We start from the raw sequence: 52,065 nt of genomic DNA on the forward strand, positions 1-52,065 counted from the left end.
ATACCTCTAAAGGGCCGTCCGAGACCAGGACGTTGATAGGCAGGGTGTGGAAGCGCTGTGAGGCGTGCAGCTAACCTGTACTAATGACCCGTGCGGCTTAACCATACAACACCCAAGAAGTGTGAGAGACTTGCGGTCTCAAGAACGAATTCTTCATCACAAACGCTTTTTCCGAATGACGATTTTATGCCTGGCGGCCATAGCGTTGTGGAACCACCTGACTCCATGCCGAACTCAGTAGTGAAACGCACCCGCGCCGATGATAGTGTGGCAGCTGCCATGTGAAAGTAGGTCACTGCCAGGCACCCAATTTAGTACTCTGACTATACAGCTTTATGCGGAGCGGTAGTTCAGTTGGTTAGAATACCGGCCTGTCACGCCGGGGGTCGCGGGTTCGAGTCCCGTCCGCTCCGCCATCTTAAAGAAGCCCTTAGCTAGTTGATAGCTAAGGGCTTTTTGCTTTTCTGTCCTCGGTAAAATCATCCTCACTTAACCCGTCAAATCATCCTTCGTGACCATTCTGTGACCCGAGCCCTGTTTTTACCGGAGGTCAAAGGTCACGTCGTAAATATGACTGTTCACTTGCCATGGCGGCAATGGCAGCTCACCATCCCCTCAGTAATTCCGTATAGGATCACCACTTGAATGAGATGAATACAGCAATACTGGAAGGCACATATAAACTGGATAGTAGCGAGAGGAGGGGGAGGATATTTCCTGTGCAGCGAGTTTTTCTCCCCGAGTGATTGTCATTGGCAGATGTTGGAATGGGCTGGACAATGTTTGCCATGACCTGAGCGGCGTCAGGTGCTCAGTACTGGGTGTTCAGGTCTACTCCAAGCAGAGCGCTGAAACTGTCGAGGCCGACCTGCACCAGTTCGCCTTCATGAAATACTTCGGCCAGGGCTCCGCCCTCGAGCCAGAGTCCGTCCAGCACGGCGTTGCCCGCAATACTGAGGCGACGCAGCTGGTCGTCGCTGGCGATACGGCCGGTCTCGTCGAACAGGTCACGGATCAATGTCTTGAGGTGTAGCCGTAGTTTGTCGTAGCTGCGATTATGGCTGGCCTTCATGGCGGGGTCGTGCAGCAGCACTTCAAAGAAGCCGGCCCAGATCGCCACCGAGGCGTGACTGGTGACGGGTGGCTCGAGCGAGACCTGTACAAACTTGGCCAAGCGCCGGCGCGCCGAGCCACTCCCTTGGGAAGCTGCATCGGCGGCATTGACGAGGTCGCCCATGTAGGTTTCATAGGCTGCCGCGATCAGCTCGTCCTTGGACTTGAAGTAGTAGCGGATAAGCCCCTGGGTTACGTCAGCCTCTTTGGAAATGGAGCGCACGGTGGCGCCCCGGACGCCCTCGCGCGCGATCACGCGCAGGGTGGCCGCGATAAGATCCGCGCGTCGCTCTTCGGTATTCTCTTGCCGGATCCTGCCGGTTTTGACTTGCATATTGAGTTATTCCGTCTGACTACTGTTTCCAGTCATCTTTTTTCGAATGCGACTGTACCCGAAGTGAAGTCGGGAAACATGCAACTTTATGCTTTCGCCGGAAGCCGTCTTTCCAGCAGCCAAACCCCCAGCGCGATGCTGGCCGCTAGCAGGGTGTAGATAAACGCCAGCAACAGCAAGGGCTCGTAGGTGATAAAGGTTTCCTGACGAATGCGGGCGATAATGGCGTAGATGTCGATCACTGCAATGGTGGCGACCAGGGGCGTGGCCTTGAGGTGCAGGATCAGTTCACCACCGAGGGTCGGTAACACCCGCTGTATCGCCCGCGGCAGCCAGATGCGCCGCAGAATGGTGAAAGGCGTCATACCCATGGAGTGGGCCGCTTCCAGCTCGCCACGGGGCACCCCTCTGAAGGCGCCGCGCATCACTTCACCCTCGTAACCCGCGAATGACAAGGTCAGCGCCACAAAGGCATAGGGCCAGGCCTCGATCAGGTAAGGCCAGATTGGGCTTTGTCGCAGTTCCGGCATGTAGGGGAACAGCGATCCCAGGCCGTAGTAGAGCAGCCACATCTGCAGCAGGATAGGTGTACCGCGAATAACGGTGCAGAATCCGCGGGCGAGCCAGGCCAATGGCCATGGCCCTGCGGCCTGTGCCAGACCCAGTGGCACGGCGAGCAGGGCGCCGGCCAGCACCGAGGTGACGAACAGCGCCACGGTGACACCGAGGGCATCGATCATCTGACCCTGGTATTTCGGCAGCCAGCTCCAGTCCATGTTCAGCGCCGCCGCGGCGAAAGCGGCCAACGCGATAGCGGCCATCAGCAGCCGGTGCGGTTTGAGTGTGCGTAACTCAGGCACGGCGCATCCCCCGGCTGAAATGTTTCTCGAGCCACTGGAACAGCCAGCCGGAGATCAGCGTCACGGCCAGATAGAGGGCGCCGGCGGCGAGCAGGAACAGAAAGTAGTGTTTGGTTGCGCCGGCGGCCTGGCGCGCCGCCAGTGTCAGCTCGGTGAAGCCGACCACGGCCAGCAAGGCGGTATCCTTGGTGGCGGTAAGCCAGAGGTTCGACAGACCGGGCAGGGCGAGCGGCACCATCTCCGGCAGAGTGATGCGGTAGAAAATGCGCAATGGGTGCATACCAAAGCTGCGGGCTGCCTCGATATGCCCCGGATTGACCGCCCCCAGAGCGCCACGCAACACCTCGGTGGCATAGGCGCCCTGGACGAAGCCGATCACCAGCACACCGACGAGAAAACCGCTGATCTCGATTTGCTCGTAGCCAAATGACGTTAGCACCTGATTGAGCAGTTGCGGTACGGCGAAATAGCCGATCAAGATCAGCACGAGTTCCGGCACCGCACGTACCAGGGTGGTATAGACTGCCATCATATCGCGGGCCACCGGGCCGCCGGAGCGTTTCAGCGTTGCACCGGCCAGTCCGATGAGCAGTCCTAGGCCATATCCCAGCAGCGTGATCTTGAGCGACACGATCAGCCCGTCGAGCAGCGCGCCGCCCCAGCCGGGAGGCGAGAGCGAGAGCAGTTCCGTCATCTCCATGTCACGGTAGTTAATCGCCATCCTGGTCTCCTTCGGGCTGGGTTGTGTTCGTCACGCTGCGCAACGGCGCCTTATTCGCCGTAGATGTTGAAGTCGAAATATTTGGCGGTGATGGCATCGTAGGTGCCGTTGGCACGGATCGCGGCGATCGCCGTGTTCAGCTGTTGCAGCAGTGCCGCATTGCCCTTGCGCAGGCCAAAGCCGATGCCCAGGCCGAGTACGCTCTCGTCGTTGGTGACCAGGCCGACGTTTTCACAGCAGAGCGTACCTTCGTCCGAAGTCAGGAAACCGTCGAGTACCATGACGTCGGCGAGGGTGCCGTCGAGGCGGCCGGAAAAGACGTCCTGGTTGGCTTCATCCTGGGTCTGGTACTCGCGGATATTGGCATTTGGGAAGTGCTTGAGCGCATAGGCCTGGTGCACGGAGCCCGACTGCACGCCGATGGTCTTGCCGGTCACGCCTTGTGGAGTGGGCGCCATGCCGCTGCCCTTGGCCGCAACGAGTGCGGCACCGGTCTGATAGTACTTGTCGGAGAAGTCGATCACCTTCTGGCGTTCTTCGTTGATGCTCAGTGAAGCGGCGATCACGTCGAGCTTCTCGGCCTGCAGGGCGGGGATAATGCTATCCCAGGAGGTGGTAACAATCTCGCACTCAAGCCTGGCCTCGGCGCACACGGCATTGGCGATGTCCACTTCCCAGCCGGTGACCTGGCCGGTGGCGTCCGGTGTGGCGAAGGGAGGATAGGGTTCGGTGGCAAAGCCGAGGCGGATGACCTCCGCGGATGCCGTTGAGGCGACGGCAGACAGAGCAAGGGCGGCAAACAGGCTGGATGTGATTTTCATATGATCTCCGGAAGTCAGACGATTGAGCTGATGAACTGTTTGAGACGCTCCGATTTTGGCGCCTGGAAGATCTCCTCCGGCGTCCCTTGCTCCTCAACGCGTCCCTGGTTGAGAAACATTACCCTGTCGGCGACATCCGCCGCGAATTTCATTTCATGGGTGACGATGATCATGGTGCGGTTTTCCTCGGCCAGGTCACGCATGACCGTCAGCACTTCGCCCACCAGTTCGGGATCAAGCGCCGAGGTCGGCTCGTCGAACAGCATGACTTCCGGATCCACCGCCAGGGCGCGGGCGATGGCACCGCGCTGCTGCTGACCGCCGGAAAGTTGCTGCGGATACATGTCGCGGCGATCGGCGAGACCCACGCGATCGAGCAGACGCCGAGCGACTTCCCGTGCTTCCTCCTTTGAGCGGCCCAGCACCTGGACCTGCGCTTCCATGACGTTTTTCTCCAGCGACATGTGCGGCCAGAGGTTGAAGCCTTGAAACACCATGGCGATACGACTGCGCAGCCGGCGCAGCTGTTTTTGATCCTGAACGGTAGAGGTACCGTCCCGGTTGGGCTTCAGCAGAATGTCTTCGCCCAGCAGGCGGAGGCGGTCGGTGCGGGTGGGCGTCTCAAGCAGGTTAAGACACCGCAGTGTCGTTGACTTGCCGGATCCGCTGCCGCCTATGAGGGCCACCACTTCACCCTGAGCCGCGGACAGGTCGATCCCCTTCAGCACCTCGATTTGACCGAAGGTCTTGTGCAGGTTAGCCACCTCGATGACGGGCGCCGACCTCATGTTACGAGCATGCATGGATGCCTCCGCTTCTTACTACTTTCCAAAAGAATTTATACGTTTGCATAAATTTATGCAAACGTATAAATTTCTGCGACGAATCTCGTTGCCATTAGGGAGACCCCCGTGACTGCACGTTCCTACACTTTTACCCACGCGATCACCCGCCGGCCGGGTGCCAGTATCGTAAAGGGCCTGCGCGCCGTTGATACCGGCGAGCCCAGCCTCGACCTTTTCCGTCAGCACCACCAGGACTATGTGGCCGCCCTTGAGTCGACCGGCGCCAAGGTTACCGTACTGGATCCACTCGAAGCGTACCCGGATTCGGTGTTCGTTGAGGATGCGGCGTTGTGCCTGCCGGAGGTTGCCATTGCCATGCGTCCCGGCGCCGCGTCGCGCCTGGGGGAGGCCGCCGAGATGGTGCCGACGCTGGAGCAGTTTTATCCCGAGGTACTGCGCATTAAGGGGCCGGGCTTTGCCGACGGCGGTGACATTCTCACCACCGAGCGGGAAATCCTGGTCGGCACCTCCAGCCGGACCGATGCCGCCGGCATTGAGGAACTGCGCCAGCTGGTGGCGCCCTACGGTTACCGGGTGCGCGAGGTGATCACGCCCGAAGGCGTATTGCACTTCAAGACCGACTGCTCGCTGCTCGACGAGGACACCATACTGTCGACCCGTCGGCTGGACACGACCGACTGCTTTGACGGCTATCGGGTGATTCACACCGCGGAAGGGGAAGAAGCCTGCGCCAACACCATTCGGTTCAACGAGCTGGTGCTGATGCCGGCGGGCTTCCCGCGCACGGCCGAGCTGCTCGACAAGGCTGGCTACAAGGTGCGTTTGATTGGCAACAGCGAGGCTGCCAAGCTCGACGGCGGCATGTCCTGCCTGTCGCTGCGTTTCGCACCGCCCCGCGCGTGATGACACTCTGGTGCGCAGTTTGAAGCAGGTTTTGATCATGCCCTGAGTGAAAGTGCCCAAGGCTGTTTTCGAGCGGTATGTGACTGTCGAGAATGCACAGTATCAGAAAAATTCCGTACAATGCCCGCCTTGTTTCAAGGGGGACTCATGTCTATTCATTACAAAAAACTGGTGTTCTGGAACCTGGCGGCGTTTGCGGTGCTGGGCAGCTGGTTCTGGCTGCCGAACCATGGTTTCTGGTTCGAGCTCGACAAGGCGGTGTTTTACTTTTTTAATCACAAGCTGGGGGAAAGCCAGGCCTGGGTTAACCTGATCGCGGCGCTCAACAACCGGGCCTTTGATGGTGTGGCTCTGTTGGCCATGGGAGCCGTGTATTACAGCTTCTATCGTAAGGCTGACTCCGAGCAGCGCCGCCGGCTGGTGATTATTGGTGTGTGCATGCTGCTGACCGCCGTGGGGCTGAACCAGCTGGGCCGTGCCATTCCGGTGGAGCGGCCCAGCCCGACTCTGACTTTTGACAATGTATTACGGCTGACCGAGCTGGCATCATTCAAGACCAAGGACTCGTCCGGAGACAGCTTTCCCGGCGATCATGGCCTGATGCTGATGATCTTCACCGCCTTTGCCTGGCGTTATCTGTCCTGGAAGGCAGGGCTCTGGGGTTGCCTGTTTGTGGTGGTATTTTCCGCCCCCAGAGTAATGGGCGGGGCCCATTGGTTTACCGACATATACGTGGGGGCCTTTGCGGTGGCCGCTTTTGGCCTAGCCTGGCTGCTGCAGACCGGCCTGATGGATGCGCTGGTCGCCCGTGCACAGGCGCTCCTTCCGTCACGCTCCCGCTGATCCTTTCTTTTCCTCAAACAGGGCCGGGATCTGGCGAATCAGCCAGCTCTTGGCCTTGCCCATGGCGTCCCGCCGCCAGGCCAGCACCACATCGGTACTGTAGGGTGCCACTCCCTCGATGGGCTTCAGTTCTCCCCGCTCCAGCAACTCGTTCAACCAGGCTCCCGGCAGGGTGGAGATGCCCAGTCCGGCACGCAGGGCGCTGATCTTGTCCTGCATGGTACTAACGGTCAGTCGGGACTGCTTGTTGAACAAATGGTAGGTCAATGGCGGCTTGTTTCGGGCGGTATCGGCCACGGCAATGGCCCGGTAGCCCTGCAGCACCTCGGCACTGACGGGGATGGTTTCCCGATGGATGGGGTGCTCGGGGTGGGCCACATAGACGAAGCTTTCCCGATAGAGAAAACTGTGTTTGATGCCGGGAGTCAGTGGCATTTCTTCCTGTAGGGGGGCAATGATCAGATCGGCCCGGCCGCTTTCCAGCGCTTCCCAGCTGCCGGCGAGAATTTCCTGAGACAGCCGAATATCGGTATCACTCTGCCGTGACAGGGCTTCAATCAGCGGAAACAGTCGCTGGCTCGGTAGGACGCCGTCCACCGCCAGGGTCAGGCTGGTTTCCCAGCCCCGCTCCAGGGCGCGGGCGCTTTCAACCAGCTGGCCCGAAGCCTGCAACAGCTGACGGCCCTGGTCCAGCAACAGACGGCCGACAGGAGTAAAACGGGTGCGGTGGCCGGAGCGATCAAACAAGGTCAGATCCAGCTCGTCTTCCAGTTTCTGAATGGTATAGCTGAGCGCCGAGGGGACCTTGCCCAGCTCATCGGCGGCGGCGGCGAAACTGCCGCGGCGGTCAATGGCATCCAGTACCCGCAAGGCATCCAGGGTCAGGGCTTTTTCTCGGGACATACTCATACCAGGAAGAAAGACATATGGTCTACCATACGTGACTACGGGCAGGCTTGCATCAAAAGCCGCTCAGTGCCCCGAGCAGGGTCACTCCCAGGCTGGTGGTGAGCAGGGAGCCCAGTGTGGTCACGGCGATAATGTTGGCGGCCAGCACGGCATTGCCACCCATGGCCCGGACCATCACATAACTGGCGGCGGCGGTGGGTGAGGCATTAACAAGAAACAGCATGGTCAGCTCGGCCCCGTTAAACCCCACCCCCCAGGCTCCCAGGGTGATGACGCCGGGTACCATGATTAGCCGCAGTAGCGCGATGGCTGGCAGCAGGCCGCTGCTTTCACGGCCCGACTTCAGGTTGAGGGACGCCCCGGTGCACAGCAGGGCCAGAGGCAGTGTCATTTGCGCCAGTGACTGGCCAGCCTTCATCACTACCTCCGGCATCGACCAGTCGCTAAGGGCCACGGGCAGGGCGGCGACAATACCGATGATCAGCGGGTTTTTGATGATGCCAAGCATAATGGTGCCGGGCCGTACCGGCTTGCCACTGTTCAGGCTGCGTCCCAGGGTGATCACCGCCAGTATATTGAACAGAATGGTCAGGCAGGCCACGTAAAAAGCCATGGCCGCGACCCCCTGGCTGCCATAGGCATTGTGTACGTAGGCCAGGCCCACAATGGCCATATTGGCCCGAAAGGCGCCCTGCACCAGAATGCCGCGTAGTGCCTTTTCACCGGTCAGGCGCGTGGCCAGCCCTTCCAACAGCACATACACCACCAGGGTGGCGGCAATACCGTAAAGAATTAGCGCCGGGCTGGCCATTTGGCTGAAATCGGCGCTCACTATGCTGGTAAACAACAGCACCGGCAGGGTGATGTTAAATACCAGCTTGCTGGCTCCATCAATAAAGCCTTCGTTCATCATTTGTGTGCGACGCAGAAAAAAGCCCAGCATCAGCAGCAGGCAGATCGGGCCGGTCACGGACAGGGAAAACAGCAGGCTGGAGAACAGCTCGTTCATAACAGGGGGATGCTCGAAAAACAAAAAGCATGCAATGCCCGCGGTATGTGAGCAAGGGCTCCGGTTTATTTTTGTCGGTCGTAAAATGAAAAAAGGCGCCACTCCGCGCCTTTTTTCATTTTACGACTGAAAATCGCCGGCCCGTTCGGGCTGGTATTCCACTTCGGCAATGGTCACCGTCAGGGTCTTGCCGTTGGGGCCGGGCCATTCGATGCTTTGTCCGGCTTCAAGGCCAAGCAGGGCGCTGCCAATGGGCGCCAAGACCGAGATTTTGTCCTTGCTGCCGTCAATATCCCGGGGAAAGCACAGGGTTTTGGTAAAGGTATCGCCGCCGGCCATGCTGAAGCGAATGACCGAGTTCATGGTGACGATATTACCGGGCATGTTTTCGGGCGTGACAACCTGGGCGCGCTCCAGCTCATCTTCCAGCCGGCGTACGGTTTCTGAGTCGGGCTGTTTGTCGAGCAGGGCCTCAAGCCGGGCCAGATCCAGTGTAGAAATAGTAATGGGCGGCAACTGGGCCATATCAACCTCCAACAAAAAAAAGCAGGCAACGCCAAAAGCGTTGCCTGAACTCGATAAATAAAGATATACCCCAAGGCCAATGTTTTGGCCAGTAGGGGCAATGAGTATTTTATTAACGGTGATAAAAATGGCGGCTTGGGAGTAAAAACCGGGGCGGTTTTGCGTTAAATCAAAAAAACGGCGCGGCCGCTCAGGCAGACTGGCGGCAGTTGAATATTTCGCAGCAAAACCGTCATCGATAAAAAGGATTAACAATGAAAAAAGTCGCTTTTCTGGTTGCCGCCGCCCTGCTGGCCCCGTCCGCCTTTGCTCACCAGGCCGGTGATATTCTGGTGCGCGGTGGTGCCATGACCGTGGCCCCGACCACCGATTCCGATGAAACCTTTGACGTGGACTCCAACACTCAGCTGGGCCTGACCTTTTCCTATATGGTCACCGACAACTGGGGGGTAGAGCTGCTGGCTGCCACTCCTTTTTCTCATGGTGTCAGCATGGGGGGAAGTGAAGTTGCGAACGTAAAACACCTGCCACCGACCCTGATGGCCCAGTACTATTTCGGCAATGCCCAGAGCAAGGTGCGGCCCTATGTGGGCGCCGGCGTGAACTACACCTTTTTCTTTGATGAAGAAGGCCGTGGCGCCCTGAATGGTGCCGAGGTCAAAGCCGACGACTCCTGGGGCCTGGCGGCCCAGGCCGGCCTGGATATGACGGTGACCGATAACCTCTTTGTCAACGCCTCGATTTGGTATATGGACATAGACACCGATGTATCCGTCGGGGGTTCCAAGGTGGATACCGCCCACATTGATCCCGTCGGCCTGATGGTGGGGATGGGCTATCGCTTCTGATTAACAAACCATACGGGAAGAGAGGTACTGAACACTCGCCAGTGTTTTTTGGGCAGACATTTGAGTCTGCCCTTTTTTATGGGTGAATATCCTCAGGCCACGGCGGCAGGCTGCGCCACCTGCTCCTTTATCTTGTCGACGATATAGCCACCAATGGGAATGGCAGAGGTAGCCGCCGGCGACGGCGCGTTGCATACGTTCAGGGTACGCTTAGTGTTGACGAACAAAAAGTCGTCCACCAGCCGGCCGTCTTTCGATACCGCCTGGGCGCGAATGCCGGCAGGGTAGGGGGTGAGATCGTCCAGGGCCAGGCTGGGGCAGTATTTGCGCACCAGCTCCAGGTAGCCGGCCTTGTTGATGGAGTTTTTCATCTCGGTCAGGCCGGGTTTGAGGTTTTTCATCAGTACCTTGAGAATGCCCGGGTAGGTGAGCATCTCCAGGGTATCCCGCAGGGAAATATCGCGCTTGTTGTAGCCTTCACGCTTGAACGCCAGCACGGCATTGGGGCCTACGGTCACGGTGCCGTCGATCATGCGGGTCAGGTGCACGCCGAGGAAGGGCATGTTGGGATCCGGAATCGGGTAGATCAGGTGGTTCACAATGCGGTTATGCTCGGGCTTGAGCAGGTAATACTCGCCGCGGAACGGACAGATCTTGAATTCGGGCTCCTGGCCCAGCATGCGTACCACCCGGTCGGCCATCAGTCCGGAGCAGGACACCAGGAACTTGCTCTCAAACTCCCCCTGGGTGGTTTGCACCACCACGCGGCTCGCCTCTTCGGTCAGGCCGGTGACCTCGGCGTTGTAGCGAATTTCGCCGCCGAGGCGCTCAAACTCCTTGCCCATGGCGGCGGTTACTTTTTTGTAGTCCACAATGCCGCTGGAAGGCACAAAGATGCCGCCCATGCCGGTGATATTGGGTTCGCGCTCCCTGAGCTCGTCGCCGCCCAGCCAGTAGCGTTCCAGGCCGTTGGCCTCGCTTCTGTCCCACAGCGCCTTCATGCGCTGCATTTCCAGTTCATTGGTGGCCACCAGCAGCTTGCCGCACTCATCAAAGGGAATGTCGTGCTCGCGGCAGAATTCTTTGGTAGCGCGATTGCCTTCCAGGCAGAACTTCGCCTTCAGGCTGCCCGGGGTGTAGTAGACGCCGGCATGGATCACGCCGCTGTTGTGGCCGGTCTGGTGTCGGGCCGGGCCGCTTTCCTTTTCCAACAGCAGCATTTTGCTGTCGGGATAGGTTTTTTTCAGCTGCCAGGCGGTGGACATGCCGACGATGCCGCCGCCGATAATGATGAAGTCAAACACTGTGCTGCTCACTCTTGATGAAAGAAGGCAACGCCGGAGCAAGCCCCGGCGGTCCCGTTTTTGTTTTGAATATCAGGGTGCTGGCGGCCCCCTGTCAATGGCTTCAGACCTGGCGCGGGTTTTTCAGGGTTTTGGCATGGGTAAAGTAGCCACGTTGGCGCATCAGCTCCCGGCGCAGGCCGTCATGGGCGATAAACTTGTCGCGACCGTGCAGCCAGAAATGGTTGTTGATCAGCAGAAAGGAGCCGGTAGGCACCGGCACCGACAGCCGGTGGGCGCTGGTTTCCAGGGCCTCGGACAAGTCTGCCAGCCACACCCCTTCCTCGTAGTTTTTGGGCTGCACGAACTGATCGATGTAGGACATGATGGGCTTGCCGCTGCGATCGGTGTCGAACACGGCGTGAAATACGTCCTTGCTGGTATTTTTGCTGGGTGGTGCGGCCCAGCGCATCACTCGATGGGCCATGGGGTCGGCATAGAAGCGTTCCAGGTGTTCCCAGTCGTCCAGGTGCAGCAGCAGGGAATTGCCCCCTTCCATGTTCTGCTCGTCAATTTTCAGCATCAGCACATAGTCGGTGTCCTGCTCCACAAAGGTGCCGTCGTTGTGCAGCTCCATCACCCGGTGGGCCTGACGCAGGTAGCTGTCTGAGGTGTCCTTGTTCTGCACCACGAAGCGGGCGTAATACTGACCGCTCATGGCATCGAAGTTGGAGCGGCCAAACAGGTGGGCCACGGCGGTGGTGAACTTGACCATATCCTCGGCCTGCTCCACCCGGTTCAGTCCTTCCGGGGTGATCAGCAGGCCGCCGGTATTGCGGTCGACCAGGGTGCTGATCAGCAGCGGCTGCAGAGCCTGACCGCACAGATCGTTCAACAGCTGGGCCACGCGAAAGCGCAGAAAGGACTTGTACTCCAGCGCCTGCACCGGCCACTCGGCAGTGGCCTGCAGAAAGGCGGTCACAACTTGTTCGTCAAAGCGCAGCTCCAGCAGGCGCTGAGACTCGGCGGAAGGAGACAGGCTGAACCCCTGGTACTGGTGGTTCACGAAATCGGCGGTGGCGATGTTGGACATATGAGGCTTCCTTGTAATGACACTGTGTTGATGAACGCTATTAATGTCGCTGTATTTATAAAATGTCGACACTTTTGATTTGTGTCAATTATTCGTGGTGATTTTATGATCGCCGTTACAATTTCGTTATAATGCGGCCCATTCCTTTGATGCGAGAATTCACCATGAGCAGCCTCGAAGCCCCACGGGAAAACTTGGCCCGCACCGCTTACCAGCAACTGAAACAGGACATCATTGAGAGCCACTTTGGTCCCGGTGAAAAGCTGCGTATGAGCAGCCTGAAAACCCGCTATGGCCTGGGGGTGAGCCCGCTCAGGGAAGCTCTGTCACAGTTGGTCTCGGAGCGGCTGGTCACTGCCGAGAGCCAGCGGGGCTTTCGCGTCAGCCCCATGTCGGTGGCGGAGCTGCAGGACATTTACGACGCCCGGGCCCAGCTGGAAGGGTTGATTGTGGAGCTGGCCCTGGCCCGGGGGGACGATCTGTGGGAAGCGGGCGTGGTGGCGGCCCACCATGCCCTGGCCAAGGTAACCCATCTCGATTCGGTGGAGGATCAGCTCAACCAGTGGGACGCCCGCCATCAGGCGTTTCATCAGGCGGTGGCCGCCGGCTGCAACTCGCCTCAGCTGCTGGTGGTACGCCAGACCCTGATGGATCAGGCCGCCCGTTACCGGCATTTATGGCTGAAGCGCACCGTGTTCAGCGAGCAGGCCCTGGCCGACAAGCAGCGGGAGCACCTGGCCCTGCTGGAGATGATCCTCGCCCGCCGGTCCGAGGCGGTGGCCATGATGCGCGAGCATCTGCTAAGCCCGGTGGCCATTATCACGCGCGTGCTGGCCGAGCAGGGCATGGGGTAAGACCACACTCATGCAGCTCATGGCCGGGGATATTCTTCGGCCTATTCGTTACTATTAATGCACGTCTCACGTCTCACGTCTCATACCTTCACGACGCACATTTTCAGCCTCACCTGTATCCTTTGGTCATCAATAGCTCAGTGACTGTCCGCGCTCGATCTCGTATTTCACATCGCGATCGAGAGCCATCACCAGTACTTTTTTAAAGAAGGTCTTGCTTCCAGAAGTTCAGGTGTGCAAACATGCAGGCATTCAGACGTCTAAACGTCTTTTTCTTGGTTCGAAGAGTATGGAAAAAATATAATGGCTTTGTCATACAACCCGGGATTTTTCCGCGTCGTCCGGGCCAACATGGCTGCCGCCAAAGACAAGCCGCGCCATGCAATACGCCGAACGCCAAGGCATAATGGATTAACTTGAATAAGAAGTAGGCAATCAGGAGACAATCATGGGTTTTCACAGTGCGCGTCATGTTGAAGCGCTGAATCAGTCGCTGTCCGAGCTGAATGGCGATATCAATGTGTCATTCGAGTTCTTTCCGCCCAACAGCGAGAAAATGGAGCAGACCCTGTGGCACTCCATTGAGCGGCTGAAGGTGCTGGAACCCAAGTTTGTCTCCGTGACCTATGGCGCCAACTCCGGTACTCGGGACAGAACCCACAAGGTGATCAAGGACATTCAGGACAAAACCGGCCTGATTGCCGCCCCGCACCTGACCTGCATCGACGCCAGCCGCGACGAGCTGCGCAACATTGCCCGGGACTACTGGAACAACGGCATTCGCCAGATTGTGGCCCTGCGCGGTGATCTGCCCCAGGGCATGGAAAAACCCGACATGTACGCCGCCGACCTGGTAGGCCTGCTAAAGGAAGAAGCCGACTTCGATATTTCGGTGGCGGCCTACCCGGAAGTGCACCCCGAAGCGAAAAGCGCCCAGGCCGACCTGCTCAGCCTGAAGCGCAAGATTGACGCCGGTGCCAGCCGGGCCATCACCCAGTTCTTCTTTGACGTGGAGTCCTACCTGCGTTTTCGGGATCGCTGCGTGACCATCGGCATCGACGTGGAAATCGTGCCCGGCATTCTGCCGGTGTCCAACTACCAGACCCTGCTGAAATTCGCCGGTTTCTCCAACGTGCGTATTCCGGCCTGGATGCACCAGCGTTTTGCCGGCCTGGAGAATGATCAGAACACCCGCAACCTGGTGGGGGCCAGCATTGCCATGGATCAGGTACGGGTACTGAGCCGAGAAGGGGTAAAGGATTTCCACTTTTACACCCTGAACCGCTCCGAGCTGACTTACGCCATCTGTCACAGCCTGGGCGTGCGACCGCCGGTGGCGACCGTCGCCGAATAAGCCGACTGCTCGCCGACAAGCCCCCGCCAACGTCGTTGCCGGGGGTTTTTTGATGGCCCGCCATCGGTAACAGAGTTGGTGCTATATGACACCTTTTGACGGTTGACTTGGCCGTTGCCTTCATTTCACACTGATGCCCCGTCTTGCTGCGAATGGCACCGCCCCGCTTCGGGCCGGTACAGACAGGAATTCTTATAAAAATCAAAAAGGACTGACTATGCGTGTATCAAAGTTGGCGGCCGCCTTTACCGCCGCCCTGGGCCTGACCCTGGCAACTCCCTCTTTGGCCCAGGAGACCCGCGAATTTTCCGTATCCACCGTGCTTTCCGATGCCTTTCCCTGGGGGCAGGCCGCCACCAAGTGGGCCGAGCTGGTGAATGAACGCTCCGAAGGTCGACTGACCCTCAAGGTATATCCCAATGCCCAGCTGGTGTCCGGGGATCAGACCCGGGAGTTTTCCGCCATGCGCAGCGGCCTGATCGACATGGCGGTGGCCTCCACCATCAACTGGTCGCCCCAGGTGCCCGAGTTGAACCTGTTTTCGCTGCCCTTCCTGATGCCCGATGAGGCCGCCATTGACGCCATTACTCAAGGGGACACCGGCGAGCGAATTTTTGCCGCCATCGATCGCAAGGGCATCATGCCTCTGGCCTGGGGCGAAAACGGTTTTCGCGAGCTGTCCAACTCCAAACAGCAAATCGACGGCCCGGAAGATCTGAAGGGGCTCAAGGTGCGGGTGGTGGGTTCGCCCCTGTTCCTCGATACCTTTAATACCCTGGGAGCCAACCCGACCCAGATGAGCTGGGCCGATGCCCAGCCGGCGCTGACCACGGGCGCCATCGACGGTCAGGAAAACCCGCTGTCGGTGTTTGATGTGGCCCGGGTGGATCAGGTGGGGCAAAAGCACCTGACCCTGTGGCACTACATGGCCGATCCGCTGATCTTCGGGGTTAACAAGCGGGTATGGAAGTCCCTGCCCGCCGAGGACCAGCAACTGCTGCGTCAGGCCGCCATTGATGCCGGCGCCTGGGAGATCGAAAAGTCCCGGCGTGAACTGGCCGATACCCTGAGCGCCATCAAGGCGCGGGGCGTGGAGGTGACCGAGCTGACCCCCGAGCAGCATCAGGCCTTTGTCGACGCCACCGCCGAAGTGTATGAGAAGTGGGCTCCGCGCATCGGCACCGAGCTGGTGGAGCAGGCCAAGGCGGCCATTGCTGCCCGTTGATATGCGTCCCGAGTGCCCGGCCGGGCACTCGGGTTCCTCATTGTTGTTGTGTGAGTAGTATTCATGTCTCGATCTGCCCCCGATGCCGGCCCCGAGCGCTGGCTGGCGGCGCTTGCCCTGCTGGCCATCTGCTTGATCAGCCTGGGCAACGTGGTGGTGCGTTACACCACCGATGCCTCTTTTGCCTTTACCGAAGAATTTTCCGTGTTTTTGCTGGTGGTGCTGACCTTTGCCGGCGCCGCCCTGGCGTCCCGTCGCCATGCCCATATTCGTATCGAACTGCTGGAAGACAAGTTGCCGCCCCGGCTGCGTCTGGTGCTGTACGGACTGCAGTGGGCCGCCAGTGTCGTGCTGCTGGCCCTGATCGTCTGGTACGGCGGCCTGCTGACCTATGAGGAATACAGCTGGGAGTCGCTGTCGCCGGGGCTGGGGTATCCCACCTGGATTTACCTGATCTGGTTGCCGGTGCTGTGCCTGGCCATTATCTGGCGGCTGACCCAGAGCCTGGTGGCGCGCAGCCGGGCCTGTTTGCAGGAGTCACGCCATGAGTCCTGACATGCTGATGTTGCTGGTCTTTGGCGGTGCCATGCTGCTGGGCGTGCCGGTGGCCTTTGCCCTGGGGCTGGGTGGCGCCGCCGGCATCGTGGCCGGGTTGTCGCCGGACATGCTGGCCACCCTGGGTACCAATACCTATAACAGCATCGCCAAGTACCCGCTGATCGCCATTCCCCTGTTTATTCTGACCGGGCTGATTTTTGAGCGGGCCGGAGTGGCGGCCAGCCTGGTGCGCTTTGCCCAGGCGTTGATCGGTCCGCGCCATGGCGGCCTCGGCCTGGTGGTGGTGCTGGTGTGCTTGATCATGGGGGGCATGAGTGGTTCCGGCCCGGCCGATGCGGCCGCCGTGGCCATGGTGATGCTGCCGAGCATGACCCGTGCCGGCTACCCCAAGCCGTTTTCCGCGGCGCTGATCGCCTCGGCGTCATCCACCGCCATTCTGATTCCGCCTTCGATCGCCCTGATCCTCTATTCGATCGTGGTGCCGGGGGTGGATTTGCGCGCCCTGTTTGCCGCCGGTCTGGTACCCGGCGTGCTGGCCGGCATGTCGCTGCTGCTGCCGGTGTGGTGGCTGGCCCGACGCAATGGCTGGGAAGATCCGGCCCAGGGTGAGCGGCCGCCGCTGAAAGAGAGCTTTATTCGTGCCTTGCCGGCGCTGTTTGCTCCCGTGCTGATCCTGGGTGGGCTGCGCTCTGGCCTGTTTACCCCGACCGAGGCGGCGGTGGTGGCGGTGACCTATGGCCTGATCGTGGGCATTTTCGTCTATCGTCAGCTCAGCCTGAAGGACGTCTGGGGCCTGCTTGGCGAGGCCGGCATGGTGTCGGGCGTGGTGATGATCATCATTTCCCTGGCGGGTATCTTTGCCTGGGCCGGCACCACCCTGGGCACCTTTCAGCATCTGGCCGAGGCCATGCTGTCGCTGTCGAATCAAGGCTGGGTACTGATGCTGCTGATCATGGCGCTGGTGTTGCTGGCGGGCATGCTGCTGGATGCCATTTCCATCTACCTGATCATCACGCCAATACTGATTCCGCTGATGCAGCACTTTGGCTGGAACCCCATCTGGTTCGGTATTTTGCTGGCGATGAACATTGCCATCGGCCAGTTCACTCCGCCGGTGGCGATCAACCTGATGGTAACCACCCAGATAGCGGGTATTCGGCTGGAAAAAACCTTTGGCTGGGCGCTGTTCTTTATGCTGACCATGCTCAGTGCCCTGGTGCTGGTGATGCTGTTTCCGGGGCTGGCACTCTGGTTGCCGGAGCGCATGGGTTTCGTGGTGGGCGAGTGGTAGGCTTACGCGGCTGAAAAAAGCCCCCGGCAACTTGGTTGCCGGGGGCTTTTTTATGATGGCCGGCCCCTGAAACGCAGCAGCCGTAAGGCGTTGAGGGTAACCAGGGCGGTGGCGCCGGTGTCCGCCAGCACCGCCAGCCACAGGCCGGTTACGCCGGTGACGCTGGTGATCAGAAACACCGCCTTCAGCCCCAGCGCCAGGGTGATGTTCTGGCGAATATTGGCGCTGGTGGCCCGGGACAGCCGCACCGCGTCGGCCAGGGCGGTGAGCCGGTTGTGGGTGAGGGCGGCGTCGGCGCTGTCCAGGGCCACGTCGGTGCCCTGGCCCATGGCGATGCCGATGCTGGCCTGCTTGAGCGCCGGGGCGTCGTTGATGCCATCTCCCACCATGCCCAGTCGGCCCTGCTCACCGAGCCGGACCACCTCCTGCAGCTTGTGCTCGGGCTTGAGCCCGGCGCGGTAATCCAGGTTTAGCTCGGCGGCAATGGCCCGGGCGGTCATGTCGTGATCGCCGGTCAGCATCAGGCTGTTGATGCCCAGCTCGCGCAAGGCGGCGATGCCGGTGCCGGCGTCGGCGCGCAGCGGATCCCGCAGGGCAAACAGGGCGATGACCTGCCGGTCTACCGCCAGCACCACCAGGGTGCAGGCGGCGGCTCGCAGCCGTTCAATATCGGCGGCCTGTTGCGGCGAATAGCGGGCCGCCTCCAGCTGTGCCGGCGAGCCAATCAGCAGCGCCTTGCCTTGCCACTCGCTTTGAATGCCGGCACCGGACAGGGTGTGTTTTTCGCCGGTGGCCACGGGCTCGACTCCCTCGGCCTCGGCGGCGGCCACCAGGGCCTGGGCCAACGGGTGATGGGCGCCGCTTTCCAGCCCGGCGGCCAGTGCCATCGCCTGCTTCCGTGACACGTCATGGTACAGGCACAGCTCGTGCAGCACCGGCTGACCGCGGGTCAGGGTGCCGGTCTTGTCAAAGGCCAGGGTGTCGATTCGGCCCAGTTGTTCCAGCGCCGCGCCCCCCTTGATCAGTACCCCCAGACGGGTGGCGGCGGCCAGCGCCGAGGTGACCGCCGCCGGAGTGGATATCACCAGGGCGCAGGGGCAGCCGATCAGCAGCAGCACCAGGCCCCGGTAAATCCAGGTTTGCCAGTCGGCGGCGAGCAGCAACGGCGGCAGCACCGCCACCAGAGTGGCGGCGGCGATCATCGCCGGCGTGTACCAGCGGCTGAAGCGATCGATAAAGCGGGCGATGGGCGCGCGGTGGGCGTCGGCTTCCTCCATCAGGTGCAGAATGCGGTCCAGGGTACTGTGGCCGGGTTGCGAGGTAACCCTGATGCGTACCGCCCTGTCCACCACCAGGCTGCCGGCGGCCAGCTTTTCCCCTTGGGCCCTGTCCACCGGCAGGGATTCGCCGGTAATGGCGCTTTCATCAAAGGCGGCCGAGGCGTTGAGCAGGGTGCCGTCGACGGGCAGGCGCCCGCCCGGGTGCACTTCTATCTCGTCACCGGGAGCGAGTTGTTCGATGGCCACCTCTTCCACGCCATTGCGGGTCAGCCTGCGGGCTTGCTCGGGCACCAGCGCCATCAGGGTTTTGACCCCCTGGCGTGCCTTGCCGGCGGCCAGGCTTTCCAGCCGTTCGCCCACGCTGAACAGCAGCAGCACCATGGCTGCCTCGGCCGTTTCCCCCAGAAACAGGGCGCCGGTGGCGGCCACCGTCATCAGCATTTCAATGGAAAAGGGTGAGCCGCTGCGCGCCAGCCGCCAGGCCTGACGGCCCACCGGCACCAGCCCCCACAGGGTGGCCAGGGTAAACAGCCAGGGGGTGGCGGCGGGCAGCCACAGATGGGCGCCGGCGGCCAGCAGCATCAGCAGCAACAGGCTGAACAGGGTGCCATGCTGGCGCCAGGCGGGGGCGGCCGGAGCCTCATCCTGCTCGTTGAAGGGGGTAAAACCGGCGGCGTGAATGGCCCGCACCACCTGTTCTCGGCTTCCTTCATTCGTCAGCTGCACTCGCAGCCGTTCGGTGGCAAAGCGCACCTCGGCACTGTGCACCCCGGGCAGGCGTCGCAATGCGGTTTCTATCTTGCCGGCGCAGCTGGGGCAGTCCATGCCGCCGATGCGCCAGCGATGCAGCGTCGTTCGTGGGTCTTCATCCTCGTCGGGAGGCGCCGTTGTCGTCGGCACTGCCGACTCTGCCGCCGGCGTCGCCGCGGCACTTTCATGGCGAGGCACACACTGGGTGCCATGCCGGTGTTCGCCCCCGTGCTCATGGGGGTGTTGGTGATGGCAGCAATGTCCCATTTGTTTCTCCTTGTTGTGTGGGGTTGCAGCTTCGAGTCTAGACCCTGGAGGTTACTCCAGAGTCAATAGGCGGCAGCACGGTGCGGCCATAATCCACCAGACGACGGGACAGGGCCTGGTGAATGCCGCGCTCCAGCAGCCAGCGATGCCAGTAGAGGGGCTCAAACAGAGGGCCTTCCGGGTACAGCTCCACCAGCCGGCCCTGCTGCAGATCTTCTTCAATCATCAGCCGGGGGATCAGGCAGTAGGCGGCGCCGGACCGGGCAATGGCAACAAAGGCTTCCGAGGAGCGCATGGCATGGCAGGGATAGCCGCCGGCGGGCAGGCCGAAATGCTGCTCGATGTAGCGGGCATGCATGTCGTCGCGCTGATCAAAGGCCACGGCCGGGGCCAGTTGCAGGGCGGCCAGGGTCAGGCCGTCGGGAAAGTAGCGGCGGCGAAACGCCGGGGTGGCCACCAGTATGTATTCCATTTCGCCCAAGGGATCGCAGCGGCAGCCGGGCAGGGGCTCGGCACTGACACTGATGGCGCCAAAGGCTTCGCCGCTGCGCAGCCGGTCCAGGGTGCGGGATTCATCCTCGATAAGCAGGTTGAGTTCGATGGGGTGACTGTGCAACAGCGGGGTCAGGGCCGGGATCAGCCAGATGGCGAGGCTGTCGGCATTGGTGGCCAGAGTCACGGTCAGCGGCTTTTGCGGTGCGTCGGGCAACAGCTCGGCCATGACCGCCCCCTGCAGCTGGCTGACCTGACGGTAATGGGCCAGCAGTCGCCGGCCGGCATCGGTGGGGCGGGGCGGCTGGCTGCGGATCAGCAACGGCTGGGCCAGGCGCTGCTCCAGCTGCTTGATACGCTGGGACACCGCCGACTGGGTCAGATGCAGCTGGCGGGCTGCCGGCTCAAAGCCCTGTTCGCTGACCACCTTGTCAAGGGCGGCCAGCAGCTTGTAGTCCAGTTCACTCATGATGACTCCTTATTAATTAAATTAATGATGCAGCAATTTTATTAGTTTTACTAAATTAGCCGGCCTCACTAATCTGCAAGCCACTGACCAACGAGGAGGTTGCATCATGATGTACTGGTTGCCCTGGGCGCAGGGCTTTACCCTGGGGGCTGGGCTGATTATTCCCATCGGCGCGCAAAATGCCTTTGTGCTCAATCAGGGCATGCGGCGGCAGTACCATCTGCTGGTGGCGGCCATCTGCAGTTTGTTTGACGTGTTGCTGATCGGCCTGGGGGTGTTTGGTGGCGGCGCGGCACTGCAGTCCCACGGCGTGTTGTTCTGGGGGATCAGCCTGGCGGGCATGGCATTTTTGCTGATCTACGGTGCCCATTGCTGGCGGCGGGCGCTGGGTTCGGGTCAGGCGCTGGCGCTGGATGGTCGGGAGCGGGGGCTGAAGGCGGTGCTGATCGGCGTGCTGGCGGTGACCCTGCTGAACCCGCAGGTATACATCGAGACCGTGATGATACTGGGCTCCGTAGGGGGAGGCCTGGACGGCAACGAGAAGTGGGCCTTTGCCCTGGGATGCTTTACCGCCTCACTGGTATGGTTTTTTACCCTGGCACTGGGGGCGGCGCGTATGAGCAACTGGCTGGGCCGGCCGCTGGTGCAGCGGGTCATGGACGGCGCCATCGGCACCCTGATGTGGCTGCTGGCGGGCAAGCTGGCGCTGGGGCTGATGGGATAAAAAAGCGGGAAGGTGAGCCTTCCCGCTGCGAGATCAGGCGTTCAGCGCCTGTGCCAGATCGGCAATGATGTCGTCGGCGTGCTCGATGCCGATGGACAGCCGAATCATTTCCGGCCTGACGCCGGCCTGGACTTGCTCGGCCTCGGTCATCTGGCGATGGGTGGTGGACGCCGGATGGCAGGCCAGGGACTTGGCGTCACCGATATTGACCAGCCGCTTGATAAGCGTGAGCGCATCGTAAAAACGCACGCCGGCCTCATAGCCGCCCTTGAGCCCGAACGACAGAATGGCCGAGGGCTTGCCCTTCATGAACTGCTGCGCACGCTCAAAGTCAGGGTGGCCTTCCAGGCCGGCGTAGTTGACCCAGTCCACCGCCTCGTGCCGCTGCAGAAATTCGGCCACCTTGAAGGTGTTCTCCACATGACGCTCCATGCGCAGGGGCAGGGTTTCCAGCCCCTGCAGCAGCAGAAAGGCGTTGAGCGGTGCCAGGGCGCTGCCGGTGTTGCGCAGGGGCACGGTGCGGGCGCGGGCAATAAAGGCGGCGGGGCCAAAGGCTTCGTTGTAGATAACACCATGGTAGGCGGCCTCGGGATTGCAGAACTGAGGGAAACGTTCCTTGTGCTCGGCCCAGGGGAACTTGCCGCTGTCGACGATAATGCCGCCCAGGGAGTTGCCGTGACCACCGATGTATTTGGTCAGCGAGTGCACTACTATGTCGGCGCCAAACTCGATGGGCTTGCACAGCATCGGAGTGGCGACGGTGTTGTCCACCACCAGGGGCACACCCTCGGCGTGGGCCACGTCGGCCAGGCCCTTGATGTCGACCACGTTGCCCGCCGGGTTGCCGATGCTCTCGCAGTATACCGCCTTGGTGTTGGCATCGATCAGCCTGGCAATGGCGGCCGGGCTGGCGTCCTCGGCAAAGCGTACCTCAATGCCCAGATCCGGCAGCATATGGGCCAGCAGGGTGTAGGTGCCGCCATAGAGCTGAGGCGTGGTGACGATGTTGTCGCCGCCTTTGGCCAGGGTGATCAGGGCGTAGTGAATGGCGGCGCTGCCCGCCGACACCACCAGGCCGGCAATGCCGCCTTCCAGGGCCGCGACGCGCTGCTCCAGCACGTCGTTGGTGGGGTTCATGATGCGGGTATAGATGTTGCCCGGCACTTCCAGGTTGAACAGATCGGCGCCGTGCTGGGCGCTGTCAAATTCATAGGCCACGGTCTGGTAAATGGGGGTAGCCACCGACTTGGTGGTGGGATCCGTGGTGTAGCCGTGGTGTACGGCCAGGGTTTCATCTCTCATGGGAGTAACTGTCCTTGTGTTTCGGTCGAGGCTCATCAATGTAGGCAGTTTGCCCGGGGGAGTAAAGGCCGGCTGTTGGCTGTGGTGCCGCGGGCAAGGGGTACTGCTTTGCCGACACGCCGTGAACCCTTCCCTGGGGGCTCCGCTGCGCCCTCCCTGGCGCCGAGGGTCAGCGCAGCAGACACCCCTTGTCCTCCGCATTGGACTCCGGGTTGTTAGTTAACTTTTATCAGGCGGCACAGGGAGTCCGCGAAGCAGCAGCCGGGATTGCCGTAGCCGACCGTCAAATGCCACGGATGGCATTTGACGAGCGTCCCACGGATGGGCTCGAAGCGTGTCGGCGGAGTGCAACCCGGTTGCTGCTTCGAGGTGTACGGTGAGTCAGGCAACGCAGGCCTGTATTGGCAGGCTAATGAGGCAGCAGCACGGTGGCCAGCAGGCCGCCGCCGGGGTGGTTGGTCAGATGCAGTTCACCGCCGTGCTGGTGGATCAGGGTGCGGGCAATGGCCAGGCCCAGGCCGATGCTGCCGTCTTCCAGGTTGCGGGCGCTGTCGAGCCGGGTAAAGGGCTTGAACACCTCTTCCAGCTGCTCGTCGGGAATGCCGGGGCCCACATCGCGGATCAAAATGCGTACTCGGCCGGGCTCGTCCAGCAGTCGCACCTCCACCCGTTCGCCGTATTTTACGCCGTTCTCCAGCAGGTTCTGCAGCGCTCGGCGCAGGGCGGTGCTGCGGCCGCGAAACAGGATGGGCTCGCGCTCTTCCAGGCTGACCTGGTGGCCGGCGTCCTGCAGATCATCGCACAGGCTTTGCACCAGGCTGGACAGATCCAGATCCCGCAACGGCTCGCTCTGGCCGTCATCCCGGGCGAATTGCAGGGTGGCGGCCAGCATCTGCTCCATGCGCTTGAGCCCTTGTTGCAGCTTGAGCTTGTCTTCGCCGTCGGGCAGAAACTCGCAGCGCAGTTGCAGGCTGGTGAGCGGGGTGCGCAGATCATGGGAGATGGCCGCCAGCATGCGGGTGCGGTCGGTGACAAAGCGATCCAGCCGTTCCTGCATGCGGTTAAAGGCCGACAGGGTGTCGCGAATTTCACTGGGCCCGGTTTCCGGCAGGGGCTCGGCCTTGTCGCCTCGGCCGAGCCGCTCGGCCCTGCGGGCCAGTTGCTTGAGCGGCCGGGTAATGCGCTGCAGTAGCCAGATCATCAGGCCGGTGAGCAGGGCCGCCAGCAACACCAATGACAGAATGGCCTTGGGCGACCAGCCCGGGCTTTCCCGATCCACCAGGGAGGTAAAGCGCAGCCAGTGGCCGTTGCCCAGTTCAATGCCGCCATAGAGGCGAATGTCGGGCCGGCGGCCGTGGGGCGGGTGGCGATGGCGGCGTTCGGAAGGCGGCGGCAGGGCACGGCCGCTGCCGGTTTCGGCGTAGATGCGAATATCCAGCGAGCCCGGATAATCGAGCCGGCTGCGCACGATGCGCTCAAACACGGCGTTGCGCTCGCCTTCGGCGGGGGCGTCCTGACTCAGCCCCAGCAGCAGGGTTTCGCTGCGGCTGGCGCGCAGAATTTCCCGCTGCAGCTCGGGCGGGGACTGGTGCAGCAACCGGGTCACCGCTATCAGCCGCTGCAGGGTAAAGCGGCTGTTCACCAACCCCAGCGTCTCTTCCCGCTCCAGCCGGTAGATTTGCAGGCTGACCAGCTGCACCAGCACCAGGGCGCACAGGGTCACCAATACAATCTGGCCGGTGAGGCTGCCCAGCCAGTAACGCAGCCGCTCAGCCTTCATGACGGACCTCGGCGGCCAGCATGTAGCCGCCGCCCCAGATGGTCTTGATCAGTTGCGGATGGCGGGAGTCGGCCTCCAGCTTGCGCCTAAGCCGGCTGACCAGGGTGTCGATGGCCCGGTCAAAGGCCTGGGCCTCCCGGCCCCGGGCCAGATCCAGCAGCTGATCCCGGCTCAACACCCGGTTGGGGTGCTGAATAAACACGCGCAGCAGATCGAACTCGGCGGTGCTCAGGCTGATGGTGACGCCCTTGTCGTCCACCAGCTCGCGCCGGGCGGTGTCCAGCAGCCAGTGGCCAAAGCGCACCCGGGGCGGGGCCTCGGTGGCGGGCTCCTGACCCGGTTCGGGCCGGCGCCTTAGCACCGCCTTGATGCGGGCCAGCAATTCGCGGGGGTTGAAGGGTTTGGGCAGGTAGTCGTCGGCGCCCATTTCCAGGCCGATAATGCGGTCGGTGTCTTCGCCCATGGCGGTAAGCATGATGATGGGCACCTCGTTGCCCTGGCCGCGCAGCTCTCGGCACAGGGTCAGGCCGTCGTCGCCCGGCAGCATCAGGTCGAGAATGATCAGATCGGGCCGGTGACGGCTCAGGTGCTGGCGCATGGCATCCCCGTCGCGCACGGCCTGCACGCGGTAGCCGTGCTGCTCCAGAAAGCGTTTCAGCAGATCGCGAATTTCACCGTGATCGTCCACCACCAGCAAGTCTTTGCCCTTGTTCATCTTTATCCTCCTGCCATTGCCGGCTCAGTATAAGCTCAGGCGGCCGGACAAATAATGTCAAAGTGTGTCAGGGGGTGGGACTGTGACACTTTGTTGCAAAAAAGCGCCGCGCCGACACAGTTTGCTGACAGACGGGGGGTTAAATGGTCAGCGTCAACACCACATCACCACAACGAGAGGTAGTTATCATGAAAACTCGTCACAGCGCCCTGTTGCTCGCCGCCACCCTGCTCACCGTGCCTGCCCTGGCCAGCGCCGCTCATCACGGTGGCGAAGATCGTGGTCCCATGACGGAAGAATGTGCCCGTGACCACAAGGGCGGCCATCATGGCAAGCGCCATCACGGCGGCAAGCACATGGATCCGGCCCGGTTCGAGCAGCGCCTGACCAAGCGCATGGAAAAACTGGAAACCCCCGAGCTCAAGGCCCAGTTCATTCTGGCGCAGCAGGCCCGGCTTGAGGCCATGGAGCACAACCTGACCCTGCACCGGCTGATGGCCGAGCACAAGGCCGGCGCCATGGACAACGCCGAGCTCAAGGACGCCACCCTGAAGAAAATCGCCGCCGACGATCAGCTCAAGCAGCAACAGCTCAAACAGATGCGGGCGGCGGTGGACAAGCTGGCCGACTGATCACCATGGCGCACATTGCCGGGCTCAGGCGCAGTTGACGCGAGCCCGGCTGCGGGCCTGGGCCGCCAGGCCCAGGGCCAGCACCAGGGTCAGCGCCTCGGCCAGGGGCAGCGCCAGCAGAAAAGGTTGTGCCGGCGCGGTCCAGGCCAGCCACAGCATCAGCCCCGCCGGCAGCACCAGGCTGCGGCTGAAGGCGATGATGGCCGAGGGCAGCGGCCGCTGCAGGGCGGTAAAGGTCACCGCAATCAGCATGTTGAAACCATTGAACAGGAACAGCGGCCAGATAATGGCGATCAGCGCCGCGGCCTGCGCCATGGCCTCGGTTTCGTCCGCATGCAGGAACAGCGCCGGAATGCGGTGGCCCGCCAGCAACAGCAGGGCACTCATCAACAGCCCCAGCCCGCCCAGGGTCACCGCCGCCAGTTTTACTACCTGCCTTGCCCGCTGGGTTTGTCCTGCCCCCAGGTTGTGGCTGACCAGCGGATGCACGCCGTCGACGATGCCATAGCAGGTCATCACACCGATAAAAATCAGATAGTTGACGATGCTGAAGGCGGCCACGCCCTCGGCGCCTTGCGTGCGCAGCATCAGCCAGTTCACCAGCCAGATCATCACCCCCACCGACACCTCATTGATGCCTTCCGACAGGCCGTTGGCCACGGCGGCACGCAGATCCCGCCAGGGCCAGCCGCGAAAGCGCAGGGTCATGGCGCCCGGGCGGCGCAGGTATTGAATCATCAGGCCGGCCTGCACCAGCTGCGCCAGCAGGGTGGCCCAGGCGGCCCCGGCCAGCCCCAGTTTAAAACCGCCCACCAGCACGGCGTTCAGCACAATATTGCTGCAGGCGCCGACCACCAGGGCGCGGGTGGCCAGACCGGTGTGGCCGTCGGCGCGTACAAAGTAATAGGCCACCATGGTGGCGATCTGCAGCACCAGCGCCGCTTTCATCACCGCCAGGTATTCCGCCACCAGCGGGCGCAGCGCCTCTGGCACGTTAAGCGCCTGATACAGCAGCCCGGGCCAGAGGGTGATCACCATGCCCGCCAGCGCCACCGCCAGGGCGGCGGCCAGCACGGAGGCACCAAACAGCCGGCTGGCCTCGTCACGCCTGTGCTGACCCAGCAGGTGGCCGGCGCGTACCGAGCCGCCAATGGCCAGCACCAGCCCCAGGGCAAACAACAGGGTGAGCCAGGGCACCAGCAGGGTGACGGCGGCCAGGGCGTCGGCGCCGACCAGGTTGCCGACGAAGAGTCCGTCAATCACTGACGCACTGGTGATGGCCAGCAAACTGATCAGGGCGTGGCCGGCGAATTGAAAGAACAGCGTGGGAACCGGGGTTTGCACCATGGGATTGGAAGAAGTGGTCATGCTTTGTCCGCGTGTAACAAGTGTAACAGTAATTGAAAGTGATAATCGTTATCATGAATATTCGTCACCTGAGAACTTTACCCCGTTAGCGTGCCGAACGAAAGCAGGATGCACATCAGCGAAGACAAGGTGAACGGATGAGTACATCATCACGAAATATTGCGGAGCAGGCCACCCTGAGGGCCTTTCTTAACTGTTATCTGCGGGAAGTGGAGCCGGGCATATACTGCGGCCATGTGGTGGGCGCCGGCACTCAAGGGCTGCCCGCCACGGTGGATTGCGTGGAGCTGCCCCTGGCCAGCCAGCAGGCGATGCTGCGGGTGGAGCTGGAGTACCGTTCGCTCACCGGGTGCCACCGCTTTGGCCGGTTGTGGCTGCGGCGCAGCCGGGAGCACGGTTGGCGGGCCACCGAGCCCTTTGCCGCGGTGCTGATGCTGGTGCACGAAATCTACCGGGGCTTTTGCCGGGGTGACGACGAACGGTTGCGCCAGCAGGAGCTGGAGCTGCTGACCCGGCTGACCGACAGCTACCGGCAAATGATGGAGCATATCGACGCCGGCCGGCAGCAACCGGCGCCTGTTCATTTTATCGACACCGAGCAGTCGGTGCTGTTTGGCCATTGGCTCCATCCCACCCCCAAGAGCCGCCAGGGCATGACCGACTGGCAGCAGCGCCGCTACGGCCCCGAGCAGCGCGGCCGGTTTGCCCTGCATTATTTCGCCGCCAGCCCCGAGCTGGTGCGCCACCGCTCGGCCCGGGAGCAGACGGTACCGCAAATGGTCAGCGCCCTGCTGGGGGCCGATGCCGACCGCCTGGCCCGAACCGACGGCAAGCTGCTGCTGCCCATGCACCCGCTGCAGGCCGAGGCGCTGTTGTTGCAGCCGGCGGTGCAGGCGTTGATGGAGGCCGGCAGGCTGGAGCACCTGGGGCCGGCGGGCCATGCCTTTACCGCCACCTCATCGGTGCGCACCCTGTATTGCGAGGCGCTGCCCTGGATGATCAAGTTTTCCATTCCGGTGCGCATCACCAATTCCCTGCGCCGCAACCGTCGCCACGAGCTCGACGCCGGCCTGATCATGGACCGGCTGCTGCAGCGCACCGGCTTTGACCGGCGCTACCCGGCCTTTGGCATGATTCACGATCCGGCCTGGATCACCCTGGACTTTCCCGAACAGGAGGAAAGCGGCTTTGAGGTGATCCTGCGGGACAACCCCTTTGGCGGCGAGGCCGGGCGGGGCGTCACCAGCCTGGCGGCGCTGACCGCCGAGCCGCTGCCCGGTGCGCCCTCGGCCCTGGCCGGGCTGATTGCCGGCATCGCCGCCCGCGACGGCGACACCCCGGCCATGGTGTGCCGGCGCTGGTTCGAGCGCTACCTCGACTGCGCCCTTGAGCCGCTGATCTGCCTCTATGACGAGCACGGCATTGCCCTGGAAGCCCACCAGCAGAACAGCCTGCTGCGGGTGACCGACGGCTATCCCTCGGCCTATTACTATCGCGACAACCAGGGCTACTACCTGTCGGAGCGCTACCGGGACTCGCTGCAGGCACTGGTGCCGGAAGCGGCAAACCTGGCCGCGCTGTATTACCCCGATGCGGAAATTCGCGATCGCTTCGCCTATTACGCCGTGGTCAACCAGGTGTGTGCCGTGGTGAGCCGCATGGGCAATGACGGCCTGATTGACGAGGCCAGCCTGCTGGCGCTGCTGCGCCGGCGGTTGGAGCGGCTGGCCGAACGGTTGCACGGTGCCGGCCGGGACTTTGCGAGCTCGCTGCTGAGCCGGCCCTTTATTCCTGCCAAGGGCAACCTGTTGACCCGGCTCTATGACGTGGACGAGCTGGACGCCGACAACGAACAGGCCATTTACACACGCTTGCCCAACCCGCTATGCCGCGACGCCCTCAAGGAGGTGACCCATGCCGTTGCCTGAAGCCCAGCACGAATATCCCGAGCAGCGGGTGCTGCGCCAGCTGGTCGAAGCCCTGCTGTTTGAACAGCGCCTGCCCTGGGGCTGGCAGGCCTTTGAAGAAGGAGACTTCCTGTGCTGGCAGCAGCAGGGCGATGTCTACCGCTGCCGCGCTCACGTAGGTGCCTTTGATCGAGTGCGGATTCGAGCCGGCAGCCTGCAGCGGCGTGAGGGCGACGACTGGCAGCCGGCCGGACTCGCGCGGCTGCTGGCCACCCTGCCGGCGCTGGATGACGCCCGGCAGCGGCTGACGGACGAGCTGGCCCAGACGGTGCGGCTGTGTCGCTGGAACCAGCGCCGGCTGAACGTGCCTCTGTCCCGGCGCGGGCTCGACTACGCCGGGCTGGAATCGGCCCTGGACGAAGGCCACCCTTATCACCCCTGTTTCAAGGCCCGCACCGGCTTCAGCGAGCAGGATCACGAAGAGTACGGCCCCGAGGCGGGGCGGTCTTTTCGGCTGGTGTGGCTGGCGGTGCCCCGGGCACATCTGCGCCAGGCGCTGGCCGGCGATGAACAGGCGTTCTGGCAGGACGAGCTGGGCGAACCGGTCTGGCGCTGTCTGAGCGAGCGCCTGCACCGTCAGGGGGGCGACTGGCACCGTCATGGCTTGCTGCCCCTGCACCCCTGGCAGTGGCAGCAGTTGCGCGGACGCCTGGGCGGGCTGGGCCAGAGCCTGTTTCTCGGCGAGGCCGGGGATCACTATCAGGCCAGCCAGTCGGTACGCACCCTGCTTAACGTCTCTCACCCTGAGCGGGCCAGCATCAAGCTGGCGATGAGCATGGTCAACACCTCGTCGAAACGCATTATCGAACCCCATTCGGTATGCACGGCGCCGGTGATTTCCCGCTGGCTGCAGCAAGTGGTGAACAGTGATGCCCTGTTCGCCGAGCGCTACCCCCTGGTATTGCTGGCGGAATATGCCGGCGTGATTGCCGATGATCAGGGTGAGCTGGCCGCCATCTGGCGGCAAAGCCTGACGCCGCTGCTGGGTGAGCAGGAGCGGGCGGTGCCCTTTAATGCCCTGATGATGGTGGAACGCGATGGCCGGCCCTTTGCCGATGACTGGATTGGCCGCCATGGCCTGGAGCCCTGGCTGAACCGGCTGTTCGAGGTGGTGGTGCTGCCGGTGTGGCACCTGCTGGTGGCCCACGGCATCGCCCTGGAAGCCCATGGTCAGAACATGGTGCTGCTGCATGAGCATGGCTGGCCCAGCCGGCTGGTGCTGCGGGACTTTCACGAAAGTGTGGAATACGTGCCCGGCTTTTTGCGCGACCCCGGACTGGCGCCCGACTTTTCGGCGCTGGACCCCTGTTACCGGCAGGCGGAGCCCAACCAGTACTACTGGATGGAAACCCCGGAGTGGCTGCGCGAGCTGGTGATGGACACCCTGTTCGTGTTCAACCTGAGCGAAGTGTCCTGGCTGCTGGAGTGCCATTACGGCCTGCCCGAGGCGCGCTTCTGGTCGCTGCTGGCGATCCGGCTGGCGGCCCATGCCGAGGAGCATGGCCTGCAGGCCCGGCTGGCCGAGCTGGGCCATGACGCCGCCACCTTTTATACCGAATCCCTGCTGACCCGCAAGCTGTCGGGCAACCGGGTGGAGTGTCACCACCTGGTAAGCAACCCCCTGAGCCCGCAACCGACCCCTGTGACGAGAGCTGAATCAAATGTTGTATGTGAATGATCAATACATTGACCAGGCCTGGTTTGCCGACGCCGGCGAACGCCTGCGCGCCCGACCGGCCCTGGCCGACTGCCACCGTTACCGTTACGCGGTGTGCCTGAGCAATACCGCCGACTGGCTGGCCTGGCTGTTTCTGCTGCGCCGTGAAAGGGGCGGTGTACTGCCCCTGCATGGTGAACTGCCGTTGGCGGCGGCGCGACGGGCGGCACAGCGGGCCGGCTGTCACTGGCTGATCCACGGGGAACACAGCGAACGGCTGGCAGGGGGCGTGACCCCGGCCGAGGGCGGCGAGTTGCTGCAGATGAGTTCGGGCACCACCGGCGAGCCCAAGTGCATCGCCCGCTCTTGGTCCAGCATAGATCGGGAGCTCGACAGCTATGTGTCCGCCTTTACCGAGCCCGCGTCGATGACGCCGGTGATCGCCTGCCCGGTAACCCACTCCTACGGCCTGATCGCGGGCCTGCTGGTGGCGCTGAAGCGGGGCCAGCAGCCGGTGGTGATCGACAACCTCAACCCCAAATACCTGTTGCGGCGGCTGCGCGAGCTGCCGGCACCGCTGCTGTATTCGTCGCCGGCCATGCTCAATACCCTGTGCCGGCTGTTGCCCGCCGGGGAGCGGCTGCACGCGGTGATGACCTCGGGCACCGTGCTGCCCGGACCCTGGTTCGAGGCCCTGCGCAAGGCCAGCCGGCATCTGTTTCAGCAATATGGCTGTTCCGAGGCCGGCTGCATCGCCATCAATCCGGACGTGCGTGCCGCCGTCGACATCGGCTTGGTGCTGCCCCACCTGAGCCTGGTGAATGCCCCCGAACAGGATGCCCCGGGCGAGCTGGTGGTGCAGGGTGAGGACGGCGTGATTCACACTCGGGATCTGGGCTGGCGCCGGCCCGACGGCATGCTGGTGTTTGTGGCCCGGCTCGATGACACCATTAACGTGGCCGGCCTCAACGTCTATCCCCAGGAGGTGGAAGACGTGGTGATGGCCATGGCGGCGGTGCACGATGCCGTGGTGATCCGCAAGGCCGATCCCTTTGCCGGCGAGCGGGTCTGCCTGTTGTTCAGCGCCGATCGCCCGGTGTCGGTGGCTGAGCTGCGGGACTGGTGCCAGGACCGGCTGGCCCGCCATCAGATCCCCCTTGAGATGCACCAGCTGCAGCTCATTCCCCGTCAGCATAACGGCAAGATCAGCCGCCGGGAGGTGGCCGCCCGCTTTGAGGACGGCAGCCTGGCCCTGGCGTTGCAGGAGGTAAGCTAATGGATCAGCAGGCCATCATCACCGCCATCCATTCCGTGCTGCGGGACACCCTGATGCATCCTCACCTGAGTGCCTTCGCTCCCGAGGCACGGCTGAATGAGGATCTCTACCTGGACTCGATTCAGCTGCTGCAGCTGTTGATGCACCTGGAGCTGGACCTGGGCTTTGAGATTCCCGAAAACGCCTTTAGCAGGGACGACTTTGACACCGTGGCCGGGCTGGCCACTTTTCTGGGTCGTCTGGGGGCTGGGGCATCGGCGGCCGGCCGGGAGCAGGCCGAAGGACAGGAACCAGGCCCGAATGTGCACGGAGAGGAATACGAAGACATCAAGGTGCACTGTTTTGTCAGTTGTGTGTGCGATGCCCTCAAGCAGGCCGGCATCGATCACCGGCCCTACTATTTCTCGGTGTGGGACGCCGATTTCGATATCGGCCCGGACCGGGTGTTGCGCTACCACGCGCCGTCCATCAGTCACGACCTGTTCAGAAACTGGTTCGAGCGACTCTATGGCGTGGATCTGCACCACTGGTACCGGCCCGAGCTCGGCAAGGCGGACAATATCGCCACCCTGTGCGAGCTGGTGGCGGTGCGCCCCGACACCGGCTCCGTGATGGTGATGCTGGATCTGTATCAGCTGCCGGAGCGGGAGAACAAGTTCAACCAAAATCCCTTTCCCCACTATGTGCTGCTGGAAGCCACGGCCGATCCCGATATCTGGCTGATGCGGGATCCGGATTACCGCTGGGAGGGGGAACTGCCCCGGGAGCGCATTCTGCAGGCGGTGGATCAGCCCACCGTGGCCGGCGGCTGGCGCTTTGACCGCCGTCAGGCGCGAGCCCCGGAACCGGCCAGGGTACGGGATTATTTTCTGGCCTGTTTTCGCCCCGACGCCAATGCCCTGACCGACGGCGTGCGGCGCATTGTCGATGCCCATGTGCGCGGTATTGATGGCCTGGCCCTGTCCGGCCTGGACGAGGCGCTGAGGGAACTGCCGGTGATCTCGGTGCGTAAATACGCCTATGAGCACGGCTTTGCGTTTTTCTGGCGGGAGCTGGGCCTGGCCAATGACGACTTTGAGCACTGGTGCGATGAAATAGAAAAGCTGATCACCGGTTTTCGCGCCCTGCACTACCAGGTGCTCAAGCTGGCCCAAAGCCAGGATATCGGCCTGGTGGCCGACATTGAGCGGCAGCTGAACGAGCTCGACGCCATCGAGTTCGGCATCAAGGGTGAACTGGCGGCGGTGTTCGCTGACTGGTGCGCCTTTCATGGACTGTTGGCCAGCACGGCCTGCGAACAGGAGGTGGCCTGATGGAACTGGCACTGTGCACCATCAGTTTTCGGCATCATCTGGTGTCACTGGCGGAGCTGGCGCTGTGGGCCCGCAACCATGGCTTCAGCGGCATCGAGCTGTGGGGCGCCCATGCCCGCCACCTGGCGGATCAGCCTCAGTACAATGCCGACTGGCTGGCGACCTTTGGGCTCAGGGTACCCATGATCAGTGACTACCTGCCCACCGAGGGCCCGGCCGCCGAGTGGCGCCGGCAAACCCAGGCGCTGTGTCATCTGGCCCGGCGTTGGGGGGCGCCGCGCATTCGCACCTTTGCCGGGCGCAAGGGCAGCATGGAGACCCCCCCGGCGGAACGTGCCGCCGTGGTGGCGGCCCTGCGCGAGCAGTGCCTGATTGCCGCCGATCACGGCCTGCGGCTGCTGGTGGAAACCCATCCGGGCACCCTGGCGGACAATGGCGCCTCGATTCTGCAGCTGCTGGATGAAGTGGATCACTCGGCCTTTGGGCTCAACTTTGACACCCTGCACGTGTGGGAGGGGGGAGATGATCCCCTTGAATTGCTGACACAAACCCGCAGCCGGGTGGATTACTTTCACTTAAAGAACGTCAGCGAGCGGGCACGGCTGGGAGTATTTGCGCCGGGCAATGTGTACGCCGCCGCCGGGTGCCGGCAAGGCATGGTACCGCTGTTTGAGGGCTGCGTGGATTACCGGGATTTTCTGGCGCCGCTGCTGAATGACCCCGACGCCTGCGCCTCGCTGGAATGGTTCGGCCCCGATGCCTTTACCGTGCTGCGTCAGGACCGGCAGGCCATTGCCGAACTGGGCCGCCCCCTGGCGGCCTGCGGCTGATCAGGGGGTGACGTCCCGATCGATGGGCTGTTGCAGCGAGATCAGGGTCTCGGTGGACTGAATCTCCTCAATGGGCTGCAAGCGGTGGATCAGCACCCGCTGCAGCTCGTCGATGGAGCGGGTCATGACCTTGATAAAGATGTTGTAGTGGCCGGTGGTGTAATAGGCTTCCACCACTTCCTCCAGCGCTTCCAGCTGGGCCAGCGCCCGGGGGTAGTCCCGGGCGCTTTTCAGTATGATGCCGATAAAGCAGCAGACGTCGTAGCCCAGCTTCTTGGCGTTCACCTGCACGCGGGTGCCCTCAATGATGCCCGCCTGCTTCATTTTTTCCACCCGTACATGAATGGTGCCGGGGCTGACGCCAAAGCGTTTGGCCAGCTCGGCGTAGGGCGTGCGGGCATTGTCCATCAGCGCCATCAGGATGGATTTGTCCAGATTGTCGATTCGGTAATGAGCGTCGCCTTTTTCCATGTGCACTTAACGATTCCTCAAAATATTGGTCTTATTTTAAAGAATTTAAATCCGTAAACGAGTTTTTGCCAGCAGTTGTTGAATTCGATGCCCGTTTCCGTGATTATTCTGCAAAACCAATCAGCAAGCCCAGGTGGACGAGATGAAAAAAGCCTATGTAGAACGCCAACGCCAAATTCGATTCGTGAAGGAGTATTTCTCCGGTCAGCTGGCGCAGCAGCTCAATCTGCTGGAAGTTCAGGCCCCCATTCTCAGCCGTCTGGGCGACGGCATGCAGGACAACCTGTCCGGCTCCGAAAAGGCGGTACAGGTGCAGGTCAAGGCCATTCCCGGCGAGTCCTACGAAGTGGTGCACTCCCTGGCGAAGTGGAAGCGTCACACTCTTGGTCGCTTCGGCTTTGAGCCGGGCGAGGGCATCTACACCCACATGAAGGCGCTGCGTCCGGATGAAGATCGCCTGAGCCCGATTCACTCCGTGTATGTGGATCAGTGGGACTGGGAGCAGGTGATGAGCACCGAAGACCGCCACGCCGGTTTTCTGGCTCAGACCGTGGCGCGCATCTACGGCGCCATCAAGCGCACCGAGCAGGCCGCGGCCGCCGAGTTTGGCTTTACCCCCTTCCTGCCGGAAAGCATCGAGATTCTGCACGCCGAAGAGCTGCTGGCCCGTTATCCGGAGCTCGATGCCAAGGGCCGTGAGCGCGCCATTGCCAAGGAGCTGGGTGCCGTGTTCCTGGTGGGCATCGGCGGCAAACTGAGCCATGGTGACATTCACGACATGCGTGCCCCGGACTACGACGACTGGTCCAGCGAAGGCAAGGACGGCCTGGCCGGCCTGAACGGCGACATTCTGGTATGGAACCCGGTGCTGGAAGACGCCTTTGAGATTTCCTCCATGGGCATTCGCGTGGATCAGGACGCCCTGCGTCGCCAGCTGGCCCTGACCGGTCACGAAGACCGCGCCGGGCAGGAATGGCATCAGGCCCTGCTGGCGGGCGAGCTGCCCCAGACCATAGGTGGCGGCATCGGCCAGTCCCGTCTCGCCATGCTGCTGCTGCAGCTCGACCATATCGGTCAGGTGCAGTGCGGCGTATGGCCTGCCGAGCTGAGCGAAACCGTAGACGGCCTGCTGTAAGCCGAAACAAAAACAGTAAAGGGGCGCCTCGGCGCCCCTTTTGCATAGGTGAAATGCCTGCTGACAAGGCGTGTCGCCGGCCGGCCAAAGGGCACTGCCTGACGACACGCCATAAATTATCCCTGACGCCCTTCGGCTTTGCTGCCGTGCCCGGCTGGGTGCATTGTCCGCGAAGTGCTACGCCATGCAGAGCTGAAAAGGGCTGTCGGCCCGCCCTCGCGGGAAGGATGTTCCCCGGCGGGAGTGGCCCACAGAACTAGTAGGTCGCCAGGCAGGTCTTGAGCTGGTTATTAAGAAAGCTCATCACCTGGTGGCGGGTGACCATGCCGATGACCTTTTTGCCTTCCACCACCGGATACAACTTGGGCTTGGGGCCGCCCATGGTGCGCGCCAGTTCAAACACGTCGGTGTCGGGGGTGACGGTGAGCGGATCCCGGCGCATGACGTCCGATACCAGAATGCGGTTGTCGCAGTGATAGCTGGCGTTGATCAGCTTGGGAATGCAGTCCTGCTCCGACAGGAACCCGATAATCTGGCGCTGGCTGTCCACCACCGGCAGACCGCTCAGGCCCGATTCCAGCATGCGATCCAGCGCTTCCGAAATCGACATGCTCTGGGTCAGCATCGGCAGGCTGTGCCGCATGATTTCACTTACTATTGCCATGGCCATTCTCCTTGAACACTGTTCATAGACCGAGTGTGGCAGGCCTTTGGTCAGCGGGCCAATCGGCCTTGCCGTTGTGATTGATAGTTGAGTGCCCGATCCTGTTTTCAGCATAGCTCGCCGGGGTGAACCGAGCCGGTGACATTCCCGATCCGCCTTTGCCCGCATTTTTGTTATTCTGCCTCCTTCCGGTTATTCCCTTGAGGAGCAAAAAGTTCATGTCAAAAGCGGCCCGCGGCTTTGCCCCCCGCTCATTGTTACGACTGGTGCTGATCGCCTTTATGCTGGTGCTGCTGCCGCTGATCCTGCTGGTCATTCAGAACAGCCGCAGCCTGGAGCGGGTGAACCGACTGGCGGAAGATGGCATGCAGAGTGCGGTGATCGACACCCGCCGAGCCTCGGACATGAACGATCTGGCCCTCGACATGGAACGCACCATTCGCCGCTATGCGGTGCTGGAGGTACCCGAGCTGCGGTTGCAGTACCTGCGGCTGCTGGAGCGCTATCGCATGGAAATGGAACCCCTGCTGAACGTGGTGGATGCGGGTGAACTCGATGCCTCGTTGCGCCGCCAACTGGTGGAGCTGGTGGATCTGGCCCAGGCCGGCGGCGCCGAGATACGTCAGCGGGTGGCGATTTTTGACGAATTTAACCAGGCTAACGTGGCGCTGGACCGGCTGGCGCGGGAGCAGATCGACGTGCGCGTGGCCCGAGTGCGGGAGCAGGTGGTGCAGGTGCGCCAGCGCATGTGGCTGTTAAGCGGCGCCCTAGGCGGGGCCAGTCTGGTGCTGGCGCTGCTGTTTACCTACCTGATCATTCGCCCGGTCCGCCAGCTGGAGCGACGCATTCTGAGCCTGGGAGACGGCGTTGAGCCCGACGAGCGGCCGATCAGCGGCCCTGCCGAGCTGGTGGCGCTGGGCGAGCGGCTGAGCTGGCTGCACCACCGCCTGCGGGAGCTGGAAGCCCAGAAGCTGCAGTTTTTGCGGCACCTGTCCCACGAGCTGAAAACCCCGCTGGCGAGCCTGCGGGAAGGGGCGGATCTGCTGGCGGAGAAGGTGGCCGGCCCGCTCACCGCCGAGCAGCAGGAAATCTGCGGGCTGCTGGTGGACAACAGCTACCGGCTGCAGGGCCTGATTGAGCAACTGCTCGACTACAACCGTATTCAGCAGGTTCAGGTATACCGCCAGCCGGTGGCGCTCAAGCCGCTGCTGGAGGAAAGCCTGGGCGCCCACCGCCTGGCCCTGGAAAACAAGGGCATTCGCGTCAGCCTGACGCTGGATGACAGCGACCCCCTGGCCGACAATCACCGGCTGCGGCTGGTGCTCGACAACCTGATCTCCAACGCCGTCAATTATGGCGACGCCGGCGGCGAAATCGCCATTCGTGCCGGCGCCGGCGAGGGGGAATATGTGCTGCGGGTGGCCAACACCGGCGGCCCCATTCCAACCGCCGACCGGGAGCGTATTTTTGAACCTTTCGTACAGGGCAGCCAGGAGCGCAAGGGCGTGCTCAAGGGCTCGGGCATCGGCCTGAGCATCGCGCGGGAAGCGGCGGCCAGCATGGGCGGCCGGCTGACCCTGGATTCAACACAACCGGGCTGGGTCTGCTTTGAACTGGGGCTGCCCGAGCTCGGCAATGAAGGACATCACCATGAATAAACTCTGGGCCTGTGGCCTGATGGCGCTGCTGCTGGGCGGCTGCAGCTCGCAAATGTCGTTTCCTTTCGACGACTTCCACCTGCCGACCTCCGCCGCGGCCGCCGACAACACCGAGCTGGTGGAGTGGCTGCAGCTGTCGCACCGCATCATGCAAAGCGGCGAGGCCGAGCGCCAGCAGGAGCTGGCCCGGCTGCAGCAGGGCCAAGTCCCCAATGATCTGGTGCTGGCCCTGTGGCTGAGCCATCCCAAAGCCAACCTGGCCCAGCGGCAGCAGGCCCAGCAGCTGTTCAGTCAGGCTTTGCCCGGCGTCAATACTCACTTGCAGCAGTTTTTCGCCCTGCACCAGGCCTACAATCAGGAATTGATCACCTTTAATCGCGTGGTGACCGACCGGCAGCAGCAGATCAATACCCTGACCCGCAAGCTGCACGAGCTGGCCACCATCGACGAGCAGATTAACGAGCGTCGCTACCAGGAAAACGGACAATGAAGCGCAAGGCCAGAATACTGCTGGTGGACGACGACGCCAGCCTGCTGAAGCTGCTCGGGCTGCGGCTGAAAAGCGAAGGGTTCGAGGTGGCCACCGCCACTTCCGGCGCCGAGGCGCTGGAATGGCTGGAGCGGGAGCGCCCCGATCTGGTGCTGAGCGACCTGCGTATGGACGGCATGGACGGTCTGGCGCTGTTTGATCGCATTCAGCGCCAGCACGTCGGCCTGCCGGTGGTGATCATGACCGCCCACGGCTCCATTACCGATGCGGTGTCTGCCACCCGCTCCGGCGTGTTCGGTTTTCTTACCAAGCCCATCGACAAGGAAGCTCTGCGCCGAACCATTCACGAGGCCCTGGCGGTGTCGCTGCCGGCCTTTGAGGACGACTGGCAGCACGACATGCTGACCCGCAGTCCGGCCATGACCGGGGTGCTGGAGCAGGCCAGGCGCATCGCCCCCCTCGACATCAGCGTGCTGATCACCGGCCCCGCCGGTGCCGGCAAGGAGCTGATGGCGCGGGTGCTGCATCAGGCCAGCCCGCGCCGGGATCATCCCTTTGTGGCGCTCAACTGTGGCTCCCTGCCCGAGCCGCTGCTGGAGTCGGAGCTGTTTGGTCATGTACGCGGTGCCTTTGACGGGGCCGATGCCGACTATGCCGGTGTGTTGCTGACCGCCGCCGGCGGCACCCTGTTGCTGGACGAGGTGGAAGAGTTGCCGGCCCGGCTGCAAAGCCGGCTGCTGCGGGCCCTGGAGCAGCAGGAGGTACGCCCTCGAGGAGGCACCCGCAACATCAAGACCGACGTGCGGGTGCTGTCGGCGTCGAGCCGGGATCTGGTGGCGGCCATGGAGCAGGGGCGCTTTCGGGAAGACCTGTTCTATCGGCTCAACGTGGTCAACCTGGCGCTGCCGGCATTGAAGGAGCGGCCCGAAGATATTCCCCTGCTGGCCCGGCACTTTCTGGAGCAGATTCGCCAGCGCCAGGCTACTCAGGTAACCGGCTTTGCCCCCGAGGCGTTGGCGCTGCTGGCGGCGGCGGCCTGGCCGGGTAATGTGCGCCAGTTGCTCAACCTGGTGGAGCAGGCGGTGGCCATGGCCTCGGCGCCGGTGATCGGCGTACAGCTGATCGAGAGCCTGCTTACCGGCAGCGGCGAGCAGTTTCCCACCTTTAACGAGGCCAGGGCCGAATTTGAACGCATGTATCTCAACAAGGTGCTGCGCATGACCGACGGCAATGTCACTCAGGCCGCGGCCCTGGCCGGGCGCAACCGTTCCGACTTTTACAAGTTGCTCAGTCGCCATGGCATCGAGGCCAGCGTTTTCAAACGTAAGGAAGATTGATGAAAGATTTTGGTCGTAGTGATGCTCTAACAGTATGAAAAAACCCGGTTTCAGGAGATTTCATGCACATCAAGATTCGTAAAAAGTCGGCACTCGCAGAGCATCAGGTTACCCCGGAACATATTTACCTACAGCGTCGCCGCATCATTCAGGGGCTGGGACTGGGCGCGGCGGCCCTCAGCCTGCCCGCTGGCGCCAGCGTGCTGGACCGGCTGCTGGGGAACCAGGAGCCAGAGGTCGTGGCCGGGGGCGGGCAAACGCCGCTGAACTTTGAGCGCCCCGAGGCCTACCAGCCGGCGCTGACCCCCACCGCCGAAAAGGTGGCCACCAGCTACAACAACTTCTATGAGTTCGGTACCGACAAGTCGGATCCGGTGCGCTACGCCCAGGGGCTGAAAACCCGGCCCTGGACCATAGCGATAGACGGTGAAGTGGACAAGCCGCAGACCATAGACGTCTGGGCCTGGCTGGAAAAGCAACGGCTGGAAGAGCGCATCTACCGCCATCGCTGCGTGGAAGCCTGGTCCATGGTCATTCCCTGGATGGGAGTGCCTCTGGCCAGCATCATCAAGGCCGCCGGCCCCACCTCCAGGGCCAAATATGTGGCCTTTGAAACCCTCTATGATCCGGAGCAGATGCGCGGCCAGGCGTCCCGTTATGTGGGGGGCGGCATCGATTATCCCTATGTGGAAGGGTTGCGTATCGACGAGGCCATGAACCCGCTCAGCCTGCTGACGGTGGGCATGTACGGCAAGACCCTGCCCAACCAGAACGGCGCCCCGGTGCGGCTGGTGGTGCCCTGGAAATACGGCTTCAAGGGCATCAAGTCCATTGTGCGCATCAGCCTGACCGAGCATCAGCCCCCCTGCACCTGGAACCTGCTGGCCTCTTACGAGTACGGCTTCTACGCCAACGTCAACCCCAATGTGGATCACCCGCGCTGGAGTCAGGCCAGCGAACGGGTGATTGGCGAGGGCGGCCTGTTCGGCAGCCAGCGCCAGCCCACGCTGATGTTCAACGGTTACGAGGAAGAGGTGGCCTCGCTCTACGCCGGCATGGATCTGAGGAAGTTTTACTGATGCGGCTCGACGCGCCCCGCCTGAGCCGGCTGCGGTGGCTGGTGCACGGGCTGGCCGTGCTGCCGCTGCTGTGGCTGCCCTGGGGCTTTGCCGCCGGTCACTTCAGCGCCGACCCCGTGCCCGAGTTGCTGCACTATCTCGGCATCTGGGCATTGCGTCTGTTGCTGCTGACCCTGTGTATTTCCCCCCTGGCCAAACGCTTGCGACTCGGGCCCCTGGTGCGACTGCGCCGGGCGGTGGGACTCTGGTGTTTTGCCTATGCCAGCCTGCACCTGCTGGCCTGGGTGCTGCTGGATCTGCAACTGGCCTGGGGCCTGATTGGCGAAGAAATTGTCAAGCGGGGCTTTATTACCCTTGGCATGGCGTCATGGCTGGTGTTACTGCTGCTGGCCATCACCTCCACCCAAGGATGGCAGCGCCGCCTGGGGCGACGCTGGCAAAAACTGCATAACTGGATTTACCCGGCGGTTCTGGTGGTGTGTGTGCACTTCTGGTGGTCGGTGAAGTCGGGCTGGATTGAGCCCCTTGTCTACCTGCTGGCCGCGTTGTTTCTCTTGTCGCTGCGTCGGGACAAACTGGCTCGGCTGCGGCGGTGATGCCGCTTCGGTTTTTGGTGCTATCGGGTTTTCGGCTACCGTCTGAACGGATCGGCTGGTCAGGCTGCGGCGGTGATGCCGCTTCGGTTTTTGGTGTTATCAGGTTTTCCGCTACCGTCTGAATGGGTCGGCTGTTCAGGTTGCGGCGGTGAAGCCGCTTCGGTTTTTGGTGCTATCGGGTTTTCGGCTACCGTCTGAACGGGTCGGCTGTTCAGGTTGCGGCGGTGAAGCCGCTTCGGTTTTTGGTGTTATCAGGTTTTCCGCTACACTGGCGGCTGTTTATGTTCAGCCGCCATGGAGTAACCGATGGACGATCAACTGTGGGCCCTGTGTTTTCTCGATGAGGGAATCGCGCTGTCCATCATCAGCCGCAAGGAAACCCGCTGCCAGTGGCTGGCCGGTGAAGACCAGGCCAGGGAATTCATCCTCACCGACTACCTGCAACACGTGGCCGAGCTGGGTGAGCTGGATCCGGATCAGCATATTGCCGCCCGGGAGCGCTTTGAACTGCTGATGGAGCAGTTTCCCGATCCCCAGGTGCTCACCGAATATCTCAACGATCTTACCACCGGTCTAACCCGCATCGTCTGGTTTGGTCCGCTCGCGGCTCTGGCCGAGGACTACTCCGACTTCGCCCTGGCCCTGCGAGCCCACTACTGGGACGAATACGGCGAAGGTGACGAAGACCCGGTCACGCCGGTGCCCGAAGTCGACTGGCCCTATCTGGTGGAAGCCATGGACGATTTTCTGCTTAACGAGGATTACTGAGCCTGATGCTGTTCTTTTTCGAGCGATGAAAATGCTCAAAGGAGGGCTGGTGCCGATCGCCACAGGGAAGTGCTTGCAGCGTGTCGGTGGAGTACTCGCTCTGTCCGCCCATCACTTTGCCAGCCGACGATCCTCATGATTCTTTATATCGCTGAAAAACCCAGCCTGGCCCGGGCCATGGCCGAGGTGTTGCCAAAGCCCCAGCAAAAGGGCGACGGCTTTATTCGCCTGGCCAACGGCGATGTGGTGACTTGGTGTATCGGCCACCTGTTGGAGCAGGCCGAGCCCGACGCCTATGATCCCGCTTTCAAGCAGTGGCGGCGTGAGCACCTGCCGATTATTCCCGACGACTGGAAGCTGGTGCCCAAGCCCAAAACCAAAAAGCAGCTGGCGGTGGTCAAAAAGTTGCTCAAGGAGGCCGACGCCATAGTGCATGCCGGCGACCCGGACCGGGAAGGCCAGTTGCTGGTGGATGAGGTGATCAGCTACTGCAAGGTCTCCGCCGCCAAGCGGGAAGGGGTGCAGCGCTGCCTTATCAGCGATCTCAATCCGGCGGCGGTAAAAAAATCCCTGGCCGCACTCAAACCCAACACCGATTTCGTGCCGCTGTCGGTCTCCGCCCTGGCCCGCTCCCGGGCCGACTGGTTGTACGGCATCAACATGACCCGGCTTTGCACCCTGGCCGGTCGCAGCATGGGCTACAACGGCGTGCTCTCGGTGGGGCGGGTACAGACCCCGGTGCTGGGGCTGGTCGTGCGCAGAGACCGGGACATCGCCGACTTTCAGCCCAAGCCCTTTTATGAGGTGCAGGCGCTGCTGCACACCGAGGGCGACGAGCAGTTTCGTGCCAAGTGGCAACCCAGTGAGGCCTGCCAGCCCTGGCAGGACGAAGAGGGTCGAGTGCTGTCCCGAGCCCTGGCGGAAAACGTCATTCGCCGCATTACCGACCAACCCGGCCGAGTGCTGGCCGCCGACAGCAAGCGCCAGCGCATCGCGCCGCCGCTGCCCTACAACCTATCGGCGCTGCAGATTGATGCCGCCCGCCGCTTTGGCCTCAGCGCCAAGCGGGTGCTGGACCTGTGTCAGGGCCTGTACGAGCGGCACAAGCTCATCACCTATCCCCGCTCCGACAACCGCTACCTGCCCGCCGAGCACTTCGCCCAGGGACCCTCGGTACTCGCGGCCATTGCCGCCGTCTGCCCGGCACTGGCGTCGGCCACGGCCCAGGCCGACACCGGCATACGGGGCCGGGCCTGGAACGACGGCAAGGTGGAAGCCCATCACGCCATTATTCCCACCACTCGCAAAACCGATGGTAGCCGGCTGTCGGAAGACGAGCGCCGCATCTACGAGCTGGTGGCCCGTCAGTACACCGCCCAGTTCTACCCGCACCAGGAGCTGGATGAAAAGAAGGTGGAGGTGGAGGTCGCCGGCGGCCGCTTTCTGGCCAAGGCCCGGCAGCAGCGAGTGGCGGGCTGGAAGGCGTTGTTTGCCCAGGGCAGGGAGGAACAACAGGACGACGATGAGTTGCAGTCGCACCTGCCGGCGTTAAAGGCGGGCGACAAGGTGCACTGCCTGCGCGGCGAGTTGCAGGAAAAACAGACGCAGGCCCCTCGGCCTTTTACCGATGCCACCCTGCTCTCGGCCATGACCCATATCGCCCGCTATGTGACCGACGCCGGGCTGAAAAAGATCCTGCGTGACACCGACGGCCTGGGCACCGAGGCCACGCGGGCGGGCATTATCGAGTTGCTGTTCAGCCGGGGTTTTCTCGAGCGTCGAGGCCGGCAGATCCATGCCACCGAAGCGGGCAGCCGGCTGATAGACAGCCTGCCCGAGTCTGCCACCACCCCCGATATGACGGCCCGCTGGGAAGCGGTGCTTGATGCCATTAGCCGCAAGCAGGCGGGCTACCGCCAGTTTATGGAGGAACTGCAGGGCCAGCTGCCGGCACTGATCGACAGCCTGCGGCCCGAATCCTTTCGCGGCCTGCAGGGCGGCAAGCCGCCGCGTCCGCGCAGGGCCGCGATTAAGGGCCGACGCCGGGCCAAGGCCTGAGTGAGCTATGCTTAGGCTTTCTCCCTTCAGCGGAAAGCTTGCATGAAATCCCGCCTGTTTTTTCCGTTATTCGCGTTGTTGCTGGCCGGTTGTGGCATGAGTGCCGGTGAGCAACAGCAGGCCGGCTATGCCGCTCGGCTGGCAGGTGATGATGCCGCCGCCTTTACCCATTACCGGCAGGCCGCCGCCAGTGCCGATCAGCCCGAGGCCCGCTACCGGCTGGCGCAGCTGTATCTGCAAGGCCGGGGCACGGCGCCAAATACCACCGAAGCCATTCGCTGGCTGGAGCGGCTGAGCGACAGCGAGGATGCCCGCTGGCAGGCTCGGGGGCATCGGCTGCTGGGAGAAATTTATGCCGGCGGTCACGATCCCACGGTCAGGGATCGTGATCGGGCCGCGCGGCACTTTGCCGCCTGTGCCCGGTTGGGGGATGACGACTGCGTGCGCGAGCAGGCGCTGCTGACACCGCCGCGGCTACAACTGGTGTCGAATACGGGTCAGGCCCAAACGGCCGCCGCCCTCTATGATGAGCGGGGCGCGGCGGTATACAAGGTGGTGGTCTATGAACAGCTGGGGGCGGGGCTGGAGCCCCTGAGCCTGGGCTCGGCGGTGGCCATAGATCCCTACCGGGCGGTAACCAGTTACCATCAGGTGGCCGCCGGCGGTGTGCCGGTGACCCTGGCCCGGCAGGATGGCCAGCCGGTACGTGAAGCCGACATTCTGGTATGGCGGGTGCTGTATACGGATCCGGTGCGGGATCTGGCACTGCTGACCCTGCAAGACGGCGGCCGGCTCGATTACACCAGCCGTGCACGTTCGGTGGAGCGGCTGCAGGTGGGGGAAAAGGTGTTTGCCATCGGCGCTCCGGCCGGGCTCGACAAAACCCTGACCGAAGGCATTGTCTCCGCCCGGCGCAGCGAAAACGGCGTGCGTATTATTCAGACCACGGCCCCCATCAGCTACGGCTCGTCCGGGGGCGGCCTGTTTGATGAAGGCGGCAATCTGGTGGGCATTACTACCAAGGGCGTGTCTGCCTGGGGCAACTTCAACTTCGCCGTGGCCGCCGACGAAATCCAGGCCTTTCTAGCGGAAAGTGCCGCTCAGTAATGTACAGGTGTCGCCTGCCAGGCCGTGCATGCCCGTCGGCTAAAGGGACCGTTTCACGACACGCTTCATTCAAGGCCACTCACTAAAAAGCCAGCTGCGAACATATTCAATTTCTGCCAGGCAATTTACTTCATCACGGCGGGCAAACCGCCCCTGGACGCTCGGCAACTGCATCTGACCGCCAGGGATGGCGGAAATGCCGAAAATGCAGGAGCAACTTTTCGGCCATGGCATTTGATCGGTCTTGAAATGGCTCCCTTTGACCTCCTTGGATTGCCCTTGGCGGTGCTGCTAAATCTGAGCGCTTAGAAGCGGTGCTGGCCGTTCCAGTCTTCATGGTTAAAGACCTGCCCCTGCGCGCGGACGGTTTCCAGCGCATCCAGATCCAGCTCCGCCACCACCCAGCCGGGCCGGTTGAGTTCACCCTGCACCAGAATGCCGTCGTCGGGATAGCCGTAGTCCACCGGGGTGTAAATGGCGGCGCGGCCGGTGTTCACATCCACCGCTTCCGACCAGGGCGCTTCACCTATGGTGGGTGACTGGGCCACGAAACACTGGTTTTCCAGCGCCCGGGCCTGGCTGCCGATGCGTACCCGGTTAAATCCCGCTTCGGTGTCGGTACAGCTGGGCACCAGGATGAGTCGGGCGCCGGCTTCCACCTGGCGACGTACGATCAACGGAAACTCGCTGTCGTAGCACACCGCCACGCCCACCTTGCCAAAGGCGGTGTCGAGCACTTTGATGGTGTCCCCGGCGCCAATGTGCCACTGCTCCTTTTCAAAGCGGGTCATCTGCAGCTTGTCCTGCCAGTCGTGGCTGCCGTCGGGGCGAAACAGGTGGGCCCGGTTGACAAAGCGGCCATCGTCGAGGCGCACCGGAATGGTGCCCGCCAGAATATGCAGGTCGTGCTGCTTGGCCCGGCCGGAAAAGTAAGCGATAAAGTCCGGCAGCAGGCTCTGCATGGCGTCGAGCTGGGCGCTCAGGGAGCGGTAGACGGTTTCGTCAAACAGCGAGGCCAGCTCCATGGAAAAATATTCCGGCAGCAGCACAAAGTTGGCATCTTGCGCCAGGGCGTCGGCCAGCAGCCGGTCCAGCTTGTGCTCAAAGGCCTGCCAGTTGCCGAGAAAGTCGATGGAATACTGGGCGCAGGCCAGCACCAGGGGCTGAGTCACTGTGATGCCTCCAGGGATTTCAGGTAAAACTGCATGGGTTTGTCGGTTTCCTCGTCCCGATCTCTGTCTTTCCAGCCAAAGCGGGTCACCAGGCCGGGGGCGGGGTGATAGCCGAAGCGGGCCCAGATCTCGGTGAGCGGCCGGTAACCGGCGGGCTTCAGCGGGTGATGATCCGGGCGCACCACGGCGCAGAAGGCGGCGGTATCAAAGCCCAGCTTGCCGGCATGGGCTTCGCGTCCGTCAAAAAAGGCCCGGTACAGGCCCCGGCCTCGGTAGTCGGACAGCAACACCGACTCGGCGCAGTAAAAAATGCGTTCGGCATTCAGGCCGGCGGCGGCAAAGGGGGCCTTAAACTCGTCCACTTCCCGGGCCAGGGGCAGGCCGGTAGAGGCACCCACCACCAGGTCACCGTCCAGCGCCAGCACACAAACGCTGTGCTCGCACCGGGTGTAGGTGGAGAGGTAGTGTTGCTCGTACTCCAGGTTGCCGTCATAGAGATAGGGAAACTCCCGAAACACGCGAATGCGCAGTTCGGCCAGCTCTGTCAGCCAGGACGTCAGGTCCTGACCGGTAACGGTGTGAAGGCGCAGGCTCACCGGCTGACCTGGGCAATCCAGTCGTTCAGGTTGTAGTGATTGCTGATGCGCGCCACCTTGTTGTCCCGAATCTCGAAAAAGGCGCCGGCGGGCAGGCGGTAGCGCTGACCGGCTGCCTGAGGCAGGCCCTCGTCGGTGCTGAGGTATTCGCCCAGCACCACGAACTCGGCGGCGGCGCGGTCGCCGGCCTCGTTGACCATGATCACCATGTCTACCAGCTGCTCGCGGTAGTGCTGGTTCATCCGCTCCATAAAGGCGGCAAAGGCGGCGCGACCGGTTTCGCGCTCACCCTGGTTGATGTCGTGCACCACGTCGTCGGTCAGCAGACCGAGAAAGGTGTCCATGTCGCCCTGGTTAAAGGCGTTGTAGTAGTGTTGGATCAGTTGTTCACTGCGGGCTTGACTCATGGGGTTAACTCCTGGTGCATTGGGTCTTCGATTTCAGGGGAAACGCCGGTGTGAATCAAGAGGATGACCGCGGCTTGCGCGGTAAATCACTTTTTCTGCTGAGCAATAACGCCGCTCCTGCGTGGCCGGTTAACCCCGCCGGCGTCTTGGGGTACACTGCACCGGCATTTTTTCAGGACTCAACACCATGCCCAGCGACGCCCATTCCCTTCTTTCCTATAACACCTTCGGCCTGCCGCAGCTGGCCGATGAGGTGGTGATTCTGCAGCACCGCAGCCAGCTGGCGGAACTCGCTCGGCACGCCGGCCCCCGGCTGGTGGTGGGTGAGGGCTCCAACCTGCTGCTGACCACTCCCTTTAAGGGACAGGTGGTGGTAAACCGGCTGTCGGGCATAGAGATCACCGAAACCGACGACGCCTGGCGGCTCAAGGTGGAAGGGGGCGAAAATTGGCACCGGCTGGTGTGTTATTGCCTGGAGCGGGGCATGCCGGGCCTGGAAAACCTGGCATTGATTCCGGGCACCGCCGGGGCCGCGCCCATTCAGAACATCGGCGCCTATGGGGTGGAGTTGTCCCGCTTCTGCGAGCAAGTGGAAAGCCTGGACTGGGACAGCGGCGAAACCCGCGTCTGGTCGGCGGCGGAATGTGCCTTTGGCTACCGCGACAGCGTGTTCAAGCATCGGGCCCGAAATCACCTGATCCTGTCCATTACCCTGCGCCTGCCCAAGGCCTGGCGGCCGGTGCTGGGTTATGGCCCGCTGGCGGCGCTGGGCGATGGCGTTACGGCGCAGCAAGTGTTTGAGCAGGTCTGTGCCACGCGCCGGGCCAAGCTGCCGGATCCCGCCGAGATCGGCAATGCCGGCAGTTTTTTCAAGAATCCCAAGGTCAGCCAGGCCCAGGCCGAAGCCCTGCAGCTGGCCTGGCCGGAGCTGCCGGTGTACCCGGCAGAAGGCGGGCTGGTCAAGCTGGCCGCCGGCTGGCTGATCGACAAGGCCGGCCTCAAGGGCGCCAGTGTAGGCGGTGCCGCCGTACACCAGCAGCAGGCCCTGGTGCTGGTTAACCGCGGCGGAGCCAGTGCCGAGGACGTGCTGCGGCTGGCCGCCCTGGTGCGGGAACGGGTGGCCCAGCAGTTTGGTGTGATGCTGGAGCCGGAAGTGCGCATGATAGGCCCCGAGGGAGAGACTCATCTGGACGAGGCGCTGTCATGGCTGAACTGACCCCCCTGCGCGAACAACTGCTGCGTTGCCTGGCCGATGGCCAGTTCCACTCCGGCGAGCAATTGGGCGATGCCCTGAGCGTCAGCCGGGCGGCGGTGAGCAAGCATGTACAGGCGCTGAAAAGCCTGGGACTGGATATTTACAGTGTCAGCGGCAAGGGTTACCGGCTGGCGGTGCCCTTGCAACTGCTCGATGCCGAACGGTTGACCCAGGCCCTGGCGCCGGCCCGCGTGGAAGTGGTGCCGGTGATCGGCTCCACCAACCAGCACTGGCTGGAACGGGTGGAGCGGCTTAACAAGGGGGATCTGTGCCTGGCGGAATGCCAGACCTCGGGCCGAGGGCGGCGAGGGCGCACCTGGATCTCGCCCTTTGGCGGCCAGCTGGTGATGAGCATGTACTGGCGGCTGGAGCAGGGCATGGCGGCAGCCATGGGTCTCAGCCTGGTGGTGGGCATTGCCGTGGTGGAAGCGCTGGAAAGCGCCGGCTTTGGCGGCGTGGCGCTGAAATGGCCCAACGACCTGTACCTGAACGGTCGCAAGCTGGCGGGCATTCTGGTGGAGATGTCGGGCACCGCCGGCGGTCCCTGCCACCTGGTGATCGGCATGGGCCTCAACCTGGTGCTACCGGCCCCGGAGCAGGACAAGATCACCCAACCCTGGGCCGAACTGGTGGAGCTGGGGGAGATCACCGATCGCAATGCCCTGGTGATCGCCCTGGCCAGGGGACTGCGGCAGGCGCTGGTGCGCTTTGAGCAGGAGGGCATCGCCGGTTTTCGCGAGCGCTGGAACCGGCTCGATCATTTCAACGGCAAACCGGTGCGGGTATTGATGGGCGAACAGGAAATACACGGCACCGCCCGGGGCATCGACGAGCAGGGAGCACTGCTGCTGGAGCTGGAAAACGGTGAACTCAAACGCTATTTGGGCGGGGAGATATCGCTGCGCGGCAACGGCGGGGAATAGAGAGCGAGTAGGTTGGAATGAGCGCAGCGAATTCCAACATTGTAGCTGCCGGCGCTGGTGTTGCGATTCGCTTCGCTTCGCTCATCGGCAACCTACGGCTCAGTCCCGATTCCCCAATCCCTGTATTATTTTTTCAGGCGTATCTGTTCTATCTGGTGATCCTGGCCCTTGGTCAGGATCAGCTCGGCCCGGTCCCGAGTGGGCAGTATGTTCTGTTTCAGGTTCTTGTAGTTGATTTCCTGCCAGATGCGGCTGGCGGTGGCTACCGCTTCTTCCTCGCTCAGGCGGGCATAGTGATGAAAGTAGGAGTCGGGGTTTGAAAACGCCCCCGAGCGCAGCTTGAGAAAGCGCTCCACATACCAGGTTTTCAGCAGCCGCTCGTCGGCGTCCACGTACACTGAGAAATCCACGAAGTCCGACACGAACACGCGATGGGGGTCATGGGGATAGTCCATGCCGCTCTGCAACACGTTCAGCCCCTCGATAATGACGATGTCTGCCTGCTCCACCGCCACCTCCTGCTCGGGCACGATGTCGTAGGTGAGGTGGGAATACACCGGTGCCCGCACGTCCTGTTTGCCCGACTTGATGTCGGACACGAATTGCACCAGGCGGCGCATGTCATAGGACTGGGGAAAGCCCTTCTTTTTCATCAGGCCCCGTCGTTCCAGCTCGGCATTGGGGTAAAGAAAGCCGTCGGTGGTCACCAGGGTTACCCGCGGGTGTTGAGGCCAGCGCTCCAGCAGCGCCTGCAGAATACGCGCCGTGGTACTTTTACCCACCGCCACCGATCCGGCAATGCTGATCACATAGGGCACATGATGCGGGTCATTGCCGAGAAACTGATCCAGCACTCGACTGCGCCGCTGCTTGGCCTTGACATAAAGGTTGAGCAGGCGGGACAGGGGCAGGTAGATGTCCCTTACCTCGGCCAGGGAAACCCGATCGTTCATGCTGCGCAGACGTGCCAGCTCGTCTTCGCTCAGCGGCAATTGCACGGCCTCGCGCAGCTCCGACCAGGTGTGACGGGAAAAGGCCAGGTAGGGGGAATGGGTGTCTGTCTTCATCAAGGGTGTCCTGTGAGTCGCCGACTGACCATACACCAAAGCCAACCTGTTCAACAAGGTAATGGCGGCTCCACCATGGGGTGTAACGTGAGCCGGCTCCCATCCGTTTGCCTCCTTGTCATGATGTGACTGGTGTTTTTTTGCCCGCTCGGTTCGCCGAAGTAAAAAACTTGGCTCAAGGGTGTTGCATCCGGGGCCGGCCTTGCCATAGAATTCGTCCCGCTCGTGTGCCGGCATAGCTCAGTTGGTAGAGCAACTGACTTGTAATCAGTAGGTCGAGGGTTCGACTCCTTCTGCCGGCACCATTTAAAATCTGGAGGGGTTCCCGAGTGGCCAAAGGGATCAGACTGTAAATCTGACGGCTCCGCCTTCGCTGGTTCGAATCCAGCTCCCTCCACCAGTTTCCAGTGTTCGTTCTTCGACGGGCATTGAAAAAAGCGGTTTGAGGTCGTTCAAGTAAAGACCACCGCGGGCATCGTATAATGGCTATTACCTCAGCCTTCCAAGCTGATGATGCGGGTTCGATTCCCGCTGCCCGCTCCAGTGCTGATATAGCTCAGATGGTAGAGCGCACCCTTGGTAAGGGTGAGGTCCCCAGTTCGATTCTGGGTATCAGCACCACTTCTTTACTCAGGCACCCTCAAGCCTTTTTTGTTATATACTTCCTACTTGCGATTCGCGTGGTATAGCTCACCACCCAACCAGTTAGAGGGACGAGCATGTCTAAAGAAAAATTTGAACGTACGAAACCGCACGTTAACGTTGGCACCATCGGCCACGTTGACCACGGTAAAACGACTCTGACCGCTGCCATTACCAACGTCCTGGCCAAGCAGTTCGGTGGTGCCGCCCGCGCATTTGATCAGATCGACAACGCTCCGGAAGAAAAGGCCCGTGGTATCACCATCGCCGCTTCCCACGTTGAGTACGACACCGAAACCCGTCACTACGCTCACGTTGACTGCCCCGGCCACGCCGACTATGTGAAAAACATGATCACCGGTGCTGCCCAGATGGACGGCGCGATCCTGGTAGTTGCCGCCACCGACGGCCCCATGCCGCAAACCCGTGAGCACATCCTGCTGGCCCGCCAGGTAGGCGTACCTTACA

The 52,065-nt window shown here is 62.4% G+C and carries 49 protein-coding genes, 5 tRNA genes and 2 rRNA genes; 34 read left to right on the forward strand and 22 right to left on the reverse strand.

The window, feature by feature from the left end; all coding sequences use genetic code 11:
* From B6S08_RS17370 to B6S08_RS17380, 3 genes are all read left to right on the forward strand, one after another.
* Positions 1–105 (forward strand): 23S ribosomal RNA (locus B6S08_RS17370); the annotation flags it as partial.
* A gap of 84 nt (positions 106–189) precedes the next feature.
* Positions 190–304: ribosomal RNA gene (gene rrf, locus B6S08_RS17375) — 5S ribosomal RNA — on the forward strand.
* 35 nt (positions 305–339) lie between these two features.
* A tRNA-Asp gene (locus B6S08_RS17380) sits at positions 340–416 on the forward strand.
* A 395-nt stretch (positions 417–811) separates the two neighbouring features.
* Here the strand turns inward: B6S08_RS17380 and B6S08_RS17385 are convergent.
* From B6S08_RS17385 to B6S08_RS17405, 5 genes are all read right to left on the reverse strand, one after another.
* The gene (locus tag B6S08_RS17385; protein WP_094202077.1) at positions 812–1,447 is read right to left on the reverse strand and encodes a TetR/AcrR family transcriptional regulator; all 636 of its coding nucleotides are present in this window, start codon (positions 1,445–1,447) and stop codon (positions 812–814) included.
* Between the two features lie 86 nt (positions 1,448–1,533).
* Positions 1,534–2,307 carry an ABC transporter permease gene (locus B6S08_RS17390; RefSeq protein ID WP_211284264.1) on the reverse strand — a complete coding sequence of 258 codons (774 nt, stop codon included), beginning with the start codon at positions 2,305–2,307 and terminating at the stop codon, positions 1,534–1,536.
* Positions 2,300–3,028, reverse strand: a complete 729-nt coding sequence (locus tag B6S08_RS17395) for an ABC transporter permease (protein ID WP_094202079.1) — start codon at positions 3,026–3,028, stop codon at positions 2,300–2,302. The genes B6S08_RS17390 and B6S08_RS17395 overlap by 8 nt, the downstream gene beginning before the upstream one ends.
* A gap of 50 nt (positions 3,029–3,078) precedes the next feature.
* Positions 3,079–3,849 carry a transporter substrate-binding domain-containing protein gene (locus tag B6S08_RS17400; RefSeq protein WP_094202080.1) on the reverse strand — a complete coding sequence of 257 codons (771 nt, stop codon included), beginning with the start codon at positions 3,847–3,849 and terminating at the stop codon, positions 3,079–3,081.
* 14 nt (positions 3,850–3,863) lie between these two features.
* Positions 3,864–4,637 (reverse strand): ABC transporter ATP-binding protein, encoded by a 774-nt coding sequence (locus B6S08_RS17405; protein WP_094202122.1) that lies wholly within the window; start codon positions 4,635–4,637, stop codon positions 3,864–3,866.
* Positions 4,638–4,760: 123 nt separating this feature from the next.
* Between B6S08_RS17405 and B6S08_RS17410 the strand changes: the two genes are divergently transcribed.
* Positions 4,761–5,558 (forward strand): dimethylarginine dimethylaminohydrolase family protein, encoded by a 798-nt coding sequence (locus B6S08_RS17410; protein WP_094202081.1) that lies wholly within the window; start codon positions 4,761–4,763, stop codon positions 5,556–5,558.
* A gap of 147 nt (positions 5,559–5,705) precedes the next feature.
* The gene (locus B6S08_RS17415; protein ID WP_094202082.1) at positions 5,706–6,401 is read left to right on the forward strand and encodes a phosphatase PAP2 family protein; all 696 of its coding nucleotides are present in this window, start codon (positions 5,706–5,708) and stop codon (positions 6,399–6,401) included.
* On the opposite strand, the gene B6S08_RS17420 is transcribed toward B6S08_RS17415, so the two are convergent.
* The 3 genes from B6S08_RS17420 to rnk all read right to left on the reverse strand — a co-directional run bounded on the left by B6S08_RS17420 (position 6,387) and on the right by rnk (position 8,844).
* Positions 6,387–7,304: a LysR family transcriptional regulator gene (locus B6S08_RS17420; RefSeq protein WP_094202083.1), complete on the reverse strand. Its 918-nt coding sequence runs from the start codon at positions 7,302–7,304 to the stop codon at positions 6,387–6,389. The genes B6S08_RS17415 and B6S08_RS17420 overlap by 15 nt on opposite strands.
* A gap of 58 nt (positions 7,305–7,362) precedes the next feature.
* On the reverse strand, positions 7,363–8,319 hold the full coding sequence (locus tag B6S08_RS17425; RefSeq protein ID WP_094202084.1) for an AEC family transporter: 957 nt from the start codon (positions 8,317–8,319) through the stop codon (positions 7,363–7,365).
* A gap of 120 nt (positions 8,320–8,439) precedes the next feature.
* Positions 8,440–8,844, reverse strand: a complete 405-nt coding sequence (gene rnk, locus B6S08_RS17430) for a nucleoside diphosphate kinase regulator (RefSeq protein ID WP_094202085.1) — start codon at positions 8,842–8,844, stop codon at positions 8,440–8,442.
* Between the two features lie 254 nt (positions 8,845–9,098).
* On the opposite strand from rnk, the gene B6S08_RS17435 reads away from it, so the two are divergent.
* The gene (locus tag B6S08_RS17435) at positions 9,099–9,692 is read left to right on the forward strand and encodes an OmpW family outer membrane protein (protein WP_094202086.1); all 594 of its coding nucleotides are present in this window, start codon (positions 9,099–9,101) and stop codon (positions 9,690–9,692) included.
* Between the two features lie 92 nt (positions 9,693–9,784).
* On the opposite strand, the gene lhgO is transcribed toward B6S08_RS17435, so the two are convergent.
* Both lhgO and glaH read right to left on the reverse strand, forming a co-directional pair.
* Positions 9,785–10,996, reverse strand: a complete 1,212-nt coding sequence (gene lhgO, locus B6S08_RS17440; protein WP_094202087.1) for an L-2-hydroxyglutarate oxidase — start codon at positions 10,994–10,996, stop codon at positions 9,785–9,787.
* A 103-nt stretch (positions 10,997–11,099) separates the two neighbouring features.
* Positions 11,100–12,068, reverse strand: coding sequence for a glutarate dioxygenase GlaH (gene glaH / locus B6S08_RS17445; RefSeq protein WP_094202088.1), 969 nt, complete (start codon positions 12,066–12,068; stop codon positions 11,100–11,102).
* A gap of 164 nt (positions 12,069–12,232) precedes the next feature.
* Here glaH and csiR point away from each other — a divergent pair, with 164 nt between their 5' ends.
* The 5 genes from csiR (at position 12,233) to B6S08_RS17470 (ending at position 17,350) form a co-directional block, all read left to right on the forward strand.
* On the forward strand, positions 12,233–12,922 hold the full coding sequence (csiR, locus tag B6S08_RS17450; protein ID WP_094202123.1) for a DNA-binding transcriptional regulator CsiR: 690 nt from the start codon (positions 12,233–12,235) through the stop codon (positions 12,920–12,922).
* A 448-nt stretch (positions 12,923–13,370) separates the two neighbouring features.
* Positions 13,371–14,276, forward strand: coding sequence for a methylenetetrahydrofolate reductase (gene metF, locus B6S08_RS17455; RefSeq protein WP_094202089.1), 906 nt, complete (start codon positions 13,371–13,373; stop codon positions 14,274–14,276).
* Between the two features lie 217 nt (positions 14,277–14,493).
* Positions 14,494–15,501 (forward strand): DctP family TRAP transporter solute-binding subunit, encoded by a 1,008-nt coding sequence (locus B6S08_RS17460; protein WP_211284265.1) that lies wholly within the window; start codon positions 14,494–14,496, stop codon positions 15,499–15,501.
* A gap of 63 nt (positions 15,502–15,564) precedes the next feature.
* Positions 15,565–16,056 (forward strand): TRAP transporter small permease, encoded by a 492-nt coding sequence (locus B6S08_RS17465; protein ID WP_094202090.1) that lies wholly within the window; start codon positions 15,565–15,567, stop codon positions 16,054–16,056.
* Positions 16,046–17,350: a TRAP transporter large permease gene (locus B6S08_RS17470; RefSeq protein ID WP_094202091.1), complete on the forward strand. Its 1,305-nt coding sequence runs from the start codon at positions 16,046–16,048 to the stop codon at positions 17,348–17,350. Before B6S08_RS17465 ends, B6S08_RS17470 begins: the two co-directional genes overlap by 11 nt.
* Before the next feature lie 50 nt (positions 17,351–17,400).
* Here B6S08_RS17470 and B6S08_RS17475 read toward each other — a convergent pair whose 3' ends face one another.
* Positions 17,401–19,647, reverse strand: coding sequence for a heavy metal translocating P-type ATPase (locus B6S08_RS17475; RefSeq protein WP_141202213.1), 2,247 nt, complete (start codon positions 19,645–19,647; stop codon positions 17,401–17,403).
* 37 nt (positions 19,648–19,684) lie between these two features.
* Positions 19,685–20,608, reverse strand: coding sequence for a LysR family transcriptional regulator ArgP (locus tag B6S08_RS17480; RefSeq protein ID WP_094202093.1), 924 nt, complete (start codon positions 20,606–20,608; stop codon positions 19,685–19,687).
* Between the two features lie 106 nt (positions 20,609–20,714).
* Here B6S08_RS17480 and B6S08_RS17485 point away from each other — a divergent pair, with 106 nt between their 5' ends.
* A complete protein-coding gene (locus B6S08_RS17485; RefSeq protein ID WP_094202094.1) occupies positions 20,715–21,332 on the forward strand; it encodes a LysE/ArgO family amino acid transporter in 618 nt (205 codons plus the stop codon).
* 33 nt (positions 21,333–21,365) lie between these two features.
* On the opposite strand, the gene B6S08_RS17490 is transcribed toward B6S08_RS17485, so the two are convergent.
* From B6S08_RS17490 to B6S08_RS17500, 3 genes are all read right to left on the reverse strand, one after another.
* Complete coding sequence (locus tag B6S08_RS17490; protein WP_094202095.1) at positions 21,366–22,634, reverse strand: O-acetylhomoserine aminocarboxypropyltransferase/cysteine synthase family protein; 1,269 nt, start codon at positions 22,632–22,634, stop codon at positions 21,366–21,368.
* 409 nt (positions 22,635–23,043) lie between these two features.
* Positions 23,044–24,414 carry an ATP-binding protein gene (locus B6S08_RS17495; protein WP_094202096.1) on the reverse strand — a complete coding sequence of 457 codons (1,371 nt, stop codon included), beginning with the start codon at positions 24,412–24,414 and terminating at the stop codon, positions 23,044–23,046.
* Positions 24,404–25,129, reverse strand: coding sequence for a response regulator (locus B6S08_RS17500; protein ID WP_094202097.1), 726 nt, complete (start codon positions 25,127–25,129; stop codon positions 24,404–24,406). Before B6S08_RS17500 ends, B6S08_RS17495 begins: the two co-directional genes overlap by 11 nt.
* A gap of 188 nt (positions 25,130–25,317) precedes the next feature.
* Between B6S08_RS17500 and B6S08_RS17505 the strand changes: the two genes are divergently transcribed.
* Positions 25,318–25,761, forward strand: a complete 444-nt coding sequence (locus tag B6S08_RS17505) for a hypothetical protein (protein WP_094202098.1) — start codon at positions 25,318–25,320, stop codon at positions 25,759–25,761.
* Positions 25,762–25,785: 24 nt separating this feature from the next.
* On the opposite strand, the gene B6S08_RS17510 is transcribed toward B6S08_RS17505, so the two are convergent.
* Positions 25,786–27,129, reverse strand: a complete 1,344-nt coding sequence (locus B6S08_RS17510; protein ID WP_094202099.1) for an MATE family efflux transporter — start codon at positions 27,127–27,129, stop codon at positions 25,786–25,788.
* A 137-nt stretch (positions 27,130–27,266) separates the two neighbouring features.
* Here B6S08_RS17510 and B6S08_RS17515 point away from each other — a divergent pair, with 137 nt between their 5' ends.
* From B6S08_RS17515 to B6S08_RS17535, 5 genes are read left to right on the forward strand one after another with little or no spacing between them, the layout of a single operon-like run.
* Positions 27,267–29,057: an IucA/IucC family protein gene (locus B6S08_RS17515; RefSeq protein ID WP_094202100.1), complete on the forward strand. Its 1,791-nt coding sequence runs from the start codon at positions 27,267–27,269 to the stop codon at positions 29,055–29,057.
* Positions 29,044–30,774 carry an IucA/IucC family protein gene (locus B6S08_RS17520; protein WP_094202101.1) on the forward strand — a complete coding sequence of 577 codons (1,731 nt, stop codon included), beginning with the start codon at positions 29,044–29,046 and terminating at the stop codon, positions 30,772–30,774. Before B6S08_RS17515 ends, B6S08_RS17520 begins: the two co-directional genes overlap by 14 nt.
* Positions 30,758–32,029: an AMP-binding protein gene (locus tag B6S08_RS17525; RefSeq protein WP_094202102.1), complete on the forward strand. Its 1,272-nt coding sequence runs from the start codon at positions 30,758–30,760 to the stop codon at positions 32,027–32,029. The genes B6S08_RS17520 and B6S08_RS17525 overlap by 17 nt, the downstream gene beginning before the upstream one ends.
* A complete protein-coding gene (locus B6S08_RS17530) occupies positions 32,029–33,342 on the forward strand; it encodes a DUF6005 family protein (protein ID WP_094202103.1) in 1,314 nt (437 codons plus the stop codon). Before B6S08_RS17525 ends, B6S08_RS17530 begins: the two co-directional genes overlap by 1 nt.
* Complete coding sequence (locus B6S08_RS17535; RefSeq protein WP_094202104.1) at positions 33,342–34,172, forward strand: sugar phosphate isomerase/epimerase family protein; 831 nt, start codon at positions 33,342–33,344, stop codon at positions 34,170–34,172. Before B6S08_RS17530 ends, B6S08_RS17535 begins: the two co-directional genes overlap by 1 nt.
* On the opposite strand, the gene asnC is transcribed toward B6S08_RS17535, so the two are convergent.
* The gene (gene asnC, locus B6S08_RS17540; protein ID WP_094202105.1) at positions 34,173–34,643 is read right to left on the reverse strand and encodes a transcriptional regulator AsnC; all 471 of its coding nucleotides are present in this window, start codon (positions 34,641–34,643) and stop codon (positions 34,173–34,175) included. It abuts the gene before it with no gap.
* A gap of 142 nt (positions 34,644–34,785) precedes the next feature.
* On the opposite strand from asnC, the gene asnA reads away from it, so the two are divergent.
* Positions 34,786–35,778, forward strand: a complete 993-nt coding sequence (asnA, locus tag B6S08_RS17545) for an aspartate--ammonia ligase (RefSeq protein WP_094202106.1) — start codon at positions 34,786–34,788, stop codon at positions 35,776–35,778.
* Between the two features lie 256 nt (positions 35,779–36,034).
* Here the strand turns inward: asnA and B6S08_RS17550 are convergent, their stop codons facing one another.
* Positions 36,035–36,442: a CBS domain-containing protein gene (locus B6S08_RS17550; protein WP_094202107.1), complete on the reverse strand. Its 408-nt coding sequence runs from the start codon at positions 36,440–36,442 to the stop codon at positions 36,035–36,037.
* A gap of 218 nt (positions 36,443–36,660) precedes the next feature.
* On the opposite strand from B6S08_RS17550, the gene B6S08_RS17555 reads away from it, so the two are divergent.
* From B6S08_RS17555 to B6S08_RS18715, 8 genes are all read left to right on the forward strand, one after another.
* Positions 36,661–38,100, forward strand: coding sequence for a sensor histidine kinase (locus tag B6S08_RS17555; RefSeq protein ID WP_094202108.1), 1,440 nt, complete (start codon positions 36,661–36,663; stop codon positions 38,098–38,100).
* Positions 38,093–38,590, forward strand: a complete 498-nt coding sequence (locus B6S08_RS17560) for a hypothetical protein (protein ID WP_094202109.1) — start codon at positions 38,093–38,095, stop codon at positions 38,588–38,590. The genes B6S08_RS17555 and B6S08_RS17560 overlap by 8 nt, the downstream gene beginning before the upstream one ends.
* Positions 38,587–39,927 carry a sigma 54-interacting transcriptional regulator gene (locus B6S08_RS17565; protein ID WP_094202110.1) on the forward strand — a complete coding sequence of 447 codons (1,341 nt, stop codon included), beginning with the start codon at positions 38,587–38,589 and terminating at the stop codon, positions 39,925–39,927. Before B6S08_RS17560 ends, B6S08_RS17565 begins: the two co-directional genes overlap by 4 nt.
* Positions 39,928–39,989: 62 nt before the next feature.
* Positions 39,990–41,006 carry a protein-methionine-sulfoxide reductase catalytic subunit MsrP gene (gene msrP, locus B6S08_RS17570; protein ID WP_094202111.1) on the forward strand — a complete coding sequence of 339 codons (1,017 nt, stop codon included), beginning with the start codon at positions 39,990–39,992 and terminating at the stop codon, positions 41,004–41,006.
* Positions 41,006–41,602 (forward strand): protein-methionine-sulfoxide reductase heme-binding subunit MsrQ, encoded by a 597-nt coding sequence (locus B6S08_RS17575; protein WP_094202112.1) that lies wholly within the window; start codon positions 41,006–41,008, stop codon positions 41,600–41,602. The genes msrP and B6S08_RS17575 overlap by 1 nt, the downstream gene beginning before the upstream one ends.
* A 306-nt stretch (positions 41,603–41,908) precedes the next feature.
* A complete protein-coding gene (locus tag B6S08_RS17580) occupies positions 41,909–42,370 on the forward strand; it encodes a hypothetical protein (RefSeq protein ID WP_094202113.1) in 462 nt (153 codons plus the stop codon).
* A 135-nt stretch (positions 42,371–42,505) separates the two neighbouring features.
* Positions 42,506–44,428 (forward strand): DNA topoisomerase III, encoded by a 1,923-nt coding sequence (locus tag B6S08_RS17585; protein WP_094202114.1) that lies wholly within the window; start codon positions 42,506–42,508, stop codon positions 44,426–44,428.
* Between the two features lie 42 nt (positions 44,429–44,470).
* The gene (locus tag B6S08_RS18715) at positions 44,471–45,535 is read left to right on the forward strand and encodes a trypsin-like peptidase domain-containing protein (protein ID WP_094202115.1); all 1,065 of its coding nucleotides are present in this window, start codon (positions 44,471–44,473) and stop codon (positions 45,533–45,535) included.
* 305 nt (positions 45,536–45,840) lie between these two features.
* Here the strand turns inward: B6S08_RS18715 and B6S08_RS17595 are convergent, their stop codons facing one another.
* Genes B6S08_RS17595 through B6S08_RS17605 form a run of 3 tightly spaced genes read right to left on the reverse strand, consistent with a single transcriptional unit; the run spans position 45,841 to position 47,710 of the window.
* The gene (locus B6S08_RS17595) at positions 45,841–46,707 is read right to left on the reverse strand and encodes a carbon-nitrogen hydrolase family protein (protein ID WP_094202116.1); all 867 of its coding nucleotides are present in this window, start codon (positions 46,705–46,707) and stop codon (positions 45,841–45,843) included.
* On the reverse strand, positions 46,704–47,303 hold the full coding sequence (locus tag B6S08_RS17600; RefSeq protein WP_094202117.1) for a GNAT family N-acetyltransferase: 600 nt from the start codon (positions 47,301–47,303) through the stop codon (positions 46,704–46,706). The genes B6S08_RS17595 and B6S08_RS17600 overlap by 4 nt, the downstream gene beginning before the upstream one ends.
* The gene (locus B6S08_RS17605; RefSeq protein ID WP_094202118.1) at positions 47,300–47,710 is read right to left on the reverse strand and encodes a ketosteroid isomerase-related protein; all 411 of its coding nucleotides are present in this window, start codon (positions 47,708–47,710) and stop codon (positions 47,300–47,302) included. Before B6S08_RS17605 ends, B6S08_RS17600 begins: the two co-directional genes overlap by 4 nt.
* A gap of 187 nt (positions 47,711–47,897) precedes the next feature.
* Between B6S08_RS17605 and murB the strand changes: the two genes are divergently transcribed.
* Positions 47,898–48,926: a UDP-N-acetylmuramate dehydrogenase gene (gene murB, locus B6S08_RS17610; protein ID WP_094202119.1), complete on the forward strand. Its 1,029-nt coding sequence runs from the start codon at positions 47,898–47,900 to the stop codon at positions 48,924–48,926.
* Positions 48,914–49,888 carry a bifunctional biotin--[acetyl-CoA-carboxylase] ligase/biotin operon repressor BirA gene (gene birA, locus B6S08_RS17615; protein ID WP_094202120.1) on the forward strand — a complete coding sequence of 325 codons (975 nt, stop codon included), beginning with the start codon at positions 48,914–48,916 and terminating at the stop codon, positions 49,886–49,888. Before murB ends, birA begins: the two co-directional genes overlap by 13 nt.
* A 125-nt stretch (positions 49,889–50,013) precedes the next feature.
* Here birA and coaA read toward each other — a convergent pair whose 3' ends face one another.
* Entirely contained in the window at positions 50,014–50,955 is a 942-nt protein-coding gene (gene coaA, locus B6S08_RS17620) for a type I pantothenate kinase (protein WP_094202121.1), read from the reverse strand.
* 229 nt (positions 50,956–51,184) lie between these two features.
* Between coaA and B6S08_RS17625 the strand changes: the two genes are divergently transcribed.
* The 5 genes from B6S08_RS17625 to B6S08_RS17645 form a co-directional block, all read left to right on the forward strand.
* Positions 51,185–51,260, forward strand: a tRNA-Thr gene (locus B6S08_RS17625).
* Between the two features lie 10 nt (positions 51,261–51,270).
* Positions 51,271–51,355: transfer RNA gene (locus tag B6S08_RS17630), tRNA-Tyr, on the forward strand.
* Between the two features lie 68 nt (positions 51,356–51,423).
* A tRNA-Gly gene (locus B6S08_RS17635) sits at positions 51,424–51,498 on the forward strand.
* Positions 51,499–51,500: 2 nt separating this feature from the next.
* Positions 51,501–51,576, forward strand: a tRNA-Thr gene (locus B6S08_RS17640).
* 98 nt (positions 51,577–51,674) lie between these two features.
* Positions 51,675–52,065 (forward strand): GTP-binding protein (locus tag B6S08_RS17645; RefSeq protein ID WP_211284266.1); only part of this gene is annotated, 391 nt, incomplete at its 3' end.

This window comes from Oceanimonas doudoroffii, from assembly GCF_002242685.1.
Taxonomy (GTDB): domain Bacteria; phylum Pseudomonadota; class Gammaproteobacteria; order Enterobacterales; family Aeromonadaceae; genus Oceanimonas; species Oceanimonas doudoroffii.

Excerpts from the sequence above, each read along its gene's own strand:
- B6S08_RS17385 (WP_094202077.1), bottom strand. The coding sequence starts at position 1,447 with ATGCAAGTCAAAACCGGCAGGATCCGGCAAGAGAATACCGAAGAGCGA.
- B6S08_RS17395 (WP_094202079.1), bottom strand. The coding sequence starts at position 3,028 with ATGGCGATTAACTACCGTGACATGGAGATGACGGAACTGCTCTCGCTC.
- B6S08_RS17400 (WP_094202080.1), bottom strand. The coding sequence starts at position 3,849 with ATGAAAATCACATCCAGCCTGTTTGCCGCCCTTGCTCTGTCTGCCGTC.
- B6S08_RS17405 (WP_094202122.1), bottom strand. The coding sequence starts at position 4,637 with ATGAGGTCGGCGCCCGTCATCGAGGTGGCTAACCTGCACAAGACCTTC.
- B6S08_RS17415 (WP_094202082.1), top strand. The coding sequence starts at position 5,706 with ATGTCTATTCATTACAAAAAACTGGTGTTCTGGAACCTGGCGGCGTTT.
- B6S08_RS17420 (WP_094202083.1), bottom strand. The coding sequence starts at position 7,304 with ATGTCCCGAGAAAAAGCCCTGACCCTGGATGCCTTGCGGGTACTGGAT.
- B6S08_RS17425 (WP_094202084.1), bottom strand. The coding sequence starts at position 8,319 with ATGAACGAGCTGTTCTCCAGCCTGCTGTTTTCCCTGTCCGTGACCGGC.
- rnk (WP_094202085.1), bottom strand. The coding sequence starts at position 8,844 with ATGGCCCAGTTGCCGCCCATTACTATTTCTACACTGGATCTGGCCCGG.
- B6S08_RS17435 (WP_094202086.1), top strand. The coding sequence starts at position 9,099 with ATGAAAAAAGTCGCTTTTCTGGTTGCCGCCGCCCTGCTGGCCCCGTCC.
- glaH (WP_094202088.1), bottom strand. The coding sequence starts at position 12,068 with ATGTCCAACATCGCCACCGCCGATTTCGTGAACCACCAGTACCAGGGG.
- csiR (WP_094202123.1), top strand. The coding sequence starts at position 12,233 with ATGAGCAGCCTCGAAGCCCCACGGGAAAACTTGGCCCGCACCGCTTAC.
- metF (WP_094202089.1), top strand. The coding sequence starts at position 13,371 with ATGGGTTTTCACAGTGCGCGTCATGTTGAAGCGCTGAATCAGTCGCTG.
- B6S08_RS17460 (WP_211284265.1), top strand. The coding sequence starts at position 14,494 with ATGCGTGTATCAAAGTTGGCGGCCGCCTTTACCGCCGCCCTGGGCCTG.
- B6S08_RS17465 (WP_094202090.1), top strand. The coding sequence starts at position 15,565 with ATGTCTCGATCTGCCCCCGATGCCGGCCCCGAGCGCTGGCTGGCGGCG.
- B6S08_RS17470 (WP_094202091.1), top strand. The coding sequence starts at position 16,046 with ATGAGTCCTGACATGCTGATGTTGCTGGTCTTTGGCGGTGCCATGCTG.
- B6S08_RS17475 (WP_141202213.1), bottom strand. The coding sequence starts at position 19,647 with ATGGGACATTGCTGCCATCACCAACACCCCCATGAGCACGGGGGCGAA.
- B6S08_RS17480 (WP_094202093.1), bottom strand. The coding sequence starts at position 20,608 with ATGAGTGAACTGGACTACAAGCTGCTGGCCGCCCTTGACAAGGTGGTC.
- B6S08_RS17485 (WP_094202094.1), top strand. The coding sequence starts at position 20,715 with ATGATGTACTGGTTGCCCTGGGCGCAGGGCTTTACCCTGGGGGCTGGG.
- B6S08_RS17490 (WP_094202095.1), bottom strand. The coding sequence starts at position 22,634 with ATGAGAGATGAAACCCTGGCCGTACACCACGGCTACACCACGGATCCC.
- B6S08_RS17495 (WP_094202096.1), bottom strand. The coding sequence starts at position 24,414 with ATGAAGGCTGAGCGGCTGCGTTACTGGCTGGGCAGCCTCACCGGCCAG.
- B6S08_RS17500 (WP_094202097.1), bottom strand. The coding sequence starts at position 25,129 with ATGAACAAGGGCAAAGACTTGCTGGTGGTGGACGATCACGGTGAAATT.
- B6S08_RS17505 (WP_094202098.1), top strand. The coding sequence starts at position 25,318 with ATGAAAACTCGTCACAGCGCCCTGTTGCTCGCCGCCACCCTGCTCACC.
- B6S08_RS17510 (WP_094202099.1), bottom strand. The coding sequence starts at position 27,129 with ATGACCACTTCTTCCAATCCCATGGTGCAAACCCCGGTTCCCACGCTG.
- B6S08_RS17515 (WP_094202100.1), top strand. The coding sequence starts at position 27,267 with ATGAGTACATCATCACGAAATATTGCGGAGCAGGCCACCCTGAGGGCC.
- B6S08_RS17520 (WP_094202101.1), top strand. The coding sequence starts at position 29,044 with ATGCCGTTGCCTGAAGCCCAGCACGAATATCCCGAGCAGCGGGTGCTG.
- B6S08_RS17525 (WP_094202102.1), top strand. The coding sequence starts at position 30,758 with ATGTTGTATGTGAATGATCAATACATTGACCAGGCCTGGTTTGCCGAC.
- B6S08_RS17530 (WP_094202103.1), top strand. The coding sequence starts at position 32,029 with ATGGATCAGCAGGCCATCATCACCGCCATCCATTCCGTGCTGCGGGAC.
- B6S08_RS17535 (WP_094202104.1), top strand. The coding sequence starts at position 33,342 with ATGGAACTGGCACTGTGCACCATCAGTTTTCGGCATCATCTGGTGTCA.
- asnC (WP_094202105.1), bottom strand. The coding sequence starts at position 34,643 with ATGGAAAAAGGCGACGCTCATTACCGAATCGACAATCTGGACAAATCC.
- asnA (WP_094202106.1), top strand. The coding sequence starts at position 34,786 with ATGAAAAAAGCCTATGTAGAACGCCAACGCCAAATTCGATTCGTGAAG.
- B6S08_RS17550 (WP_094202107.1), bottom strand. The coding sequence starts at position 36,442 with ATGGCAATAGTAAGTGAAATCATGCGGCACAGCCTGCCGATGCTGACC.
- B6S08_RS17555 (WP_094202108.1), top strand. The coding sequence starts at position 36,661 with ATGTCAAAAGCGGCCCGCGGCTTTGCCCCCCGCTCATTGTTACGACTG.
- B6S08_RS17560 (WP_094202109.1), top strand. The coding sequence starts at position 38,093 with ATGAATAAACTCTGGGCCTGTGGCCTGATGGCGCTGCTGCTGGGCGGC.
- B6S08_RS17565 (WP_094202110.1), top strand. The coding sequence starts at position 38,587 with ATGAAGCGCAAGGCCAGAATACTGCTGGTGGACGACGACGCCAGCCTG.
- msrP (WP_094202111.1), top strand. The coding sequence starts at position 39,990 with ATGCACATCAAGATTCGTAAAAAGTCGGCACTCGCAGAGCATCAGGTT.
- B6S08_RS17575 (WP_094202112.1), top strand. The coding sequence starts at position 41,006 with ATGCGGCTCGACGCGCCCCGCCTGAGCCGGCTGCGGTGGCTGGTGCAC.
- B6S08_RS17580 (WP_094202113.1), top strand. The coding sequence starts at position 41,909 with ATGGACGATCAACTGTGGGCCCTGTGTTTTCTCGATGAGGGAATCGCG.
- B6S08_RS17585 (WP_094202114.1), top strand. The coding sequence starts at position 42,506 with ATGATTCTTTATATCGCTGAAAAACCCAGCCTGGCCCGGGCCATGGCC.
- B6S08_RS18715 (WP_094202115.1), top strand. The coding sequence starts at position 44,471 with ATGAAATCCCGCCTGTTTTTTCCGTTATTCGCGTTGTTGCTGGCCGGT.
- B6S08_RS17605 (WP_094202118.1), bottom strand. The coding sequence starts at position 47,710 with ATGAGTCAAGCCCGCAGTGAACAACTGATCCAACACTACTACAACGCC.
- murB (WP_094202119.1), top strand. The coding sequence starts at position 47,898 with ATGCCCAGCGACGCCCATTCCCTTCTTTCCTATAACACCTTCGGCCTG.
- birA (WP_094202120.1), top strand. The coding sequence starts at position 48,914 with ATGGCTGAACTGACCCCCCTGCGCGAACAACTGCTGCGTTGCCTGGCC.
- coaA (WP_094202121.1), bottom strand. The coding sequence starts at position 50,955 with ATGAAGACAGACACCCATTCCCCCTACCTGGCCTTTTCCCGTCACACC.